General features: G+C 48.0%; 40 protein-coding genes. 24 read left to right on the top strand and 16 right to left on the bottom strand.

What is annotated here, in order from left to right; genetic code table 11:
• The first annotated feature begins 49 nt into the window (after positions 1 to 49).
• Positions 50 to 991 carry a YeiH family protein gene (locus C3B51_RS10650; protein WP_125717533.1) on the top strand — a complete coding sequence of 314 codons (942 nt, stop codon included), beginning with the start codon at positions 50 to 52 and terminating at the stop codon, positions 989 to 991.
• 304 nt (positions 992 to 1295) lie between these two features.
• Positions 1296 to 3770, top strand: a complete 2475-nt coding sequence (locus tag C3B51_RS10655; RefSeq protein ID WP_130245033.1) for a prolyl oligopeptidase family serine peptidase — start codon at positions 1296 to 1298, stop codon at positions 3768 to 3770.
• 42 nt (positions 3771 to 3812) lie between these two features.
• Here C3B51_RS10655 and rrtA read toward each other — a convergent pair whose 3' ends face one another.
• Entirely contained in the window at positions 3813 to 4385 is a 573-nt protein-coding gene (gene rrtA / locus C3B51_RS10660; protein WP_125717535.1) for a rhombosortase, read from the bottom strand.
• 82 nt (positions 4386 to 4467) lie between these two features.
• On the opposite strand from rrtA, the gene ggt reads away from it, so the two are divergent.
• From ggt to C3B51_RS10695, 7 genes are all read left to right on the top strand, one after another.
• Positions 4468 to 6231 (top strand): gamma-glutamyltransferase, encoded by a 1764-nt coding sequence (gene ggt / locus C3B51_RS10665; RefSeq protein ID WP_125717536.1) that lies wholly within the window; start codon positions 4468 to 4470, stop codon positions 6229 to 6231.
• A gap of 173 nt (positions 6232 to 6404) precedes the next feature.
• A complete protein-coding gene (locus C3B51_RS10670) occupies positions 6405 to 8099 on the top strand; it encodes an NAD-dependent malic enzyme (protein WP_130245034.1) in 1695 nt (564 codons plus the stop codon).
• 187 nt (positions 8100 to 8286) lie between these two features.
• Entirely contained in the window at positions 8287 to 9102 is an 816-nt protein-coding gene (locus C3B51_RS10675) for an ABC transporter substrate-binding protein (RefSeq protein ID WP_130245035.1), read from the top strand.
• Positions 9103 to 9192: 90 nt separating this feature from the next.
• Entirely contained in the window at positions 9193 to 9891 is a 699-nt protein-coding gene (locus C3B51_RS10680; RefSeq protein WP_125717539.1) for an SIMPL domain-containing protein, read from the top strand.
• Between the two features lie 48 nt (positions 9892 to 9939).
• Entirely contained in the window at positions 9940 to 10314 is a 375-nt protein-coding gene (locus C3B51_RS10685; protein ID WP_046004432.1) for an MAPEG family protein, read from the top strand.
• Positions 10314 to 10952 carry a sulfotransferase gene (locus C3B51_RS10690; RefSeq protein ID WP_130245036.1) on the top strand — a complete coding sequence of 213 codons (639 nt, stop codon included), beginning with the start codon at positions 10314 to 10316 and terminating at the stop codon, positions 10950 to 10952. The genes C3B51_RS10685 and C3B51_RS10690 overlap by 1 nt, the downstream gene beginning before the upstream one ends.
• Before the next feature lie 137 nt (positions 10953 to 11089).
• Entirely contained in the window at positions 11090 to 11662 is a 573-nt protein-coding gene (locus C3B51_RS10695; protein WP_125717541.1) for a tRNA-(ms[2]io[6]A)-hydroxylase, read from the top strand.
• 180 nt (positions 11663 to 11842) lie between these two features.
• Here C3B51_RS10695 and C3B51_RS10700 read toward each other — a convergent pair whose 3' ends face one another.
• Positions 11843 to 12793, bottom strand: a complete 951-nt coding sequence (locus C3B51_RS10700) for a substrate-binding periplasmic protein (protein WP_130245037.1) — start codon at positions 12791 to 12793, stop codon at positions 11843 to 11845.
• A 533-nt stretch (positions 12794 to 13326) separates the two neighbouring features.
• Between C3B51_RS10700 and C3B51_RS10705 the strand changes: the two genes are divergently transcribed.
• Genes C3B51_RS10705 through C3B51_RS10725 form a run of 5 tightly spaced genes read left to right on the top strand, consistent with a single transcriptional unit; the run spans position 13327 to position 18849 of the window.
• Positions 13327 to 13710 (top strand): response regulator, encoded by a 384-nt coding sequence (locus tag C3B51_RS10705; protein WP_046004429.1) that lies wholly within the window; start codon positions 13327 to 13329, stop codon positions 13708 to 13710.
• Positions 13707 to 14618: an AAA family ATPase gene (locus C3B51_RS10710; RefSeq protein ID WP_125717543.1), complete on the top strand. Its 912-nt coding sequence runs from the start codon at positions 13707 to 13709 to the stop codon at positions 14616 to 14618. The genes C3B51_RS10705 and C3B51_RS10710 overlap by 4 nt, the downstream gene beginning before the upstream one ends.
• 2 nt (positions 14619 to 14620) lie before the next feature.
• The gene (locus C3B51_RS10715; RefSeq protein WP_130245038.1) at positions 14621 to 15571 is read left to right on the top strand and encodes a DUF58 domain-containing protein; all 951 of its coding nucleotides are present in this window, start codon (positions 14621 to 14623) and stop codon (positions 15569 to 15571) included.
• Positions 15561 to 17507 (top strand): transglutaminaseTgpA domain-containing protein, encoded by a 1947-nt coding sequence (locus tag C3B51_RS10720; protein WP_130245039.1) that lies wholly within the window; start codon positions 15561 to 15563, stop codon positions 17505 to 17507. The genes C3B51_RS10715 and C3B51_RS10720 overlap by 11 nt, the downstream gene beginning before the upstream one ends.
• 4 nt (positions 17508 to 17511) lie before the next feature.
• Positions 17512 to 18849: a Na+/H+ antiporter family protein gene (locus C3B51_RS10725; RefSeq protein ID WP_130245040.1), complete on the top strand. Its 1338-nt coding sequence runs from the start codon at positions 17512 to 17514 to the stop codon at positions 18847 to 18849.
• 103 nt (positions 18850 to 18952) lie between these two features.
• Here the strand turns inward: C3B51_RS10725 and C3B51_RS23910 are convergent, their stop codons facing one another.
• From C3B51_RS23910 to C3B51_RS10750, 5 genes are all read right to left on the bottom strand, one after another.
• On the bottom strand, positions 18953 to 19864 hold the full coding sequence (locus C3B51_RS23910) for a hypothetical protein (protein WP_240701888.1): 912 nt from the start codon (positions 19862 to 19864) through the stop codon (positions 18953 to 18955).
• Between the two features lie 8 nt (positions 19865 to 19872).
• Positions 19873 to 20385 (bottom strand): GNAT family N-acetyltransferase, encoded by a 513-nt coding sequence (locus C3B51_RS10735; protein WP_125717548.1) that lies wholly within the window; start codon positions 20383 to 20385, stop codon positions 19873 to 19875.
• A 216-nt stretch (positions 20386 to 20601) separates the two neighbouring features.
• The gene (locus C3B51_RS10740; protein WP_046004424.1) at positions 20602 to 21033 is read right to left on the bottom strand and encodes an acyl-CoA thioesterase; all 432 of its coding nucleotides are present in this window, start codon (positions 21031 to 21033) and stop codon (positions 20602 to 20604) included.
• The gene (locus C3B51_RS10745; protein ID WP_165389144.1) at positions 21030 to 21842 is read right to left on the bottom strand and encodes a M23 family metallopeptidase; all 813 of its coding nucleotides are present in this window, start codon (positions 21840 to 21842) and stop codon (positions 21030 to 21032) included. Before C3B51_RS10745 ends, C3B51_RS10740 begins: the two co-directional genes overlap by 4 nt.
• Positions 21843 to 21870: 28 nt before the next feature.
• Positions 21871 to 22725 (bottom strand): 6-carboxytetrahydropterin synthase, encoded by an 855-nt coding sequence (locus tag C3B51_RS10750; protein ID WP_125717550.1) that lies wholly within the window; start codon positions 22723 to 22725, stop codon positions 21871 to 21873.
• A gap of 349 nt (positions 22726 to 23074) precedes the next feature.
• On the opposite strand from C3B51_RS10750, the gene fabA reads away from it, so the two are divergent.
• A complete protein-coding gene (gene fabA, locus C3B51_RS10755) occupies positions 23075 to 23590 on the top strand; it encodes a bifunctional 3-hydroxydecanoyl-ACP dehydratase/trans-2-decenoyl-ACP isomerase (protein ID WP_010384707.1) in 516 nt (171 codons plus the stop codon).
• Between the two features lie 78 nt (positions 23591 to 23668).
• Here the strand turns inward: fabA and rmf are convergent, their stop codons facing one another.
• The 7 genes from rmf to lrp form a co-directional block, all read right to left on the bottom strand.
• Positions 23669 to 23839 carry a ribosome modulation factor gene (rmf, locus tag C3B51_RS10760; RefSeq protein ID WP_010384607.1) on the bottom strand — a complete coding sequence of 57 codons (171 nt, stop codon included), beginning with the start codon at positions 23837 to 23839 and terminating at the stop codon, positions 23669 to 23671.
• Positions 23840 to 24355: 516 nt separating this feature from the next.
• Positions 24356 to 25645: a serine--tRNA ligase gene (gene serS / locus C3B51_RS10765; protein ID WP_130245042.1), complete on the bottom strand. Its 1290-nt coding sequence runs from the start codon at positions 25643 to 25645 to the stop codon at positions 24356 to 24358.
• 11 nt (positions 25646 to 25656) lie between these two features.
• Positions 25657 to 26037 (bottom strand): fluoride efflux transporter CrcB, encoded by a 381-nt coding sequence (gene crcB, locus C3B51_RS10770; RefSeq protein WP_125717700.1) that lies wholly within the window; start codon positions 26035 to 26037, stop codon positions 25657 to 25659.
• 5 nt (positions 26038 to 26042) lie between these two features.
• Entirely contained in the window at positions 26043 to 27395 is a 1353-nt protein-coding gene (locus C3B51_RS10775; RefSeq protein WP_130245043.1) for a replication-associated recombination protein A, read from the bottom strand.
• Positions 27388 to 28044, bottom strand: a complete 657-nt coding sequence (gene lolA / locus C3B51_RS10780; RefSeq protein WP_130245044.1) for an outer membrane lipoprotein chaperone LolA — start codon at positions 28042 to 28044, stop codon at positions 27388 to 27390. Before lolA ends, C3B51_RS10775 begins: the two co-directional genes overlap by 8 nt.
• Positions 28044 to 30686 (bottom strand): DNA translocase FtsK 4TM domain-containing protein, encoded by a 2643-nt coding sequence (locus tag C3B51_RS10785; protein ID WP_130245045.1) that lies wholly within the window; start codon positions 30684 to 30686, stop codon positions 28044 to 28046. Before C3B51_RS10785 ends, lolA begins: the two co-directional genes overlap by 1 nt.
• Positions 30687 to 30754: 68 nt before the next feature.
• Positions 30755 to 31234 carry a leucine-responsive transcriptional regulator Lrp gene (gene lrp / locus C3B51_RS10790; protein WP_046004417.1) on the bottom strand — a complete coding sequence of 160 codons (480 nt, stop codon included), beginning with the start codon at positions 31232 to 31234 and terminating at the stop codon, positions 30755 to 30757.
• Between the two features lie 139 nt (positions 31235 to 31373).
• Here lrp and ald point away from each other — a divergent pair, with 139 nt between their 5' ends.
• On the top strand, positions 31374 to 32495 hold the full coding sequence (gene ald, locus C3B51_RS10795) for an alanine dehydrogenase (protein WP_046004416.1): 1122 nt from the start codon (positions 31374 to 31376) through the stop codon (positions 32493 to 32495).
• 136 nt (positions 32496 to 32631) lie between these two features.
• Positions 32632 to 33459 (top strand): HDOD domain-containing protein, encoded by an 828-nt coding sequence (locus C3B51_RS10800; protein WP_125717557.1) that lies wholly within the window; start codon positions 32632 to 32634, stop codon positions 33457 to 33459.
• 49 nt (positions 33460 to 33508) lie between these two features.
• Here the strand turns inward: C3B51_RS10800 and C3B51_RS10805 are convergent, their stop codons facing one another.
• Complete coding sequence (locus C3B51_RS10805; RefSeq protein ID WP_130245046.1) at positions 33509 to 34468, bottom strand: DUF4382 domain-containing protein; 960 nt, start codon at positions 34466 to 34468, stop codon at positions 33509 to 33511.
• A gap of 172 nt (positions 34469 to 34640) precedes the next feature.
• Between C3B51_RS10805 and C3B51_RS10810 the strand changes: the two genes are divergently transcribed.
• The 7 genes from C3B51_RS10810 to C3B51_RS10840 all read left to right on the top strand — a co-directional run bounded on the left by C3B51_RS10810 (position 34641) and on the right by C3B51_RS10840 (position 43880).
• A complete protein-coding gene (locus C3B51_RS10810) occupies positions 34641 to 36515 on the top strand; it encodes a methyl-accepting chemotaxis protein (RefSeq protein ID WP_130245047.1) in 1875 nt (624 codons plus the stop codon).
• Positions 36516 to 36599: 84 nt separating this feature from the next.
• Positions 36600 to 37193 carry a PilZ domain-containing protein gene (locus tag C3B51_RS10815; protein WP_130245048.1) on the top strand — a complete coding sequence of 198 codons (594 nt, stop codon included), beginning with the start codon at positions 36600 to 36602 and terminating at the stop codon, positions 37191 to 37193.
• 54 nt (positions 37194 to 37247) lie between these two features.
• Positions 37248 to 38291: an agmatine deiminase family protein gene (locus C3B51_RS10820; protein ID WP_130245049.1), complete on the top strand. Its 1044-nt coding sequence runs from the start codon at positions 37248 to 37250 to the stop codon at positions 38289 to 38291.
• 6 nt (positions 38292 to 38297) lie between these two features.
• A complete protein-coding gene (locus C3B51_RS10825) occupies positions 38298 to 39188 on the top strand; it encodes a carbon-nitrogen hydrolase (protein WP_130245050.1) in 891 nt (296 codons plus the stop codon).
• A 116-nt stretch (positions 39189 to 39304) separates the two neighbouring features.
• Positions 39305 to 42778, top strand: a complete 3474-nt coding sequence (mfd, locus tag C3B51_RS10830; protein WP_130245051.1) for a transcription-repair coupling factor — start codon at positions 39305 to 39307, stop codon at positions 42776 to 42778.
• Entirely contained in the window at positions 42775 to 43620 is an 846-nt protein-coding gene (locus C3B51_RS10835; protein WP_125779945.1) for a CsiV family protein, read from the top strand. Before mfd ends, C3B51_RS10835 begins: the two co-directional genes overlap by 4 nt.
• An 11-nt stretch (positions 43621 to 43631) precedes the next feature.
• Positions 43632 to 43880 carry a hypothetical protein gene (locus C3B51_RS10840; protein WP_046004408.1) on the top strand — a complete coding sequence of 83 codons (249 nt, stop codon included), beginning with the start codon at positions 43632 to 43634 and terminating at the stop codon, positions 43878 to 43880.
• Positions 43881 to 43943: 63 nt separating this feature from the next.
• Here the strand turns inward: C3B51_RS10840 and C3B51_RS10845 are convergent, their stop codons facing one another.
• Positions 43944 to 44447: a GNAT family N-acetyltransferase gene (locus C3B51_RS10845; RefSeq protein ID WP_130245052.1), complete on the bottom strand. Its 504-nt coding sequence runs from the start codon at positions 44445 to 44447 to the stop codon at positions 43944 to 43946.
• Positions 44448 to 44495: the final 48 nt, after the last annotated feature.

A 44495-nucleotide genomic window follows, 5' to 3' on the forward strand; every position in this document is an offset into this window, starting at 1 on the left:
CATATTTGCTCCGTCAAATTGACCAAGTATTAAGTAAAATTGGTATATTATGTTATTAGAACGACCTGGTCTTCACAAAGCCTTATTTCTGTTTGCCTTCTTATTTACGCTTTCGCCTTTTGCCAGCGCGTCTTTGGCACTATTTATCGGTCTTGGGTTTGCGCTTGTATTAGGAAACCCTGTTGCTGATCTGTCTAATACCGCATCAAAATGGTTACTTAAAGTGGCCGTGATAGGCTTGGGATTTAACGTGAATATCGAAGATGTCCTGGCTGTTGGCAGTAGCTCTGTGGTGTTAACCATAGTTAGTATCACGGCCACAATTGGACTGGGTGAAATTCTCAGCCAGGTGTTTCGTCTCAACCGCAATACCGGCACGCTCATCTCATTCGGCACCGCAATTTGCGGGGGCAGTGCGATAGCGGCAATGGCGCCTGTGATCAAAGCAAAACAGGATGAAATCGCGATTTCGCTGAGCGTCGTGTTTGCCTTAAATGCGCTTGGCCTGCTTATCTTTCCCTGGCTGGGTCATTACTTTTCACTCACTGAAAGTCAGTTTGCGATTTGGAGTGCCCTTGCGATTCACGATACCAGTAGTGTTGTTGCAGCAGCTGCGGTATACGGCCCAACCGCGTTGGCAATGGCAACCACCATTAAACTCACCCGAGCGATGTGGATAGTGCCTTATGCTGCTATGGCGGGAGTGCTCTCACGCTCTAGTGAAAGAGCCAGTATTCCTTTGTTCATAGTCGGTTTTATTGCGGCTGCGATGATCAATACCTGGTTGCCTGAGTACCAAGGCGTCTGGTCTGTATTTTATAGTGGCGCTAAGTCGGTGCTGGTTGCCAGCTTGTTTCTGATCGGCAGCGGTGTATCTATGGCCATGTTGCGTCAAAGTGGCTGGCGACCATTTGCAATGGCAACTGTGCTCTGGTTTATCGTTAGTGGTGTAATGCTGTTACTCATTTTGGACGGCCTGATAGCGCTGTAATCTCAATGGTTCAGTGAGTTACCTGCATGCAGATCAGCGCATTACAGAAAAAATAAAAAAAATGAATTTTTTTGGAACTTATTCTGATGACCACAGGTCTACTTTTATGAGGCGTGGATAGGCCTCATTTCATACTCGTTGTCCATCAACGACTATGTGAGCGCAGAGAGTATTTGGCCAGTATCTTTACTGGCCTTTTTTTTGCAATAATCGCTCAAACTGGTCGTTTGTCTAAAATTGTTCGAATTATCTGTATTCATTTGCTTAAATTAGCGTTCAATAGCAAATTTAGATAATTCATAAAATGAAACAATCTCTTACTTCTCTTGCCGTGGCATCAGCATTATTTCTGGCTGGTTGTCAGGTCACTCAAACAAGTAATAATAAATCAACAGCATACGAAACAGTTCCCCCAGCCGTCATGGCCAGCTCTGAAGCGACAGGAACTGAAAACATCACGCTCGAGCAGGCAATGGCCCATCCCGACTGGCTTGGCAGAAAGCCGGAGGGCGCTTTTTGGAGCGCAGATAGTCAATCTGTGCTGTTTAAGCAAAAACAAGTGGGAAGTAAACTACGAGACACGTTCAGCTATGGTGAGCAAGGGCTGCAACCAGTCGCGTTATCAGACAAGCACCAGATTGGTGCAGATGATGCGGTATATTCGCGCGATGGTAAGCAACAGGCCTACATCTTTTCGGGGAACGTATTTGTCAAAGATATTACCACCAACCAGGTCACCCAGCTGACACGTTCCAGCCAAAAAGCCGAGCAACTGCAGTTTTTGACCAACGGGCAGCTTGCCTACGTTGCAGACAACACCTTCTATGCCATTGATCTGGCATCAGGCCTGACTACTGAGCTGGCCAAGCTCATCACTGCAAATGCGCCACAAGGCGTCACTGAGCCACAGAATTATCTTGCGCAGGAGCAACACAAGCTCATCGGCTATGTTGCACTTCAGCATAAAAACGCCAAAGACGCGCAAAGCCGCAAAGAAGCACTGATAGCGCAAAATGACACGCTCGACGACAACCTGTTTTACCTGGGCAAAGACCAGCGTATCGTCGAAACCAGCTTATCGCCAGCGGGTGATAAACTCATTGTTGCCACCACCAAAGACGTGCCCAAGCGAAGCGCACAAGACATCATGCCTAATTACGTTACGCAAGATGGCAATATTGACCCCGTTAAAGCACGCAGCCGTGTGGCAGACAACAAACCCGTTGAGCACACGCTGATATTCATTGACCTGAATACCAAAGGGCAACACGCGCTGAGCTACCAAAGCTTACCTGGTTTTGATGACGATGTGCTGGCCGAGGTAAAAAGTGAAAATGCTCGCGCTCAGGGTAAAACGTATACCAGCAAAAATGCACCGCGTCACATTGCCCTGATCCTTGACTGGGCCTGGGATCAATCTGCTATCCAATGGAACGCACAAGGCTCTCAAGTCGCAGTGATGGTTGAAGCCTGGGACAATAAAGATCGCTGGATTGCAACTGTAGATTTTGAAAACAATACGCTGGTGTCGCAGCATCGCCTGCACGATAAGGCCTGGGTTAACTACACCCACAATGACTTTGGCTGGCTCAACCATGAAGATACGCTGTATTACCTGTCTGAAGAATCTGGCTACAGTCATTTATATACCAAGCCACTGAAAGGTAAGGCGACTCAGCTGACCTCAGGAAAATACGAAGTGTCAGAGCTGACGCTGGCCAAAGATGATAGCGCTATCTATTTTAAGGCGAATATAAAGCATCCGGGTGTCTATGAGATATACCGTGTGAATGTGCAATCAGGTGAACTGGAAACGCTGACCAACCTCAATGGGATGACGGACTATGTACTGAGTCCGGATGAAAGCAAACTCTTGTTGACGCACTCAAAAATAGCCATGCCACCGGAACTGTTTATTGCCGATGCACAACCGGGTAGTACAGCCAAACAGATCACTAATACCGTATCTGAGGCGTTCTTAAGCAAAAAACTCATCACTCCCAAAGTTGTCGCCGTGCCATCCAGCCATACCGACCAACCAATCTATGCCAAGGTTTACTATCCGGCCGATTACCAGAAAGGTGAGCAAGGTAATACACGTAAAGCGGTGATTTTCAATCATGGTGCGGGCTACTTGCAAAACTCACATATGGGATGGTCTGTGTATTTCCGCGAGTTTATGTTCCATTCTTTGCTCGCCAGCGAAGGCTACGTGGTCATGGATATGGACTATCGCGCTTCTAAAGGATATGGACGAGACTGGCGCACTGCTATTTACCGCCACATGGGTAAACCTGAAATTGAAGATTTGGCCGATGGCGTAAACTGGATGGTTGAAAACGTCAACGTCGACAGAGGTGCAGTGGGTACGTATGGCGGATCTTATGGTGGCTTTATGACCTTTATGGCGCTGTTTACTCAGCCTGAACTATTTCAGGCCGGTGCGGCACTGAGACCTGTCACTGACTGGGCGTATTATAACGACACCTACACCTCCAATATCCTGAACCGCCCGGCGGATGATCCCATTGCATATCGCCGCAGCTCACCCATTTACTTTGCCGAAGGCCTGAACAAACCTATGCTGATCAATGCCCCTATGATTGATGACAATGTGTTTTTCCAGGATGTAGTTCGACTGGTGCAAAGGCTGATAGAGCTGGAGAAAGAAAATTATGAAACGGCAATTTATCCGGTAGAGCCGCATGGCTTTGTGCAGCCTTCAAGCTGGCTGGACCAATACCGTCGTATTTATAAACTGTTCAAAGAAAACCTGTAATTTAAAGTTGGCGCAGCTCATAAGGGCTGCGCCTTTTAAGCATTATTTCTTTTGCCACAGCAAGGGCAGGGCCAGCACTACTCCGCCAATGGCTCCAATTAAATGTGATTCAATCGCAACGCGGGATGAAATTAACTGACCGACTTCATCGCTGGGGCCCGCATACTGCTCCCAGGCCAGTTTACCGAGGATGCCCAAAAAGAGCAGTACGCCGGTTCTTTCTCCCACTTTAATATCCTTAATTGCCCCCCAGACTATTACGCCATGAAGCAAGCCACTGAGACCAGTATAAATGCGGATATCCGGACAAAAAAGCCAGATGCCCAGACCTGTCCACAACCCAAGCAGCATCAGGTGAGCGGCATAAATTTTAGGCGAGCGGTATTCCGCATGTAACACCCAGATAAACACCACGCCGACCACATTTAGCAGCCAGTGCGTCCAGTTGGTATGAACATACTGGCTGGTCAGGATCCGCCAAAATTCGCCCTGGTCAATCAGCTCACGGTTGAAGGTGAGTAATGCCTGGACAGATGGCAGCATAAGTACCGCACAAAGAGTAATCAGAATTGCAGGTGGAAGAAGGTAGCGAGGTGCTAACGGCAGATCAAACATAATATTTCTTAGAATTTTTTTGCATATTGTGCCTGTTTACTTTTATGATGCCAATCATCTATCAGAAGAATTTCCAGACTCTATGAAATATCGCCTATCACTTGCCACACTGGCGCTCGGCGCCGCATTACCATTCACCTCCTCAGCATTAGACAACAACACCAGAGAAGTCAGAGAGCCCGAAGCCGCGACCGGATTGCAGCTAAAAAAAGAGAAAACGGCTAAAAAGTACATGGTGGTTGCAGCCAATGCCCATGCCAGTAAAGCCGGGCAGTTGATGCTACAACAAGGCGGTAGTGCCATCGATGCTGCCATTGCCGCTCAGCTGGTGCTGACCCTGGTTGAGCCTCAATCGTCAGGCATTGGGGGCGGTGCGTTTATTCTGCATTATGATAAAGAAAATGAATACCTCACCACCTTTGATGGTCGTGAAACGGCACCGAAAGACGCAACCCCGTCATTATTTTTAGACAAAGAAGGCAAGCCGGTTCGCTGGATTGAGGCGGTAGTAGGGGGTCGCTCTGTTGGCACACCCGGGATACTTCATGCACTAAAACAGGCACATGATAAATATGGCAAGCTCAAGTGGCGTCATCTGTTTAAGCCTGCAATCGAGCTTGCCGAGAACGGCTTTAATGTGTCACCCCGCTTACATATGCTGTTAGAAAAGGAACTCAACCCGGGTTTGACCAAGCTATCCCCGGCCAAAGAGTACTTTTATCCTGATGGTAAACCACTCGAAACCGGCACGTTACTGCGTAACCCGGAGCTGGCCAAGCTCTACCGCGAAATCGCTGAGTTTGGCCTCAAGGGCTTTTATGAAGGTAAAAATGCCGATGATATAGTGCGTGCGGTGCAAAAAGCCGCCATCGCACCGGGTGTGTTGTCGTTGTCCGACCTCAAAAATTACCACAGCAAAGAGCGCGCCCCCATATGTACCAGCTATCACAGCTATCGTGTGTGTTCAATGGCTCCACCCAGCAGTGGCGGGATTGCCGTGCTGCAGATCTTAAAACTACTGGAAGGTAAAAAGCTCAGTCAGTATCAACCGAATGATCCGCAGGCGATTCATTTATTCACTCAGGCTTCGCGTCTGGCATTTGCCGATCGCAACTATTACATTGCCGATCCTGACTTTGTTGAAGTACCTACACAAGGTTTACTCAACCCGGCCTATCTGAAACAGCGGGCCAAACTCATCACAGACAAGGACAACAAAGAAGTGCCCATTGGCGATCCCAGCAAGGGCACTTTGGCATACGCCATGGATGACAGCTACGAATTACCCTCAACCACGCACCTTTCTATTGTTGATGCCGATGGCAACGCGGTTTCGATGACGTCCTCTATCGAGATGGCTTTTGGCTCAACCGTGATGGTGAACGGCTATCTGCTCAACAATCAGCTGACCGACTTTTCGCTGTCACCAAAAGTAGGGGACTTGTGGGTTGCCAACCGGGTTGAAGCAAACAAGCGGCCGCGCAGCTCGATGTCGCCGGTGATGGTCTTTAACAAAGATGGCTCACTCAAATTGGTAGTTGGCTCTCCGGGCGGCAGCCGGATCATTAATTATGTTGCACAAACCGTGATTGGCGTACTCGACTGGGGGTTATCACCCCAGCAGGCGATTGACTTGCCAAGGGTGACAAATCGCAACCAATACACCACGCTTGAAAAGGGCACCGACATCGCAAAATTAAAGCCAATTTTGGAAGCCAAAGGTCATACCGTCAGAGTGAGAGATCTCAACTCAGGTATTCACGCCATCGAGGTGAAAGATGATCTGTTAGTCGGTGGCGCCGATCCGCGCAGGGAAGGCGCTGCAATGGGTGAATCCAGCGAGTAACCTTGGCGCTCATTCACTAAATAACGTATAATGTACGGCTCTGTTTACGCATTGACCATGCCTCAGCAGAGCCGTTTTTTATTGGTCTGACATGCTTAAAATTCATTGAATTTTAATGCATTTGCGCAATAATAATCCCTTGTACTTAAATTAACGAGTCACAGCTTGTAAATATGACTAAACAATCCGATCCCAATTATCTCTACATTCCATACTCTGGCCCTACGCTTTTAGAAACGCCGCTATTAAATAAGGGCAGTGCATTTAGTCAGCGCGAGCGCGAGAACTTTAACCTGACAGGTCTCGTACCGCCACGCTTTGAAACCATTGAAGAGCAGGTCGAACGCTGCTATCAGCAGTTCTCTAGTTTCAACGACAACCTTAACAAGCATATTTATCTGCGTGCTATTCAGGACAACAATGAAACCTTGTATTACCGCCTGGTACGCGACCACCTTGAAGAAATGATGCCAATCATTTACACCCCAACGGTGGGTGATGCGTGTGAAAAGTTTTCAGATATCTATCGTAGTTCGCGCGGTTTGTTTATTTCGTATGAAGAGCGCCATCAAATCGACGACATTTTGCGCAACGCGACCAAAAATAAGGTCAAAGTTATCGTTGTGACCGACGGCGAGCGCATTTTAGGCCTGGGCGATCAGGGGATCGGCGGCATGGGTATTCCAATCGGTAAGCTCGCGCTGTACACCGTCTGCGGCGGGATCAGCCCGGCCTATACCTTACCTGTGATGCTTGATGTAGGTACAAATAACGAAAAACTACTCAACGACCCTATGTATATGGGCGCGCGTCATAAGCGTATTTCTCAGGAAGAGTATGACGAGTTCCTGGACTTATTCATCAAAGCGGTTAAACGCCGCTGGCCGAATGTGTTGCTACAGTTTGAAGATTTCGCGCAGCCAAACGCCATGCCATTACTGAGCCGCTACCGTGACGAGATCTGTTGCTTTAACGATGATATTCAGGGCACTGCCTCTGTGACTGTGGGCTCACTGTTAGCCGCTTGCCGTGTTAAAGGCACTAAGCTGTCTGAACAAAAAGTGGTCTTTGTCGGTGCTGGCTCTGCCGGATGTGGTATTGCAGAGCAGATCATTGCGCAAATGGTATCCGAAGGCATTTCTGATCAACAAGCGCGTAGCCAGATCTTTATGGTTGACCGCTATGGCCTGCTGACTGAAGGTATGGAAGGGTTACGTGACTTCCAGGCAGCCTTAGTCCAGTCAAAATCAGCGCTAGAAGCCTGGAGCTTCAGTGGCGAATTTGCTTCGTTGCTGGACGTTATGCATTGTGCGCAGCCTGACATTCTGATCGGTGTATCGGGTCAGCCAGGGCTGTTTACCGAGCAAGTTATTAAGGCAATGCACTCAGGCTGTGAGCGTCCAATTATCTTCCCATTGAGTAACCCATCTCGTCAGGTCGAAGCACATCCAAAAGATGTGATTGAATGGACCCAGGGCCAGGCAATCGTAGCAACCGGTAGCCCATTCGAGCCGATTGAGTTCGATGGTCAAACCTACACCATTCCGCAGTGTAACAACAGTTACATCTTCCCGGGCATTGGTCTGGGCGTGTTGGCAGCCAAAGCATCGCGCATTACCGAATCTATGCTGATGGTCGCCAGTGAAACACTTGCTGAGTCTTCGCCATGGGCTAACACCGGCAAAGGCAGCTTACTTCCTTCACTGGTTGAAATTGAGCCACTGAGCAAGCGCATTGCTTACGCCGTTGCTAAAAAAGCCATGGAAGAGGGCGTTGCGCTGGAAATGCCTGAAGATCTGATCTGGGCAGCAATTGAGAAGAACTACTGGTTACCAGAGTATCGTAACTATAAACGCTGTAGCGTATAACTCCGTAGTATAAACAGTGTGGCGCAATTGTGATTTTTGCGCCACACTTGATCTCAGCGCTGTTTGCTCAGCGTTGGGCTGTGCATGGAGCACTGTAGAGAATCTGTGCAGATCCGACCTCACTTTGCTATGCAGCAGGAATCCAGCAAAACCGGCTTTGCATTGATGTTCGAGGTAGGTGAACTGAATGCGCTACGCCATCTTGCTTATTGTATGTCTTTGCTCGGTAACCGTAAAAAGTGAACCGATACACATAGATATTATCTCTGATTACTCTCCTGACTCGAACCAAGCGCCCGCCGACTTGGCAACCCAGTTACTGCTAAAAATAGAACAAACTCTTCAGGGAAAAGTAACCCTGGATTTTATGCCCGCCAGCCGCGAAAGGGAATGGCGCGAATTAGTACGTAACCCAAACGCCTGCTTGTACAACAAGGTTAAGACACCTGAACGCGAAGCCATGGCGCTGTTCACCGCCTATCCGCTAATGTCTTTTCCGGCAAATCGCCTGATCCTTAAAAACCAGCCAAACATCCCAGATACCATTTCACTGGGAACTGCGGTCAGAATGGGGTTCAGCATAGGTGTGTCCGAAGGGCGCTCTTATGGCCTTGAGATTGACAACTTTATTGCAGCTAACCGCAATGCATTTTGGGTTGCTGAGGGTAACCAAAGCGCCTATCGCCTTAGAACTATGCTGAGTCAGGACAAGCTGGATGGGATCATTGAATACAGCTCGGTATTCATCAATGAACATCCTTCGGCACAGGCCCTTAATGGCTACAGCTTTCACGCGATAGAAGAAGCAGGGCTGACCATTTTTGGCTATATCGCTTGTGCTAAATCGAACAAGGGCAAGCAAGCGATTGACCTGTTGCAAGCGGCGCTGCAAAGGCCCGACCTACAGCAGGCGATCATCTCCGCGCATACGGGGTTGTTTTTTGAACAAGAAGAGCCCTTCATTCTGCGCGCTTTACACAAAGCGTTTAACATTCAGCATTGATTAACAAACTTGTGCTTTAATTGGCGCATCTCTTGTGGTTTTATAATTCATAATCACATCATCCTATTCCAACAGAGTAAGGAGGCGTACATGCGCTCACTTTTAGCCGCTGCAATTTTTGCGATCAGTACCTGCGCACAAGCAGGCAGTTTACCCGAGGGTCCACATTTGTATGTAAAGGGCATGTCGTCAATGGAGGTGCAGCCTGATGCAGCCATTATTCGTGTCGCGATAACTGAAAAACACAAGTCATTACCGGATGCCAAATCCAACGTTGATCAGGTAATGGCAAAGGCTATCCAGATTGCGAAAGACTTTAACATTAAAAGCAACGATATCCATGCCGAGCAGCTGAATGTGCACCGCCAGACACGCTACAACCGCACCACTAACGAAGAAGAGTTTGACGGTTTCAGAGTAAGCCGCAGCCTGACGGTAAAGCTTAAAGACCTTTCAGAATACCCTAATCTGCTTCAGTCTTTTGTTGACAGTGGTATCAATCAGTTTAATAACACCGAGTTTGTTGTTGAAGACAAAGCGGAATATATGAAAAAGCTTAAGAAGTCAGCCATTGAAGAAGCCAAAGCGGCCGCCAGAGAACTAGCCGATGACTTTGATGTAGACTTGGGCCGACTATATTCTGTGTCATTTTCACCGATGAACGTACCTGTGCAGCCTTATGCCCGTGGCAAAATGATGGCCGCAGAAGCGATGGATGTCAGCCAGGCTTATAATACCGGAGACACAACACTGACTGCCGAAGTGTATGCAGTGTATTTTATCGAGTAAACTCTCTATACTGGACCTACTTATAATACTTACAAGTAGGTCTGCGTCATGATAACAGGATTTTTTGCTGCCATATTTACCCTTTTCTATATCAAACTCAGCTTTGATATCATAGGTTTACGCCATAAACATCAGGTTGCGCTCGGAGATGGTGGTCATCCCGCGTTAGAGCGGGCGATCCGTGCCCATGCCAACTTCATGGAATACACCCCACTGCTGCTAATTCTCTTGTTTGCACTGGAATTTCAGGGCGGTCAGGCAATTTGGTTGTATCTCACCGGCGGCACCTATTTAGTCGGCCGTATTTTGCATTCATTTGCCCTGAACCTGGCTAACCTTAAGCTGCGTGTAATGGGAATGGCACTGAGCTTTTTATCATTACTGGCGCTGTCTATTATTAACCTTTATTGTTATTTTGTTTAATGGAAAAAATCTTTATTGCCGGCTTGCCAAGAACCGGTACTACCAGCGTATGTGCTGCATTTCTGGAGTTTGGGTTTAAAACAGCACATACGGCATACACACGTGAAACGCTATCGCAAGCGCAAGTAATTGCAGACACACCGGTCTTTAATGACTATGAACAGCTCGCCGCTTTATACCCGAACAGCCGCTTTATTTATCTGAACAGATCTATGGAAAGCTGGGTCCCATCAGTCAGACGCTTGCTCACCCGCATGCTACCCAGGCTGGAGACTCAGCAGGGCGGATTCAACGACACTTTAAAACGCTGCTACTTTGATACTTTTGCCAACTTGAGTGCTGATAATATCGCGTGCGATCACTACCTGACAGACAACTACCAGCGCCATCGTCAAAAATTACTGCGATTTTTAGACGCAAGCCAGATTGAGTACTTGATATTAGATGTGTCGCACCCACACAGCCTGCAACAACTGAGCGACTTTCTGGGAATTCACACAAACTCAACTAAGCCAATGCCAAACCTTAACCAGGGTGGTAAAGTCACGGCCTGGAAGCAAATTGAGCATCCGCTCAAAGTCGAGTCAACCCGTCATGGCAAGGCAGACAGAGACAGCCTGTTGTACAGAGAGAAGTAAAATGTCCGATATTAAAAACTCTGCTTTAAATGTGCATAAAGAGCAGGGGGATTAGCTGCAAATTGTTTGCTGGCTTTGGAAATTAGCGCCTGAGTTGGGTAAAATGCCCCAAAACCGATAACGGAACAGATTAAACGATGTTTGAATTAAAATTCCACACGCCATTCGACTGGACTCATAAAGTCATGGCAGACTTTGATACCTTTTTACAGGATCACGCAGCCGCTGAGAAAAAAGCCTCTGGTATGGCCATGTCTATGTTGAGCCACTATCCGGATCGTATCAAACTGGTAAAAGCGATGGCGGATCTGGCCATCGAAGAGATGATCCATTTTAAGCAAGTGCTGAAATTATTGACCGACCGCAACGTGACTTTAGGCAATGACAAAGCCGATCCTTACATAAAAAAAATGCGTGCCTTATTTCGCCAGGGCTCAGATGAGTTTTTAATCGATCGCCTTTTAGTTGCTGCCGTGATTGAAGCGCGCGGCCACGAACGTTTTTCGCTGGTCGCGGAAGCTTTACCCGAAGGCAAAGAAAAAGATTTCTATGTGACCATTGCCAAATCGGAAGAAAAGCATAAAAACCTGTTTGTTGAACTAGGTTACGAGTATTTTGACAAGGCCGTGATCGACACACGCCTGGAAGAAATATTGATTGCAGAAGCCGAGATTTGCGAAAGCATTCCATTTACCGCTGCATTGCATTAACTGAATAAAATTCAGCCTAAAAAAGCGCTGTTTTTCATTATGTTAAATTACGTGTAGAATTAAAAAGGGAGGTGTAAGTTGCTCCCTTTTTTTTCTGAGCATGCTCTCATCGTTCAAATTTAACCAAAAGAGTAAGTAGCAGGGCACTTCTGTGCCTTTTACATTGGTCGAAAGCCAATGTTACTCGCAGCTCTTAGCGGTATTGTATTTTATCTCTTCCAGAATGCCGTGTTTTTTAAATTCGGCTATGGCCTGATTTAGTTCAAACAGCAGGGTTTTGCCGTACTTATTGTGTTTTGAAACAGCAAAGAACAGACCATTCATTTGTAAAATAGGGTCAACCATAACCAAGTTTTTTGCCTGAGAGGTCGCATTGTTATCTTGCGACAAAGCGGCAATTTCCATTTCAATGACTTCCGGGTCGCCGATGATAAGATTAACGCGCCCAGCCATTAGCAGCCTGATATTGTGGGCGTCATCAACGGCTTCAATAACGTTGAATTTTCCTGCGTCCATTAAGCGGTCAAACTCCGGCGTATTCTGGTAACCCCGAACCACACCAATGCGTTCATCGGCCAAAGCGCCGAGGCTGGTAAAATGGTCGGTGTTATAGTCCCGACGTTTGTAAAGTGCAATTGGACCCCAGCCAAATGGCTCAGTCAGTGTGAGATGATCCAAACGGCGCGTACCGGGTAAAGTATCCGAAGGCGCTTCGGGCTCAATAAAATACTCCGGCACCAGAATATCTACTTTACCATTTTCTGCATTGGCAACGGCCCGTGCCCAAGGATAGAAAGTAACGGTTGCGCCATAGTTCTGGCTGTGTAATAAAGCGATTACGGCTTGCATCACCCAGCCTTGTTTACATAAACTTTGTCCGATATAGGGTTGCCATTCCAAAGTGGTCACATCGACTTGCTTGGGAGCAGTGAGATTGTAGCGAAAAGTATGATCACTGACTTTTTTACCAGACACGGTATGCGTGCCTTTGTAGTCACGGTAGATTACGCTTAGCTGCTTGCTGAGTGTGACAGAAGCAAGGCTGTTGAAGGTAAAGACACTGAAAAACACAAACAAAGCAAATGGCATTGTTGAAAAACTCTTAGCCTCATTAAATATAAGCTTAGACATAAACTAGGGTATTGTCACAGATACACAATTTAACATAACGTAAATTATAGGATGTAAAGTAATGCTTAGTTTATAGCGCTCTCGAACTCTCGGTTTAACCATAAAGCAGCTTTTAATGTCCAATACTAGACGGTATCGGACATTGCGTGCTTTCTGACATGAAATGGTCTGTTTGTTTATTTCGCCCAGAGTTTTCAATTTTATGAGCGTCGCTACAGATGACCACAGCCATAGTCTGTTTTTGCACTTTAAAATAATGTTGGCTCAGCCAGTCAAATTAAAACTCTGGCATTGATGCGCTCACCAACTTCGACCTGGCAAAGATTATTGGCAATACGGCTCTGTTGCGTTTCTCCTGGACTGTAATTTTACCCAATAGATTTAAAGCCCTAAGCTTGATCCGGAAACTAGCTTTTTATGTCCTTGTTATCTTATCGCTATGATGAATTTACAGTTAATTTATAAATTGCCATTGAGCTCACTTTGCGCTTGTCTTAGTATTAGCCTTGTCGTTCAAAAGAAGTAAATACAATATGGAACTTGTCAGACCCCTAGAGCCAATTTTGATCATCGATGACGTTGAAGATGTGCGCAGTTACCTGATAGATATTCTTGAAAACCTGGGTTTTGAAGAAGTCTATGAGTCTGAAGACTTCAAATCTGCAATGCCTTTGATGGCTGAAAAATCCCCGAATGTGATTTTCCTGGATATCGAGTTACCCGATACCGATGGCACACAAATTCTCGAGTATATCAATGATAACTACCCCAATGTGCATGTCATTATGTGCTCCGGTCATAACAGCCTGGAGAACGTACAAAACACCTGGGAACTGGGTGCAAAAGGCTTTATTGCTAAGCCATTTAACGCTAAAAAAGTCGATTCAGTAATGAAAAGACTCGAAATGATTGCATGAATAAAACCACACAAGACATCATTAGTCAGCTATCTGAGCTGATCTTGGGTAAAGAAGAACAGATCAGACTAGCCGTTGTTTGCTTACTATGTAAAGGGCATCTGCTGATCGAGGATTTGCCGGGCATGGGCAAGACCACCCTCTCCCACGGCCTGGCCAATGTGCTTGGACTGAGCTATCAGCGTGTTCAGTTTACCAGTGATTTACTACCCGCAGATATTACCGGCTCCAGTGTTTTTAATACCTCACAACAGAGCTTTGATTTTCATCCGGGTCCCATTTTTAGCCAGGTTTTACTGGCCGACGAAATAAACCGTGCCAGCCCGAAGACGCAGAGCGCTTTGCTTGAAGCAATGGAAGAACGTCAGGTAACCGTGGATGGTAAAACCCACCCGTTACCCGAGCCATTTTTTGTCATTGCTACGCAAAACCCGCTGCATCAGTCAGGGACGCACCCATTGCCAGAGTCTCAGCTTGACCGTTTTTTCCTGCGGATCAGCCTGGGCTACCCCGATGAGCATGCCGAAAAAAGCCTGATCCTCGGGAATAATCTGCAACGGCAATCTCTGAGTGAGTTAACCTGTGTATTGGACTTAAATGCGCTGGCAACGCTTCAGCAAGCGGTGCTTGACGTTAACCTGTCAGACTCGGTTGTACAGTACATCATCAACCTGGTTAACTTCACACGTTACAGTGGTCAGTTCAGCGACCCCCTTTCGCCACGGGCAAGTATCGCATTAGGGTTGGCAACACGCGCCTATGCCCTGACCCAAAACCGGGATTATGCGTTACCTGACGATGTCCAGGCTGTATTTGCCTCAGTAGCCGGCCACCGTCTGAACATTTCTGCCAACGAGCTGGATGATGTGGTCAAGGGGATTTTTGATAACGTTGCGGTTGTATTGTAACCATGCGCCGTGACTGGTTACAGTCCTGGCTGGCTGACATCATCAAACGTAAACATAGCGCTGCGCAAATTACCCTGTCGCACCACAATATTTATATTGTCCCCTCCGGACAGGGAGCGTTCTTCTTATGCATGGTGATCCTCAATTTTATTCTGGGCAGCAATTACCAAAACAATCTTATTCTTGGCGTGGCCTACGTCATGTTACTGCTCCTAGTGCTGGCGTTGATATACGGATATCTCAATTTGCATGGCCTGAGCATTCAATTACTAGACGTAAAAAACAATTTTGCCGAAAAACCTGTGGAGGTGCTGATCAAACTCACCTCGCCACACACATGTTACTCTCTGGATGTTGCCAGCCAGGCATTCGACTTTAGTGATTGTAACAGTCATTATTCAAAAGGCGCCCAGATCACGTCACTGTTTTTGCATCCGGGGCCCCGTGGCCGCTATGCGCTTGGCAGACTCAAGTTATCCAGTAACTATCCATTTGGCCTGGTTCGCGTCTGGACTTATCTGAACGTTGACAGGACGTTTTGTGTCTATCCTGCGCCACTTGCCTGCCAGCTGACATTTAGCGAGCAAGAAGTCACAGCTGAAAAAGGGCAGTATGTGCATCAAAGCACGCAAAGCCATGAAAACTTTGATGGGCTAGAACGATTCAGGCCCGGCATTAGTAAAAGTCGCATATCCTGGCGGCATTTCGCTAAAAGCCAGCAATTGCTAGTCAAGCAATACAGTGGTGACAGCTTCTACTCTCAGCATACTTTCGATTATGCGGCACACGACGGCCCTAAAGAAGCGCGCTTGTCTAAGCTGTGTTATCAGGTACTTGAGGCGGACAAACAGGGGGATGAATTTGCACTCAGGCTGAGTAATGCCGTTCAGGTGGCTGCGGGCCGAGGAGACAAACACAGAGAAGCTTGCCTGGAGGCGCTGAGTGACTTCTGACAAACTACTGGGCGGCCAAACCTTACTGACTACCCTTTTGTATGGGCTAGTCAGTATCTTGTTGTTTAACAGCTTTGGTCTTGTATTCACCTGCGCCATGTTGTTGATTGTGCTGTTTAAACTGGCCATTTACCGGGGACTGGTTCAAGGCCCTTCGGAAAAGCTGGTTAACCTCTTAGCATTTACTGTCATACTGGTGGTGTTTGTCGCCATAGGTTTTTCGAACCTGGTAGAAATGTTCGTTTCTTTATTACTGGGTGCCTGTGCACTGAAAACCATTCAGGCGAAAACGAAAAAACAAGCCATGTCGGTGCAGTTGTTAAACTTTTTTGTCTACCCCTGCTTCTTTATCTTCTCTCAAAATGTGCTGTCTTTGTTATTTGTACTAGTGCTTTTGGTGGTAAATTTAGCCCAAATGCTGTGGATTGAACATGGTATTGCGCTGCGCAGTGCTATACGCCAGGCTGCCAGGCATTTACTACTCGCACTGCCGCTGGCTGCAATCATGGTTGTACTGCTGCCCAAAGTATCACCTTTCTGGCAACTACCCGGTGCCAATAAAACCCAAACCGGTCTTTCTGAGGACATAGATCCATTTGAAATCTCAGAGTTATCTCGCTCAGACGAACTGGTGTTCAGAGCCATCCTGCCGGACAACGCTCAGATGAAACCGCCTTTTTACTGGCGTACTTTGGTCCACGATAACTATGATGGCACGCGCTGGCGAGTTTCAGCACACCACGATGTTCCTTTGCAGGCACCTTTCCGTGCTGTCGGGGAAAGCTATACGGTTATCGCCAGAGCGTCGGGCAAAACCTGGCTGTATAGTCTTGGCCAGGCCAAGTCATCCACCCGGGGCGTGAATACCAACCAGTTTGGCACTTTGTTTATGCAAAAAAGCCTCAGCAGCAGCATGGAGTATCAAGTCACGCCCATACACACTGCCGGGCCAGGTTTAGTGAACTGGCAGTATCAGCTCAACACCGCCCTGCCCGACGGCATTAACCCGTTGGCCACAGCACTGGCGTTGCAGTGGGATGCATCGACCGGTAATACCGCTGAATTTATTCAGCAGATGAAGCAATATTTTGTACAAAATCGATTTCACTATTCACTGAAACCGCCCGTGATAAGCGACCGAAACAGCATAGACAGGTTTTTAACCGAAACACGCGAAGGGTTTTGCGGTCATTATGCGGCCAGTGCTGCTTTTATGTTACGAGCCGCCGGGATCCCCGCGCGTCTGGTTTCGGGATATCTGGGCGGTGAGTATAATGCAGAGCGAGGATATTACAGTGTTTATCAGTATGATGCCCATGCGTGGGTAGAATACTATGTTCCTCAGCAAGGTTGGTACCGCCTCGATCCCACGGCCTGGGTTGCACCTGACAGACTCAGCGGTTCCTTGTCTGAGCTGACCGCGTTAGAAGATGAATTTAAGGATAATCTGGGGCTGAGTCTGATGAGCTACTCAAACCTGGCTCTGGTGAACTGGGTCAGACTACAAATAGAGCAGCTCGATTATCAATGGACCCGCTGGGTGCTGAACTTTGATCAGCAAAAGCAATCCAGGTTGCTGCGCGACTTATTTGGCCAATATCACAGACTGTTACCCGCACTGAGTGTATTTTTGTTGCTGATAGCCATATTCGTTGCCCGCTTCTGGTACTTGCAACGCAAGCAGGTAGTCAAATTGCCAGAAGCGGTGAGACTGCATCAGGCTATTTGTCGGCTGGCTGAGGGGGAATTACATAAAGTAACGCCTGCGCAGGCGCTGCAGGTCTTACAGTCCCAGTACCCTAATTTGTCGCAGGAACTGGCAGAGTTTAATCAATATTTTGTAAAATCGAGATTTTCCCAGGCGCAACTAACCAAATCGGAGGCGACAAGGATGAAAACGCTGGGTCGTTTAATAATAAAAAAGGCGAAAAAGTAATATTATGAATGCTGTTATTATTGGTGTTTTGCTGATGCTCGGCCTGACACTGTTTAGAGTGAACGTGATTGTTGCAATGACAATTAGCGCAATGGTCGCCGGACTGACATCAGGTCTGGGGCTGTCGGATACATTAAATGCGTTTAATTCAGGGCTCTCTGGTGGTGCAGAAATTGCGCTCAGTTATGCCATGCTAGGTGCTTTTGCCGTTGCTATTTCGAAATCCGGCTTAACTCAGATTTTGGCTGATAAACTCCTCACGCTGGTTCATGGTAATCAACAAAACTCGAGCCAGTTATTAAGTATGTTAATCATGGTCATTATTTTGGGTTGCTCGATTGCTTCGCAAAACCTGATCCCGGTCCATATTGCCTTTATCCCCATCCTGATCCCACCGCTTTTGGTGATCTTTAACCAGCTGAATATCGACCGCCGTGCCATTGCCTGCATTTTAACTTTTGGCCTGGCAACTTCCTATATGGTTCTGCCTTACGGCTTCGGTGGCATTTATTTATACTCAATTTTGCACAAGAACCTGGTTGATAATGGCCTGGAGATTGTTAATACACAGGTCCCTTATGCGATGGTGATCCCGGCGCTTGGAATGCTTGCAGGCCTTCTTATTGCGGTTTTTATCACTTATAGAAAAGACCGCAATTACACTCAGGATACACCTTCTGAGCACGTAAAACCCGCAGATAAGCCAGAGCTTAGTGCTCAGGAAAAGCGTAAAGTGATTATGGCCGGTACACTGGCCGTCGTATGCTCTTTGCTTGCACAAAATGTCAGTGGCTCTATGATCCTGGGCGGCCTGGTCGGGGTGATGATGTTTAGTCTATTCGGTATCGTAAAATGGGACCAAAGCTCAGATGTGTTCAGCAAGGGCGTTGCTATGATGGCGATGATCGGCTTTATTATGATCTCTGCCCAGGGCTTTGCGTCTGTGATGAAAGAAACAGGTGACGTGGCCAGCCTGGTGAGTGCTTGTGCTGATTTTGTTGGTGAGAATAAACCACTGGCCGCAGCCATGATTTTATTAGTTGGCCTGCTGATCACTATGGGGATAGGCAGCTCCTTCTCAACCGTGCCAATCATTGCTACTTTGTTTGTTCCCCTGTCAATGGAAGTAGGATTCTCGGCGATGGCCACCGTCGCTCTGGTAGGTACCGCAGGTGCGCTGGGTGATGCAGGCTCACCGGCTTCTGATTCGACCCTTGGCCCAACATCCGGCCTAAATGCCGATGGCCAGCATGACCACATCTGGGACTCTGTAGTACCAACTTTTATTCACTTTAATATCCCGTTGTTAATCTTTGGCTGGATAGCCGCAATGGTGCTTTAAAACATAAAAAGTCGACCTTAGGGTCGACTTTTTACATTCAATATTATCACCTACCGTGTAAAAGTGTTTCGTAACTACTTGCACGCTAAAGCCAAGTACATCACTAAGTGCTTTTCAGATCGTTGAACAGCACGTGAAACCAACGAATGTCCTCAGGGCCAAGCTGTGCTTGTTTGTAAAGTGTTGGGTCGTGGTATATGTCTTTGTAGATATGATACATAGCAATTTCAGTTAGTACTTGCCATTTATCGCCGTCAAGTTCCTTAATTTCCAGCGTGCTAAAGTTAAAATCAAGCAAAGGGTCGTGCTGGTTTTCCGTAGTACGTAACGCCAGGTCAAGCTGTTGTAAAATCGGGTTGATAACCTTAACCGTACTTGCGTCGCTGAACTCTCTCAGTATATTTTCTTCTGCTTGCCTGATGGCTTCACCTTTTTTACGTTCAGCCAGTGTCTGCGCAGCTGGTCTTAGCGTGAATTTAGATACTATGCCTGCAACACCCGGGAGTAACGCTTTTGCGGCGATCCCCGCACCGAGCAAGGGGTTCGTTAAAGCCGCTATGCCACCAATCAAAAGCATACCATAGGTGAGTTTGCGGTCTAATGCGTCTATCTGATCTGCCAGAGAATGAAGTGAATTCGGGTCCTCACTGGTTCGTTCGATAGCAAGCTGAGCAGCACAGTTCACCATATATTCTCGCAGCATGGCTTCAGCGTGAACGGTTGGAAAGTGAAAAACACGCCTTTTTGGCAGTTTATTAACTTCAGGCACGCCTTCGGGCAGATTTCTTAGAGTATGCAGAGCAAAACCATGTTCACTGAGCGCAAAGGGTACGACAAAATAGTGCTTCTCATCATACTTTATGGTGCTATTATTAGCGGTTCTCTCCACAGACATAAAAATAGGCAGCCCGTTCACCTTTTCTCTTACAAACTGAAAGCCTGACAACAGATCTGCTGACACCTTTTCTGGCATGTCAGACAAAACTGCTTTACCTTTGTTATGTAACTCTTTCATATAACCCTTTATGATAGAACAGCGGCATATATGCACATCGTTTTTGGCAGCTTATCTTGCATTGTAACGGAATAACTTCGGATCAATTTGGCCCCTGCCCGCTGCGCGATTTTAATACTTGGGATATTGAAATCCAGACAGTGAAACTCAATATATCGTATCTTTTGCTCTTCTTTCAGGCTGGGTAGCATCACACTAAGGATCTGATCTATTATTGCGTTTCCACGTGCCTGTTTACACAGCCAGTATCCAATCTCGCAGGTATTTGGTGCTTCTACCGATTTAACCGCGAAAACACCCATAAATTGTTTATGATACATGATCGAAAAATAGCGACTGCCGGGCATGTCTTGGCGCTCTGTGATGTATTTTTTGGCGCTATTCAGATCCGTAACAGCTTGTGCCCAGGGCAAATAAATCTCCAGGCTCTCTCTGCTCATATCTACAGCTTCCAGCAGTACATTAGCTTGCTCTATGTTCAGAGGAGTGAGGTATAAATGCGGTGAAATGTGGTAGTTCATGAATTCCTTCCAGGTATAAGCCTATCCTACTTATTGAGCTCCTTGCGCCCCAATTGTCGTATTGATGGTACGCCAAACTAGCTTGCTTTTTCAAACCCGTTTGTTGAAGAATCGGGACTATTCTAGTCTATGCTACGTTTATTAATATCACCTCAAAGTACGATGTGTTCTAATTTAAATTAAAAGGAGCCTTGTTGACTCCTCTATTGCTGTCTGTTAGCTAAAACCGTTCAGCATCTGATCACACACAACCGGTGTTGGCCTGTGGTTGTCATCAACGGCTACGAAGGTAAAGCTGCCGGAGATGGCCAGGTGCTTATCATCTTTGTGCATGGTCTCAAGATAGATGTGTACTTCTACTTTTAAGCTGGTGTTACCGACATGAACCACATTAGCAACAAGCTCTGCAAATGTGCCAGCCGGGATCGCTTCTTTAAAGTCGACTCGGTCTGATGAAATGGTTACCAAAGGTTTGCGGCAAAAACGCGTCGCAGCAATAAACGCGACCTCATCCATCCAGGCTAACGCATCGCCACCAAACAGTGTGTTATGGTGGTTGGTACGACCTGGAAATACCGTTTTGGTAACTGAGGTTTGCGAGTCTTTAATTCGTTGTGCAATTACTGCGTCTTTATCTGTTTGTGTCATTCTTTACTGCTTTTCGTTGCGAGTTTATCAATCATTAAAAGTTGTGGATCCAGGCGTTCATTAAACCAGTTAAATCGCCAATCCAAATGTGGCCCAGTTACCCTGCCGGTGGCACCAATATCAGCAATATGGTCTCCAAGCTCTACCACCTGCCCTTCCTCAACATGTAACTTGTTAAGGTGGATATAGGTAGACGTAATGCCATAGCCATGGTCGAGGATCAGCGTACCGCCACTGTAATAAAGATCGGGGTTAGCAAAGACCACTTTGCCGGATACTGGCGCTAATACCGGCGTGCCCGTTTTATTGGCGATATCCAGTCCAAAATGGGGTCTTCTGGGTTTGCCATTAAAGTAGCGCTGGCTGCCGTAAACCCCTGATATCCTGCCCTTTGCAGGACGATATACCGGGTCATCAAAATACGGTAAAGTGCTCAGCTTGCTTCTTGCGGCGCTGACCTGCGCACCTTCTTTGCGGATCCGAGCCAGCACTTCCTTTGGTGGTGAGACATATTTTTTCTCAACCCCGGTAATGCGGTCAATGTCATAGTCGCGAGACGTGATCAGCAATGTTTTAGTATGGGTTTTGCCGTCTTTGTCGACCCAGCTCAGGCTATGTTCTGCGCCGGCGTCCCGGCCAAAACCAAATACAAACTTGCCACCCGGAGCGATAGCCAGGTTTTTATCGTTAAACCTGGCAGATTGCACCCCATCCAGCTGCGCAACCACCATTCCACCCTGGGTGAGTGAACCTTTAAGCTCAATGGCATGAGCAGCGCCCATACCAAGGCATAAACCGGCCAAAATCATGGCCGTGTTCTTCGCTTTACTTAGCCAATCAGGCATAAGCGATTGCTCCTTTTCCAACGCCCTCAAACGCCTTCACTTTCACTTTGCGCTCTGGATATTGTGCTTTGATCTCACCGGCCAGATACTCTGCAATACACTCAACGGTGCTGTCACAGGGGATCAAATCACAACGTGCCTTGCTGATAGCCAACTCAAAGTACCCCTGAGATGCCGAGTAAGCAAAAGCATAATCATTATCACGCGCAACGATGTGCTTTAGTGCGCTTGCATCAATCAAATCATCTTCACTGCCCAGGTAGATATCCTGCCAGCGCTCTGCCCACTCTTTTTGCAAACGAGGCATACTAATATCATCAAGATAAATGCCAATATCTGAGCGGTGGCCATGAATAATACGCTGACAGTTGCCGTCATGCTTTTTCAAACCATGGCTGTAATGGTAGTAAAAACTGCGGCTTGGCTCAGGACGTAATTCAATTTCGACGTCTTTTACATTGTCCGGCATTTTCGGCAAAATTTGCTGTTTCAGAAAAGCAATGACTGTGGCTTCATTGATAGTCTCGCCTTCAACAATACACACCGCTTCGTCAGGCGCGCTCATAGCCAGGTGATGGCCACCAAACTCACCATCAAACTGCACTGTGCCATCTTGTGAAGAAAACCCGCATTCCAGTTGACTCGGTATGGCCAGTTTATGATCTATTGTGTCATCAATAATGGCCTTGATCTGTTTCTTTACCTTGGCAAAGTCCAGCACCATAGACTCTTCATTTAACTGGCCATGTAATGTCATATCGACAATCCAGCTCTCGCCTACGGCGCCGCGTTTACTACACAAGTAAGAAAAATCAATTACCGTTAAAGCATCTACAAAAAGGATCATAAACTTCCGTTAACATTAAAAACGACTGAGTCAATTATAAAGATTTTTAACGCAAAAATCGCCCTGAAAGGTCGAGAAACAAAGAAATTATCAATTTGAGCCGACTCTTTGAATGATTTTCATTCATTAGTCTCAACCTTGCCTGACTGTTGCGCTTTTAAAACGCTATTACCCTGAACAGTTTGGCCAGCGATATTGGAATGACGACGCTCAGCAATGGTAATTGATAAATAATTAACCGCCAAATAGGTAAAGTGCTCAAAGAGCAGACAAATTTCAACTGTTCAGAGTTGTTTGGCGTACAAGTGTAAGCTAAAGTAGCGACAATTAAAGACTAAGACTGATGATTATGGAACCAAAAAATAGCTATACAAAAGAAGAATTGATCCTGTGCGCTGAAGGCAAGATGTTTGGCGAGAACAACTGTCGTCTGCCAATTGATAACATGCTGATGATGGATCGTATCATCGAGATTAACGAAGACGGTGGTGAGTTTGGCAAAGGCCAGATTGTTGCTGAGCTGGATATTAACCCTGATCTGTGGTTCTTTGACTGCCACTTCCGCGGCGATCCGGTCATGCCTGGTTGCCTGGGCCTGGATGCCATGTGGCAAATTGTTGGCTTCTTCCTGGGCTGGTCTGGTGGTCCGGGCCTTGGTCGTGCACTGGGTGTGGGCGAAGTTAAATTCACCGGCCAGATCCTGCCAACCGCCAAGAAAGTGACTTATCGCGTAGACATGAAACGGGTTATCAAGCGTAAACTCTTTATGGGTCTGGCTGATGGCACGGTAGAAGTAGACGGTCGTGTTATTTACGAAGCAAAAGACCTAAAAGTAGGCCTGTTCCAGGACACCAGCGCATTTTAATTTAGTGTGCTGATAAAAAACAAAGCCCCTTTATAGGGGCTTTTGACGTTGCTTAGTCATTAGATATTTTATAGGAATTTAAGTTTTGTACATGTTGCGGTTATCTATGGCCTCTCGCCATCCCCCCAACCATTCTGATCTGTGCTCTACTTGCTGATATGGACATAAATCTTTGGACCGGCCCGCTAAACCTGCTTTGAATCCCTGGGCATGTGCTCTTTCTAAACGGTCTCTTTTCTGTCTCTTCATAGGTAAATTCCTCACCTTCTATTTTTCAAGTTGCTTTCGTCTTAACGACATCCACATTTAATAAATAGTTAATAAATTCGTAAATATCAATCCGTACGAAACACGAAAAGGTCCTCTGTACAATTTGATTCAGTGCTTCGCCGCAGGCTGCCTGACAGCCGATAGCTCGAATTTCATTTAACTACTAACATTTTTACTATTGCATATGGTTAAACAACGGCCGACTGTGAATGCACTTTTTTGCCAGACACACGTCGACTAATTCAGGATTGGCCAAACCTTCAAAAACAATAAATCATATATCGTTTTGACATGCAACCAGCTGGCGGTGAGTGGGAGGAGCTAAAAATAACAAAAAGGCGATTTCATGCATTAATTAGAGAGACTGATAGAGTAATCATCTAAAAATAAAGATATTAAAGCTTATTTATACAAAAATTAGCGTAAAAAAACATTCATTAATTTGTAATAAAAAAGGCCGCTAGAATGCGGCCTCAGATCAATGCGTTAAGTGCTTTACTGAATTTTTTCAAGACCACCCATGTAAGGTCTTAGTACAGTTGGCACTACAATAGAACCATCTGCTTGTTGATAGTTTTCTAATATTGCTACCAGGGTACGGCCAATTGCCAGACCAGAACCGTTCAGTGTGTGTAGCAACTCAGGCTTCTTCTCCCCGGCACGGCGGAAACGTGCCTGCATACGGCGAGCCTGGAAATCTTGCATATTTGAACAAGATGAAATTTCACGATAGGTATTTTGTGCCGGTAACCAGACTTCGAGGTCGTAGGTTTTCGCTGCACCAAAACCCATATCACCGGTACACAGTACCACTTTGCGATATGGCAGTTCCAGCGCTTGTAAAATACCTTCTGCGTGGCCTGTCAGCTCTTCTAGCGCGGCCATTGAATCCTCAGGCTTGACCAGCTGAACCAGTTCTACTTTGTCAAACTGATGCTGACGGATAAGACCGCGGGTATCGCGGCCATAACTGCCCGCTTCACTTCTGAAACAAGGCGTGTAAGCAGTCATGCGAACCGGTAGCTCTTTTTCGTCGAAAATTTCGTCGCGTGCGCAGTTCGTCAGTGGAACTTCTGCGGTTGGGATCAAGCTGTAACCATCCTGATCTTCACTCAGTGCTTCTGTATGGAACAGATCTTCTGCGAACTTAGGCAGCTGGCCTGTGCCGTAGAGGCTTGCTTTATTAACCAGGTAAGGCACACACATTTCAGTGTAGCCATTTTTATCTGTGTGCGTATCGAGCATAAATTGCGATAATGCACGATTCAGACGCGCAATGCCACCGCGCATGACGGTAAAGCGTGAGCCGCTGAGTTTAACACCCGTTTCAAAGTCAAGGCCTTTACCCAGCGCTTCACCGAGATCAACGTGATCTTTTACTTCAAAGTCGAATGTTTTAGGCTCGCCCCATTTGCTGATTTCAACGTTTTCGCTTTCATCAGCACCAACAGGCACATCTTCGGCCGGCAAGTTAGGTAAAGTTGCTGCGATATCTTGCAACTGAGCCAGCACTTCATCTTGCTCTGCTTTTGCAGCGCTAAGCTGATCGCCCAAGTCTGCAACTGCGTCCAGTAGTGGCTGTACGTCTTCACCTTTCGCCTTGGCCTGGCCTATTGCCTTGGAGCGGCTATTGCGCTCACTTTGTAGCTCCTGCGTTTTGGTTTGCAGTGTTTTTCGTTTTTCTTCCAGCGCGTTAATCGCTGCCACATCAAGCTCAAAGCCACGCTTTTTCAAACGCGCCGCTGCTTCCTCAATGTCCTGGCGTAAATACTTTGCATCTAACATAGTTTGTTCTTTTAACCTTTTTGCATGACTAAGCACAGGCCTATCCAGGCCATGAAAATACACATCACGACATTCAACACTATATTCAGTACCATTTTCAGTATCTGACCTTGCTGAAGTAACAGCAATGAGTCCATCGAAAAGGTAGAAAATGTCGTTAAAGCACCCAAGAAGCCAATCCCAACCAAACTTTTGGCCGGTGATACTTCAATGATCTGCTTATCAATTAATCCGTAGAGAATGCCCATCAACAGTGAACCCAGAATATTAACGGTCAACGTGCCAAAAGGGAATCCCTTACCCAAGAGTTTTAGGGTGATATCACTAATAAAAAAGCGCAGGCAGGCACCGAATGCGCCGCCTGTTGCAATCATCAGGTAAGTTTTAAGCAAGTCCATCAGCGCTCGTCTTTGTCTTGATAGCGTTTTTGCGCACTTTGTTCATTCAATGAGCGCAGGTAACGGAGCTTTTCTGAGATTTGCTTTTCAAGGCCTCTGTCGCTGGGCTCATAGTAACGGCGCTGCCGAATGTCCGCAGGAAAATAACACTCCCCGGCGGCAAACGCCCCAGGTTCATTATGCGCGTAGCGATATTCTTCACCAAAACCCAGCTCTTTCATCAATTTGGTAGGGGCATTGCGCAGATGTTCCGGCACCGGAAAATCGGGATCACTGGCAGCATCCTGTTTAGCCTGATTAAACGCCATATAAACTGCGTTACTTTTGGCTGCACTGGCCAGGTAAATGGTCGCCTGTGCGATGGCTCGTTCGCCTTCACTAGGCCCCACTCTGTGATAAATATCCCAGGCATTGAGCGCCACCTGCATAGCACGAGGATCGGCATTGCCTATATCTTCAGTCGCTATCGCCAGTAATCGTCTGGCCACATAAAGTGGATCGCCCCCACCTGCTAGAATCCGGCAATACCAGTATAAAGCGGCATCCGGGTCACTGCCTCGCACTGATTTGTGAAACGCGGAGATCAAATCGTAATAGATGTCGCCGCCTTTGTCGTATTTCGCCAGATGCGAGGGTAAAACCTGCTTTAACACCGCTTCGTCGATTACAATTTCCCCTTCCCCGTTGGCACCTAAGTCCGTGGCCTGCTCAAGCAGGTTTAGCGCTTTTCTGGCATCACCGTCTGCGGCACGTGACAACGCATCTATGAGTGCATCGTCCAGGGTTATCTGCTGACGACTCAGCTCTTTATCCTGAGCCAGTGCCTGGCGCAGCACCTGAGCAAGCTCGTCAAGACTCAGCGGTTTGAGGGTGTAAACCCGTGCGCGTGATAATATCGCGTTGTTGAGCGCAAATGACGGGTTCTCTGTGGTGGCGCCGATAAAAATAAAGGTCCCGTCTTCAATATGTGGCAAAAAGGCATCCTGTTGCGACTTATTAAAGCGGTGGACTTCATCGACGAACAGTATGGTTCGCATTCCACTTTGGCTCAGGCGGTGTTTTGCATCGAGCACTTGCTCGCGGATCTCTTTGACTCCGGCTGTGACGGCAGAGAGCTTACAAAGTTGCGCATTCGCATGATGGGCAATGATTTCGGCAAGCGTGGTTTTGCCCACGCCAGGCGGGCCCCATAAAATCAAACTATGGCAGCGCCCCTGAGTGATTGCACGGCGCAGCGGGCTGTCTGAGCCCAGGATATGGCTTTGACCTATGTAGCCGTCAAGCTCGGTTGGGCGCATTCGTGCAGCCAGAGGCCGCACGTCGGGCGCAAAGTCAAACCCCAGGTTAGTCACTTTGCGTCTGGTCGTCGACGACCACCCCTTCAGGGATCACAAACTTAAACTGCGCGGCATCGATTGGGACATTAACCTGCGCATCGCTAAACTTAAAGCTGGAGATCTGGCCCGATGAATCCGTTACGTTTAGTTGACCAATCTTCAGGCCGCCGTCAGCAAACAAAACGTCGAGGCGCTCCACCTGAGCCCCCGACTGAACAGGCTCTATCCGATAGCCTCCGCTAATCTCAGCAACCTGATACTTTTGCCATTGTTTTGGGTCTTGTGTCGTTAACAACACAAAGGGGGTGGTATCAATTAGTCCAAGCGTGTTTAAGATAGTCGCTTGCTCCGCGAAGCTATCAAAATAGACTGTCCGTAACCCGTCCGACACCAACAGTGTTTCGTCGGGCTCATCCTGTTGCCAGCGAATTTTCGCGGGATACTGCAAAGCGATTTCGCCTTTACCTGATTGGATGAGGTGGCCCTCGTGATCAATCACACTTTGTTCAAACTGAGCCCGAAAGCTCTCCAACCCTTTCAGTTTGTCTTTTAATGACTGAGCAGCCACACTGACAGGCTGCTTGTCTGTTGCTTGTGCCGCCGCATAAGCAGCAGGCGTTGCCCCAATAACACACAGGGCAAGAATAAGTGGTTGTAACTTCATTAATTCGCTCCACCTTTGGGCACCAGAACTTCTCTGGCGCCATTGTGCCCAGGCGCACTAACAACGCCGGACATTTCCATTTGTTCAACCAGACGAGCTGCGCGGTTATAACCCACGCGCAGCTTACGCTGGACACTTGAGACCGACACCTTGCCAGTTTCAATCACAAATGCCACGGCTTCATCGTAGAGCGGATCCGACTCCTCGTCTTCACCCTCACTTGTCTCGCCTGGCAGTAAAATATCTTCTGTGGCCTCACCACACAAGATGTCTTCGATATAGTTGGGTTTACCCCGCGCTTTCCAGTCGCTCACCACGGCATGCACTTCGTGGTCGTCGACAAACGCGCCATGCACACGGATTGGGACGCTGGTGCCCGGTGGCAGATACAACATATCACCCATACCCAGCAGGTTTTCAGCGCCTTGCTGGTCCAAAATTGTGCGCGAGTCGATTTTACTCGATACCTGGAACGCCATCCGGGTTGGGATGTTGGCTTTAATCAATCCCGTTATCACGTCAACAGAAGGTCGCTGGGTTGCCAGCACCAGATGAATACCCGCAGCACGGGCTTTTTGTGCGATCCGGGCTATTAACTCTTCCACCTTTTTGCCGACAATCATCATCATGTCAGCAAATTCGTCAATCACCACCACAATACTTGGTAGCTTATCGAGCTCCTGTGGCTCATCCGCCATGCCATCCGTATCCTTAAACAATGGGTCCAGGATTGGGTGACCGGCTTCTTTGGCATCCAGTATTTTCTGATTATACCCTTTGAGGTTACGTACCCCCAGCGCCGACATCAGCTTATAACGGCGCTCCATTTCACCTACACACCAGCGCAGCGCATTGGCCGCTTCTTTCATGTCGGTCACTACCTCACATAACAAGTGTGGAATACCTTCATACACCGACAGCTCAAGCATTTTCGGGTCAATCATGATCATCCGCACATCTTCTGGCGGCGACTTGTATAGCAAGCTTAATATCATCACATTAACGCCCACTGACTTACCTGAACCGGTTGTACCTGCCACCAGCAGATGCGGCATTTTGGCCAAGTCGGCCACCACAGGCTGACCCGCGATGTCTTTACCCAGTACCATAGTCAAAGGTGATGGATTCTGCTCAAACTTAGGGGCGTTGATCACTTCGGATAACCGCACTATTTCACGGTTCTTGTTGGGCAGCTCAAGGCCCACGTATGTTTTACCCGGGATCACTTCCACCACGCGCACGCTGACCGCAGACAACGAACGTGCCAGGTCTTTTGCAAGGCCGGTGATTTTAGCAACTTTAATGCCCGGTGCCAGGTCCAGTTCAAAACGGGTAACCACCGGGCCTGGGTAAACTCCCATCACTTTTGCCTGAATATTGAAATCCAGCAGCTTAGCTTCAACCAGACGAGACACGGCTTCAAGCTCTTCTTCAGAGATTGGGTTTTTTGCTTTATCTGGTCTGTCGAGTAAATCAAGGGACGGCAACGGATCTTTCGGTGGCTCGGCTTCAAGCAACGCCTCGAATTGCTCTTTAGCAGTCGGTGGCGGCTGATAACCCGATGCCGGTTTTTCTTTGGGTTTTAAAGGTCTTGCTGGCGACACCACTTTGGTCTCGGCGGGCGCCGGCGTATCGTCCAATGCGTTTAGTGCCGCAACCGTATCAAAGGCTTCATCATCAACCGCAGAGAAATTAATTTCCTGCTCTAAAATATCGTCCAGTTCATCAAAAACACTCGGCGCGACGTCAATATCGTCGCTATCAAGCGGCGCTTTTTCAGTCTCTTCGGCGTGATTTACCACAGGCTCGTTCTGAGCGCCTGATTTAGTGCCAAACAATCTGTCTTTGAGCTTCTTAGGCTTGCTCTTTTCAAGTTCTGCAGACTCATCTTGTGGCTCCGTGCTCTGCGCGGTGTTTTCTATTGCAGGTATGCTCGCGGTTTCTTCAGTTTGCTGTTCTTCGGGTTTACTAAGAGCCGCTGCGGCGCTCGGGATAGTCTCCGCTATCGCTCTTGGTTCATCTACTTCCTCTGAAGGGATAACCGACGGACTTTCTGTGCGCTGCTTAAGCTTAGCAAAGCACCACTTACAAAACGCCACCACCTTTTCGCCGATATAGTCAACAAACTCAACCCAAGAAACGCCAGTTAACAGCGTTAAACCAGCAAAGAAGAAACACAACAATAAAATGGTGGTGCCGGTAAAGTTAAACGCAGGCATCATGGCACTGGCGACCACATCCCCCACTACCCCACCGGAGGAAAAATTGTAAATATCATCAAAGTTAATGCTGCTGATAGCGCTGGCAGAGGTGATAAACAAAGTACCGCCGATGAGCCTTAATCCCAGCGTGGTGTAATCGAGCTGCAATAATTTGTGTGGTTTTTTAAACAATAAGTAGCCGAATAACTGAATAAACGCTGGCACCAAAAAGGCCAGCCAACCAAAACTGAGCAGCAGAATATCGGCAACCCAGGCACCGGCAGCGCCAGTGATGTTATTGACCTTGATAAATTCGCCCGTTTGCGTCCAGGCGGGATCGGCCGGATCAAAACTGATGAGTGCGCACAGCGTAAAAATTGCCGCCGCCGTACTGATGATCAGGCCAGTCTCCAGCAGGCGCTGAATACCATTTAAGCGCATTATGTAATACCTAAATACTGTTTAGTTAATTCTAACATGACTTTTTGCACACCTTAGCAAGAAATTCCCTAGGGTGCACAAGGTTTTATCACTTCACCTTGCTCACCTTTTACTTCTTCCATAACAACATAGGTACGGCTTTCACTGATACTGGGCAGTTTTAATAATATCTCACCCAGCACGCCTCGATACTCAGACATATCCGTTACCCGGGTTTTTAATAGATAGTCGAAGTTGCCGGATACCAGGTGGCATTCAATAATCTCGTCGTGTTGCTTTACCGCCTGATTAAACCGGTCAAATACGTCGGGCGAATTTTTATTGACCGTAACTTCAACAAACACCAGCAGCCCCTGACCAAGTTTTACCGGGTCTACCACGGCCTTATATCCTTTTATATAGCCTTCACGCTCAAGCTTTTTGACCCGCTCCAGGCAAGGTGTTGCGCTGAGTCCAATCCTTCTGGCTAATTCTACATTAGAAATTCGTCCGTCTTTTTGCAGTTCAACTAAAATCTTTCTATCGGTTCTATCTAACTGAGTATGCATGATCAGTTTTTTATCCTGAATATTTACTTAATGCAGTGTTAATAACTACTGAGTATACCAAAAAAGGTAGGACATACTAGCAAACCATATCTATAATGGTCGAAAATTTTTACCCCGTTCTTAATTGAGGCGAATTGTTATGATTATTGGTGTACCTAAAGAAATAAAAAACCACGAGTACCGTGTTGGTATGGTTCCAGCAAGTGTTCGTGAGCTGATTAATCACGGCCACCAGGTAATAGTAGAAACAAATGCCGGTATCGGTATCGGTTTCACAGATGAAGACTACATTCAGGTAGGTGCTGAGATCCGTGACACGGCAGCACAGGTTTTTGAAGAAGCAGACATGATCGTGAAAGTGAAAGAGCCACAGGCTGTTGAGCGTGCGATGCTTCGTGAAGATCAAATCCTGTTCACTTACCTGCACCTGGCACCTGATCTGCCTCAGACAGAAGACCTGGTTAAGAGCGGCGCAATCTGTATTGCATACGAAACAGTGACTGACGCACGTGGCGGCCTACCTCTGCTTGCACCTATGTCAGAAGTGGCTGGCCGTATGTCTATTCAGGCTGGTGCTCAGGCACTTGAAAAGTCTCGTGAAGGTCGTGGCATGCTACTTGGCGGCGTACCAGGCGTAGAGCCAGCTAAAGTGGTTGTTATCGGTGGTGGTATGGTTGGCCGTAACGCAGCTCAAATGGCGGTTGGTCTGGGTGCTGACGTGACTATCCTTGACCGTAACATCGACGTACTACGTAGCCTGAACGCTCAGTTCGGTAGCCAGGCAAAAGTGATCTACTCAACTGCTGATGCGCTTGAGAAGCACGTACTGGAAGCTGATCTGGTTATCGGTGGTGTACTTATCCCAGGTGCTGCTGCGCCTAAGCTGGTTACTGCAGATCACATCAAAGCAATGAAGCCAGGCGCTGCCATTGTTGACGTTGCTATCGACCAGGGTGGTTGTATTGCCACTTCTAAAGCAACTACACACGCAGAGCCAACTTACATTGTTGACGACGTAGTTCACTACTGTGTTGCTAACATGCCAGGTGCCGTACCACGTACTTCTACATTCGCACTGAACAATGCAACTCTGCCTTACATCATCAAGCTTGCGAACCTGGGTTATAAAGAAGCCCTGCTTGCTGATCAGCACTTCCTGAATGGTCTGAATGTAATGAAAGGTCAGATCACCTGTAAAGAAGTTGCTGAAGGTTTCAACATGGAATATGTTGACGCACGTGCAGCGCTTGCTAACGTATAACAGAGACGTATAGCATTTCAAAAGCCTCGCTCACGCGGGGCTTTTTGCTTTTTACAGCGCCCTGAAACAGAGAGTTGCCTGCACCGTAGATTATTGACTATCTTTTTATAATAGTCAGTTGTACAGGTAGTGTTGCATGGCCATTTCCCTCACACAGCAAGAAAAACTCATTTTAAAAACGGTCAATATCCCTCCGCGCCCTCAGGCGTTATTGCAGTTTTCAGAAGAAGCGAAACAGCCTGAACCCAACATCACAAAAATTTCCGATATACTGCAAAGCGACGTGGCGATTAGTGCGGCCATTTTACAGGTAGTGAATTCTGCTGCATTCAGGCGTTCACGAGAAATCGAGTCTATCGAGCAGGCTGTGATGATACTCGGTCTGAAGCGCCTTATTCCCCTAGTGAAAGCCGTTGCTTTAAAGTCATCCGTTGACTTACCACCAGCGCTCGGCGACTTTTGGGAAACCCAGTCGGAGATTGGACAACATGCGTCCATCATCTGCAACCGAATTAATCGCCCTGCGCTTGCTAACCATGCTTATATGCTCGGTTTGTTTCATGGCGTTGGTATTCCGATTTTATGCCAGCACTTTGACGATTATCAGAGCGTCCTGGATAAAGCACAATCCGATGGCTGGACTGAGGCCAGTCAGTTTGAGTTCGCACAATATCATACCAGCCATGGCACCATAGGCGCTTTACTGGCACAGCAATGGCGACTGCCAAAAATAGTGATTAATGTAATTTATTATCAACATGATGTGGACGGTATTCTCACTTCCGGAGAGCTGGATAGTCTCGGGAACGACTTGTTGTCTATTTTAAAAATTGCCCGTCACAAGACCTATTTATCGACCAACCCGGTAAGCGAGCAAAACCCCGAGTGGCAGGTTATCAAGGATGATGTGATGGATTACCTGGAAATGTCCGATGAAGAGCTAGATGAACTCTGGGGTGAATAAACCCGCTCCGAGCTAGCCAGAGCGGGTTTATAAATAAAGTCGCATTAGGTTATTCTGAGAAAGTTACTTGCGTATCCTGACTCAAAGAAACAGTTTGCGTGGAGTGCAGTGTAAACGTGGTGTCTACAGACTCAGGGTCGTCCAGATGTCCCAGGCACGAATACGCTATCTGATAATCCCCTGCGGGTACAAAGCCTATCTCAAACTGACCCTCCTGATTGATGACAGCCGTTGCCATAGGTCCGCTACCATCTTCACGCACATCCCCAAGCTCTCCCTCGGTCTGGGTATACAAATAAACAACCTGCTTAAACCCACCGACTGCCGGTGCCAGAGCGGCATTATCGGCAATACAGGCTGTTTGTAGATCTGCTGTTACAGTACCTGAAATATCAAATACCAGCGCCTGATTTTCTAGCCTGACGGCAGTTGGCTTTAGATAGACCGTACTACTATTACCTGTTTTAACCAGCGCTTTACCTAAGTCAAACTCAAGGACATAGTCATTTTCACCTTGGTTAACCAGCACTGAGTTGATTTGGATTTCACCCTCACCATCATTGCCTTTACGCTTTACAGCTAGTGCGGCCCTACTTTCATCTTCATAAACGACATGAGAGCGCATCTCGCTTACTTCGCCCTCAACGCCATTGACCACTGTAACGCGCATCCATTCATAGTCGCCGGCGTCAATCTCCGTATCTGCAATCAGTTCAAAAGTGCTGCTGCCCTGGTAGGCCAGCAAGTTCACTTTTTGTGGGTTGCCAGACTCATCCAGTGTTTCAAAACGAGTCGTTGTGCCGGAGGCACCTTTAAGAATAACTTCTTTAAATACCAGGTTAACTTGTGCCACATTATTAACGGCCGCATCCGATACCCCTAATGAAAACGTGGTTTTTTGTTCCGACTGCACATCCGACTGATTATTAGAGTCACTATTGCTATCGCTGCCACCACAGGCAACCAGAAATGCCGAAGCCAATGCCAGACCATATACTTTGTGTAACATACCCAAACCCTTTATTGCTAATTTTACAATTCAATGTAGTCACTTTGTTATGAACGTAACTTTAATATCTCGACCCTGTTTTAAAGCCAAACCCTTCTTTGGATTTAAATACCTAAATAATTGAAAGTTTCCGTCAATGATTTACCTTTATAGAGGGAAGCAGTTAGGAGATATGCCTGTGAAGTTCAAATTTAAGGTAATAGCCGTTTCAGCCTCAGTGCTCTTTCTGGCCCTGTTACTACTATCACTCAAACAGTACTTTTTACTGAAAGATAATCTACAACAACAAGTCAATGATAGTGTGGGAGAAATCATTCAGGGGATCAGTAATACTGTGACCTCGCAAATGCAAGGAGCCATTGATTTGGCAGTCCTGACCACCGGCCTTGTTGAACAAAGCGACACCTTGCAGGAGGCCCTGCCACTGATCTCACAGCCTAAGCTTAAAGAAACATTTTTATTGATAGGCTACGGCGAAGACGCCACAGGCAAGTATGTGGCCAGTGACCCTGGCTGGGATCCGGGCCCAACCTGGGATCCACGAGTGCGCCCCTGGTTTGCTGGTGCCAAGCAGGCAAATCAGCTCATTGTAACCGCGCCCTATGCCGACTCTGTCACTAAAGAAATCGTGGTGTCGGTGGGCACGCCTGTGAAAAAAGCCGGCCGTTTCCATGGCGCTATCTTTTTTGATGTCAGTCTGGCCAAGCTCGGCAATATGATCAACTCGTTCGAGCTTTTCGATTCCGGCTTTGCTTTTATGGTCAGTAAAGACGGTACCATTATCTCCCACCCCAACACAGAGCTTAATGGCCAGCAGGCAAGCGAATTTTTAGGCCGTACCCAGGTTTCACAAACGGTGCAGGAAGTGAAAATGAACAACCGCACCTATCTGGTCACTTTTAAAGATGTGGATGGACTAGACTGGTATGTTGGTGTGGCACTGGAAAAAGACAAGGTGTTTAGCGCGGTCGACACTATGGCGCAGGACGCGACTTTGTTCTCGATTATCGCTGTTATTGCAGCGGTGGTTGTACTCTCACTGGTGATCAACTTACTACTAAAACCACTTGAGGATATAAACCTTGCTATGGCTAATATCGCGCAGGGCCATGCCGATTTGACCGTACGCCTTGAAGCCTCCAGCGAGCCTGAGTTTGCCTCACTGGCAGAAAACTTTAATCGCTTTACCTCGCGCCTGCAAAATCTGATCGCAGATATTCAGCAACTTGGCCATGAAGTGTTAGAAGATGCCCGACAAACCTCCACCGGTGCAAACCAGGCAACCATGGCCATTGAAGAACAACTGAATGCCCTCAATACGCTGACAACTGCGACGAGTAATATGTCGAGCACAGAGCAGCAAGTGGCGGATACCGCGCAGCAAGCTGCGGATGCCATACAAAATACCGACAACCTTGCCAGTAATGGCGAAACCATAGTGGCTGAGTCGACCGACGCCATCACCGAGCTGTCGGTGCAAATTAAGCGAGCGGTCGATGTGGTGGCCGAGCTGGAAGTGTCTTCTTCAGGAATTGAGCAGATCTTATCTGTGATCAATGGCATTGCCGAGCAAACCAACCTGCTGGCCCTCAACGCTGCCATTGAGGCCGCCCGTGCCGGCGAGTCGGGTCGCGGCTTCGCCGTTGTGGCAGATGAGGTGAGAACCCTGGCGCAACGTACTCAGGAAGCCACCACTGAAATCAAAGCCATGATTGACCAATTGCAAAGCGGCGCGCAAAGTGCCGTTGGGGTGATGAATCAGAGCCAGAGTATTGTGGAAAAGTCGGTCAGCAAAGCCAACGATACTCGCGACGCGCTGGAGTCTATCCGTCAGTCTATCGCCAGTATTGTGGATTTAAATGTCAACATTGCCGATATGATCAGTGAACAAAAGCATGTGGTAGAAGAGGTGAATAATAACGCCTCGCAAATTCGCAACCTGTCTGACACCGTCTTTGATGAAGCTAAGGCCGTTGATCACACCATGCAGTCTCAGGTAGAGAAAATTGCCAAGCAAGAAAATATGTTAGAACAGTTCAGAGTCTAATTTTGCCACAGCATAATACTAGCGAGTGCGGTTAAAACTCGCTAGTATATGGATATAAAGACAGTATCAGTATCATTTCGGCATATGCATAGCGACCTTAAAGAGACATTCGAGCAATATTTCCAGATTGCCGAATCAAACCAAATCAATTTGTACCCGGTAGATGCCAACATGGTACCAAAGAGCCAGGCACAGCTGGAGGCGGCTATTCCACCGCTGTTCAGACTGGCAAATGAAATCAATGAGCTGGACTTAAATGCGCTGCGGCCACTGCGTAACCTGGGCGATATAGCAAGTGACCTGGCCGCCTACCTGCAAGCTCAGTCGCGTAAAATAGACCTGATCATGAGCCATATTCTGGCCACAGAGCAACCTGAAGACGAACTGCTAAGATGCGACAGCTACGGAGGCGGCGGCATTACCGCAACGCTTGAGCAGGACTATGAGATAGGTCAGGATTTCAGAACCAAGGTTTTTTTGCAGCACGAAGCCAGTGCCATATTTTGTTATGCGCAGGTCATAGACAAAGAAACCGTGGATATGGGCTTTCGCTACACTCTGGCTTTTACTCAGATCCGAGATAACGATCAGGAACTGCTGGTCAGAGCCAGTTTACACGCCCAAACCCGGCAGCTAAAAAAGCGTCAGTCGCCTGACGAAAACGAACAAAATAGCTGACAGCCAAGCTGTCAGTGCTAAACTAGTCGTCTACTAATTTTGATTGATAACACCATGAGTTTTACACTTTTACCTGAGTGGGCGCCGCAAGATGCGGTAATGCTCACCTGGCCACATCAAGATACCGACTGGGCAGATATTTTACCCCAGGTTGAACCCGTTTATATCGCTTTATGTCAGCACATCTCTCAGGTTGAGAAAGTGGTTATTGTGGCGCACAACAGCGAGCTCAGAGTACACATTACTGAAGCGCTGATTGCAGCGGACGTCGACATGACGCAAATTGTGTTTGTGGATGCGCCCTGCAATGACACCTGGGCCCGCGATCATGGTCCACTCACCACGCGCGATGCATCGGGTCAGCTGTCTGTAAAAGACTTCACCTTCAATGGCTGGGGCAATAAGTTTGCCGCCGAGCTTGATAATCAAATTAACGCGCAGCTTCAGGCTCAAGTCATCAACCCTGCAAACCACTATGAGCGCATCGAGCTGGTACTTGAAGGCGGCGGTATTGAAATTGACGAAGCAGGTACCCTGTTAACCACCTCTGAATGTTTGCTCAATCCAAACCGTAATCCGCACCTGAGCAAAACCGACCTTGAGCAGGAGCTAGCTAACACACTGGGTGCAAAACAGTTCCTGTGGGTCGACCACGGGTTTTTGGCAGGGGACGATACCGACAGCCATATTGATACGCTGGTGCGCTTTGCACCCAATGATACTTTGGTGTATGTCAGCTGTGATGACCCGCAGGATGAGCATTATGCGGCTCTGAGCGCCATGGAAACGCAACTTAAGTCGTTCCGTACCCCGCAAGGAAAACCTTACAACCTGGTTGCCCTGCCCTGGCCCAAAGCGGTCTTTAACGATGAAGGCGACCGTTTGCCGGCCACCTATGCAAATTATCTGATCATCAATGACACCGTTTTGATGCCGTTATATGGCGATGACAACGACGCCCAAGCGCTAACTCAATTGCAAAGCGCTCACCCGGAACGTACCGTGATTGGCATTGACTGCCTGCCTATTATTCATCAGTTTGGCAGCCTGCACTGTATTACCATGCAGCTACCCGCCGGATTTTTAAAACAGGACTAAATTTTAATGAGCAACAACACGTTAAAAGTCGCACTGGTTCAGCACAGCAATAGTGCAGATCTACAAAACAACCTGGACAAGTCCATTGCGGGGATCCGCGATGCGGCGGCCCAGGGCGCTAAACTTGTGGTATTGCAGGAGCTTCATCGCAGCCTGTATTTTTGCCAGACCGAGGACACCGACCTTTTTGACCTGGCAGAAACCATTCCAGGCCCAAGTACAGACCTATTTTGCCAGCTTGCCAAAGAGCTGAACCTAGTGATCGTTGCCTCGCTTTTCGAAAAGCGCGCAACCGGCTTGTATCACAACACGGCGGTCGTGTTTGAAGCCGACGGCAGCATTGCCGGTAAATATCGTAAAATGCACATTCCCGACGACCCCGGCTTTTATGAAAAGTTCTACTTTACACCGGGTGACATGGGCTTTACCCCAATTCAAACCTCAGTCGGTAAACTAGGTGTACTGGTATGCTGGGATCAATGGTTCCCCGAAGGCGCACGCTTAATGGCGATGGCCGGTGCTGACATGTTGATCTACCCCACCGCTATTGGCTGGGATCCGCGCGATGATAAAGACGAGCAAATTCGTCAGCGCGACGCCTGGATGATCGCACAGCGCGCCCACGCCGTATCTAATGGCCTGCCAGTATTAAGTGTCAACCGCGTTGGTCACGAAACTGACCCTAGCGCCCAAAGCGAGGGGATCCAATTCTGGGGTAACTCTTTTGTTGCCGGGCCTCAGGGTGAACTACTGGCACACGCCAGCGAGTCTGAAGAGCAGCTTCTGGTGGTTGAACTGGACCAAAGCCGCAGCGAGTCGGTACGACGCATCTGGCCGTACCTGAGAGATCGTCGCATCGACCACTATCAGGATCTTTGCAAAATCTATCGGGACTAAATCATCCCATCAAACGGCCTAGACATATAGTCAGGCCGTTCTGTTTTATCATCGCAGAAGCGTATTGAATAAAACACAGTGTAATAAAAACAACGTGCAGTAACAGGAGTATATGAATGGCAACAGCGCAGTGGAGCAAACTTCCCTGGGTCAAATCACAAAAGGATAAAATCCATTGGGGCCAGCTGGTTGGTAGCAGCATGTCCATTGCCATCAGCGAGGGCGTCAGGCAACATGATGCACTGGTCGTGGTCGTTACCCCCGACACGCCAAGTGCGCTACGCCTGGAGACTGAGCTGGGTTATTTGCTGGGCGAAGACAAAGTCCATGTTTTTCCCGACTGGGAAACCTTACCTTACGATCATTTTTCGCCGCACCAGGACATTATCTCGCAGCGTCTTGCCAGTCTGAACTCTTTGCGCCAACAACATCAGGGCGTCTTACTGCTGCCCGTGTCGACCTTAATGTTGCGAACCGCACCGCCAGAGTTTATTTACGGCAACGCCCTGCAATTCAAAGTAGGCGATTCGCTGGATGCACAAAAGCTCAAAGAAACACTGGCACAGGCCGGTTATCGCAATGTGCAGCAGGTGATGGAGCATGGCGAATTTGCCGTGCGCGGTTCTATCATAGACTTGTTCCCGATGGGCAGCACCACGCCATTCAGACTCGACTTTTTCGATGATGAACTCGACAGTATTCGCCTGTTTGATATTGAAACCCAACGCTCCAGCGAGCAGATCAAATCAATCGACCTGTTACCGGCCCATGAATTTCCCACCAATGACGAAGACATAGAGCGATTTCGGATTGCGTATCGTGAGACCTTTGGCGCGAGCAGCGAACAGGATTCCATTTATATGCAGGTTACCCGGGGCAACTGGCCGGCGGGTATCGAATACTATCTGCCGTTGTTTTATGAGCAAGTTGCCACGATTTTTGACTATCTGCCAGAGCAAGCGGTGTTTATGCATCTGGGTGATATTGAGCAGGCCGCCTCGGAGTTCTGGCTCGATGTTAACAAACGCTATGAAAGCCGTCGAGTTGACCCGCTTCGCCCTCTGCTGGAACCGGTGCGCCTGTATCAAAACGTCGAAACCCTGTTTGAGGGCTTTGCACGTTATCCCAGAATTCGCCTGAGTGAAGCAAGCTTAGGCACCAAAGCCGGTCATACTAACCTCAGCGCCAGTTTGGTAAGCGATGTTCGCGTAGACCATAAACAGGCCGACCCTTACAAGCCCCTGCTGGATTACATTGCCACCCAGAAGAAGAACAAAGGCCGGGTGCTGTTCAGCGTGGAATCGGATGGTCGTCGCGAATCCCTGATGACCTTGCTCAAGCCAAGCGGCCTGAAACTCAAAGAATTCGACAGCTTTAACGACTTTGTCGCTGCACGCAACGATGTAGGCCTGATCGTCAGCCCGCTGGAGCGCTCGGTACTGCTTGATGGTGACAAGCCACTGAGCATACTCACAGAACAAGAGCTGCTGGGCATTAAGGTGTCGCAGCGCCGTCGTCGTAAGCATAAATACGATCAGGGTCAGGATGCCCTCATTCGCAATCTGGCCGAACTTAAAGAAGGTCAGCCGATTGTGCACCTGGACCATGGTGTTGGGCGTTACCTTGGCCTGCAAACCATCGACGCCGCTGGTGTTGCTACTGAGTTTGTCACCATCATCTATGCCAACGACGCCAAATTATATGTGCCGGTATCGGCGCTGCATATGCTAAGCCGCTATTCCGGTGGTGAAGAGGCTTCGGCGCCGCTGCATAAGCTCGGCTCTGATGTATGGGAAAAAGCCAAGCGCCGCGCGGCCGAAAAAGTCCGTGATGTTGCCGCTGAACTGTTGGACATTTACGCAAAGCGCCAGAGCAAACCCGGCCATTTATTTAAGCTCGACGGTCAGGCCTATCGGGAATTCAGCGATACCTTCCCGTTTGAAGAAACCGACGACCAACGCAACGCCATTGATGCGGTACTGGGTGATATGCAAACCCCGCTGGCAATGGATCGGCTAGTGTGTGGCGACGTTGGCTTTGGTAAAACCGAAGTGGCAATGCGCGCCGCATTTGTGGCCATTAACGACAACAAACAAGTCGCCGTGCTGGTCCCCACCACTTTGCTGGCGCAGCAACACTATGAAAACTTCCGCGACCGCTTTGCCTCTTTACCTATTGAGGTGGGCGTATTGTCTCGCTTTAACAGCACCAAAGAGCAAAAAGACACCCTGGACAAACTCGAAAACGGCCAGCTCGATATTGTCATTGGTACGCACAAGCTGTTGCAACAGAGCATCAAGTATAAAGACTTAGGCCTACTAATTGTCGACGAAGAACACCGTTTTGGGGTAAGACAAAAAGAGAAAATCAAACAACTGCGCGCGGATGTAGACATACTCACCCTCACCGCAACGCCGATTCCCAGAACCCTGAATATGGCCATGAGCGGCATGCGCGACCTGTCTATCATTGCTACGCCACCAGCAAAACGCCTGGCGGTTAAAACCTTTGTGCAGGAGCGCAACGATGACGTTATTCGCGAAGCCATTCTGCGGGAGATCAAGCGTGGTGGTCAGGTGTACTTCCTGCACAACAATGTCGAGACCATAGATAAAACCGCAGCCGACATTGCCGCACTGGTGCCCGAAGCCAGCATTGCCATCGCCCACGGCCAGATGCGTGAAAAAGAGCTTGAGCAACTGATGAGTGACTTTTATCACCAGAAGCACAATGTGCTGGTGTGTACCACCATCATAGAAACCGGGATCGATATCCCGTCTGCCAATACCATCATCATGGACCGCGCAGACAAGCTGGGCCTTGCGCAAATGCACCAGTTACGTGGCCGGGTTGGCCGTAGCCACCATCAGGCGTATGCCTACCTGCTCACCCGTAACAGCCAGACACTGACCAAAGATGCAGTAAAACGCCTGCAGGCCATAGAATCACTTGAAGATCTGGGTGCCGGCTTTGCCCTGGCCACCCACGACTTAGAGATCCGGGGCGCTGGTGAATTGCTCGGTGATGAGCAAAGCGGCCAGATCCAGACGGTGGGCTTTACCCTGTACATGGAAATGCTGGAACAGGCCGTTCAGGCACTCAAAGAGGGCAAAGAGCCGACCCTTGAGAACCTGTTACAACAGCAAAGCGATGTGGACCTGAAGATCCCCGCCCTGCTCCCCGATGACTATATCCATGACGTAAATATGCGCCTGAGCATGTACAAGCGCATTGCCAGCGCCAATGATGAGGAAGCACTGGACGAGCTAAAAGTTGAGCTTATCGACCGCTTCGGCCTGTTGCCGGATGCAGCGAAAAACCTCTTTAGTATCCAACTTTTGAAATCAAAAGCGGCTAAACTGGGGATCACCAAAGTAGAAGCCAACCAAAAAGGCGGCTACTTTGAATTCAGCGCCAGCACTACGGTTAACCCGACATTCATCATTGCTCTGATACAAAGCAACCCGGCTGTGTACCGCATGGAAGGTGCCAGTAAGTTACGCTTTAATATCGAAGAGAAAAATGGTCAGGAACGCTTAAAACTGGTAAATGCAATGATAGACGACTTTCAGAAAAAGGCGGTGGCATGATAAGGACGGCCCTTTCACTGACCATACTGAGCACAGCTATGCTTGCCTCTGCACCTGCCAGCGCAAAACGCTGGTTTGAAGTAGAGCTAATCGCCTTTGCTCAAAAGGACAACGAGCAGCTGCGCGAAGACTTTACGATAGAAAACCCCGAGCTGGATTTAAACCGAACGCTGGATCTGCTCACAAAAGGCTATAACAGTGCTGGCCAGCAGGCTTGCCTGAATGGCGACAGCCGTTTTGATACGCGCCCGGTTACCAGTCGCTTTGTTCAGCAGGATGCCTCCTGGCACTGTGGTGATGGCGCAGACTATATGGAAAAATTCCAGCAACTCCCGCTGACGCCCTATGCTGAGCCGCAAGAGCATATGCAAAGCATCTATTTGCTCAATGAAGAACAGCTTAGGTTTGATAAGGTGCTCAACCAGTTAAAAAGAAAAGGACTTGAGCCTATTTTGCATACCGGTTGGCGCTTTCCAGAACAAAGTAAAAAGCGCGCGCCAAACATACTGGTTTACGGCGGACAAAAGTTCGAGCAACCCGCCAGCTATGTAGCCCGCCTGGATGCACCCGATAATGGCTTTATCAGCCTGCTGGGTCAGCCAGAACCACGTGCGGTAAAAGAACAAGACCCTGCACAATGGGAGCTGCAAGGCTGGATGAAGATCCACGTGCGGCATTATTTATACGTCACCAGTAACTTTGACTATCATTACAAAAGTGATGAGGGCAACTTAGAAAGCGCCAGAATGTCTCAGTTTACCCGGGTATACAGCGGCGACATCCATTATTTAGATCATCCCAAAATGGGGATCATCTTCCAAATCAGAAAATACAGACACTGACGGAAACTACTATGAAAAAAATTTTAACCCTGACTTTGCTCCTCGGCCTGGCCGCCTGCTCTAAAGTAAGCATGGAAAACTACGACAAAATCGAAGTAGGCATGGACAAGACTGAACTTGAGCAGCTCCTTGGCTCGGCAGATCAGTGTGAAGAGAAAACCCTGCACACCAACTGCACCTGGGGAAACGACAGCAAACACATTAAAGTAACGCTGGTATCGGATAAGGTTACCCTGTATAGCAAAAAAGGGCTGGAGTAAGCATTACTCGTTAATTAATACGCATTTGAGATACCCGGCTGCATAGCCGGGTATTTTTTATAGCTACACAGGCAATTGACTCGTATGCAGCTCAAAAACGCATAGTCGCCCGCAACTGATTTGCATAAAACCGCACCCCAGTAATAAACGCTGGCAGCCAGCATTCTCCTCTGAAACCTTGCCAACAACCCGGGAAACCTCGCAATCGGGAGCCAGTTGTTCCAGCGCATTCAAAGCCGCGCTGAGTGCCTCAGAGGCCAGGCCTTGGCGCCAAAACCGGGGAGCAAGCTCAATGCCGAGGTAAATGTGCTTTGTGTCTATGTCGTAATCGTACAACCCGAGCGTACCAATAAACTCATTGTCGTATTCTATGGCAAAGCGCCCGCCTCGCCCTTCGTAGAATTCCTCAAGATCGGCCTGCAACATCGCCCTGACTTCTGGCTGCGTCAACTTATCGCCATAATCATTGTACTGGCTTACCAAGGAGTCGTTTAGCAGCGCCACCAGCGCCGATACATCACGATAATTCACGGGCCTTAACAGCAATCTGGGGGTTTTAATTTGCATCGGGTTCCATCATCCAAAAGCTTATACCAATTTGCTTAATTAAGTGTT

The organism is Pseudoalteromonas rubra, from assembly GCF_004212645.1.
Taxonomy (GTDB): Bacteria; Pseudomonadota; Gammaproteobacteria; order Enterobacterales; family Alteromonadaceae; genus Pseudoalteromonas; species Pseudoalteromonas rubra_G.

Excerpts from the sequence above, each read along its gene's own strand:
- C3B51_RS10650 (WP_125717533.1), top strand. The coding sequence starts at position 50 with ATGTTATTAGAACGACCTGGTCTTCACAAAGCCTTATTTCTGTTTGCC.
- C3B51_RS10655 (WP_130245033.1), top strand. The coding sequence starts at position 1,296 with ATGAAACAATCTCTTACTTCTCTTGCCGTGGCATCAGCATTATTTCTG.
- rrtA (WP_125717535.1), bottom strand. The coding sequence starts at position 4,385 with ATGTTTGATCTGCCGTTAGCACCTCGCTACCTTCTTCCACCTGCAATT.
- ggt (WP_125717536.1), top strand. The coding sequence starts at position 4,468 with ATGAAATATCGCCTATCACTTGCCACACTGGCGCTCGGCGCCGCATTA.
- C3B51_RS10670 (WP_130245034.1), top strand. The coding sequence starts at position 6,405 with ATGACTAAACAATCCGATCCCAATTATCTCTACATTCCATACTCTGGC.
- C3B51_RS10675 (WP_130245035.1), top strand. The coding sequence starts at position 8,287 with ATGCGCTACGCCATCTTGCTTATTGTATGTCTTTGCTCGGTAACCGTA.
- C3B51_RS10680 (WP_125717539.1), top strand. The coding sequence starts at position 9,193 with ATGCGCTCACTTTTAGCCGCTGCAATTTTTGCGATCAGTACCTGCGCA.
- C3B51_RS10685 (WP_046004432.1), top strand. The coding sequence starts at position 9,940 with ATGATAACAGGATTTTTTGCTGCCATATTTACCCTTTTCTATATCAAA.
- C3B51_RS10690 (WP_130245036.1), top strand. The coding sequence starts at position 10,314 with ATGGAAAAAATCTTTATTGCCGGCTTGCCAAGAACCGGTACTACCAGC.
- C3B51_RS10695 (WP_125717541.1), top strand. The coding sequence starts at position 11,090 with ATGTTTGAATTAAAATTCCACACGCCATTCGACTGGACTCATAAAGTC.
- C3B51_RS10700 (WP_130245037.1), bottom strand. The coding sequence starts at position 12,793 with ATGTCTAAGCTTATATTTAATGAGGCTAAGAGTTTTTCAACAATGCCA.
- C3B51_RS10705 (WP_046004429.1), top strand. The coding sequence starts at position 13,327 with ATGGAACTTGTCAGACCCCTAGAGCCAATTTTGATCATCGATGACGTT.
- C3B51_RS10710 (WP_125717543.1), top strand. The coding sequence starts at position 13,707 with ATGAATAAAACCACACAAGACATCATTAGTCAGCTATCTGAGCTGATC.
- C3B51_RS10715 (WP_130245038.1), top strand. The coding sequence starts at position 14,621 with ATGCGCCGTGACTGGTTACAGTCCTGGCTGGCTGACATCATCAAACGT.
- C3B51_RS10725 (WP_130245040.1), top strand. The coding sequence starts at position 17,512 with ATGAATGCTGTTATTATTGGTGTTTTGCTGATGCTCGGCCTGACACTG.
- C3B51_RS23910 (WP_240701888.1), bottom strand. The coding sequence starts at position 19,864 with ATGAAAGAGTTACATAACAAAGGTAAAGCAGTTTTGTCTGACATGCCA.
- C3B51_RS10735 (WP_125717548.1), bottom strand. The coding sequence starts at position 20,385 with ATGAACTACCACATTTCACCGCATTTATACCTCACTCCTCTGAACATA.
- C3B51_RS10740 (WP_046004424.1), bottom strand. The coding sequence starts at position 21,033 with ATGACACAAACAGATAAAGACGCAGTAATTGCACAACGAATTAAAGAC.
- C3B51_RS10745 (WP_165389144.1), bottom strand. The coding sequence starts at position 21,842 with ATGATTTTGGCCGGTTTATGCCTTGGTATGGGCGCTGCTCATGCCATT.
- C3B51_RS10750 (WP_125717550.1), bottom strand. The coding sequence starts at position 22,725 with ATGATCCTTTTTGTAGATGCTTTAACGGTAATTGATTTTTCTTACTTG.
- fabA (WP_010384707.1), top strand. The coding sequence starts at position 23,075 with ATGGAACCAAAAAATAGCTATACAAAAGAAGAATTGATCCTGTGCGCT.
- rmf (WP_010384607.1), bottom strand. The coding sequence starts at position 23,839 with ATGAAGAGACAGAAAAGAGACCGTTTAGAAAGAGCACATGCCCAGGGA.
- serS (WP_130245042.1), bottom strand. The coding sequence starts at position 25,645 with ATGTTAGATGCAAAGTATTTACGCCAGGACATTGAGGAAGCAGCGGCG.
- lolA (WP_130245044.1), bottom strand. The coding sequence starts at position 28,044 with ATGAAGTTACAACCACTTATTCTTGCCCTGTGTGTTATTGGGGCAACG.
- C3B51_RS10785 (WP_130245045.1), bottom strand. The coding sequence starts at position 30,686 with ATGCGCTTAAATGGTATTCAGCGCCTGCTGGAGACTGGCCTGATCATC.
- lrp (WP_046004417.1), bottom strand. The coding sequence starts at position 31,234 with ATGCATACTCAGTTAGATAGAACCGATAGAAAGATTTTAGTTGAACTG.
- ald (WP_046004416.1), top strand. The coding sequence starts at position 31,374 with ATGATTATTGGTGTACCTAAAGAAATAAAAAACCACGAGTACCGTGTT.
- C3B51_RS10800 (WP_125717557.1), top strand. The coding sequence starts at position 32,632 with ATGGCCATTTCCCTCACACAGCAAGAAAAACTCATTTTAAAAACGGTC.
- C3B51_RS10805 (WP_130245046.1), bottom strand. The coding sequence starts at position 34,468 with ATGTTACACAAAGTATATGGTCTGGCATTGGCTTCGGCATTTCTGGTT.
- C3B51_RS10810 (WP_130245047.1), top strand. The coding sequence starts at position 34,641 with ATGCCTGTGAAGTTCAAATTTAAGGTAATAGCCGTTTCAGCCTCAGTG.
- C3B51_RS10815 (WP_130245048.1), top strand. The coding sequence starts at position 36,600 with ATGCATAGCGACCTTAAAGAGACATTCGAGCAATATTTCCAGATTGCC.
- C3B51_RS10820 (WP_130245049.1), top strand. The coding sequence starts at position 37,248 with ATGAGTTTTACACTTTTACCTGAGTGGGCGCCGCAAGATGCGGTAATG.
- C3B51_RS10825 (WP_130245050.1), top strand. The coding sequence starts at position 38,298 with ATGAGCAACAACACGTTAAAAGTCGCACTGGTTCAGCACAGCAATAGT.
- mfd (WP_130245051.1), top strand. The coding sequence starts at position 39,305 with ATGGCAACAGCGCAGTGGAGCAAACTTCCCTGGGTCAAATCACAAAAG.
- C3B51_RS10835 (WP_125779945.1), top strand. The coding sequence starts at position 42,775 with ATGATAAGGACGGCCCTTTCACTGACCATACTGAGCACAGCTATGCTT.
- C3B51_RS10840 (WP_046004408.1), top strand. The coding sequence starts at position 43,632 with ATGAAAAAAATTTTAACCCTGACTTTGCTCCTCGGCCTGGCCGCCTGC.
- C3B51_RS10845 (WP_130245052.1), bottom strand. The coding sequence starts at position 44,447 with ATGCAAATTAAAACCCCCAGATTGCTGTTAAGGCCCGTGAATTATCGT.